Annotated in this window: 36 protein-coding genes and 1 other RNA gene (1 of these 37 running past the window's edge); 20 read left to right on the forward strand and 17 right to left on the reverse strand. The window is 64.3% G+C overall.

Annotation, left to right across the window (positions count from 1 at the left end):
* On the reverse strand, positions 1–1,261 hold the 5' portion of the coding sequence (locus tag KVP70_RS28380; RefSeq protein WP_217945780.1) for a POT-type proton-dependent oligopeptide transporter. The gene continues 299 nt to the left of window position 1, outside the view; the window shows 1,261 of its 1,560 coding nt (coding positions 1–1,261); it begins with the start codon at positions 1,259–1,261; its stop codon lies beyond the left edge, outside the window.
* Positions 1,262–1,477: 216 nt separating this feature from the next.
* Here KVP70_RS28380 and KVP70_RS28385 point away from each other — a divergent pair, with 216 nt between their 5' ends.
* The gene (locus KVP70_RS28385; RefSeq protein WP_217945748.1) at positions 1,478–3,115 is read left to right on the forward strand and encodes an alpha-glucosidase; all 1,638 of its coding nucleotides are present in this window, start codon (positions 1,478–1,480) and stop codon (positions 3,113–3,115) included.
* Positions 3,116–3,197: 82 nt separating this feature from the next.
* Positions 3,198–5,072: a glucokinase gene (locus tag KVP70_RS28390; RefSeq protein WP_217945749.1), complete on the forward strand. Its 1,875-nt coding sequence runs from the start codon at positions 3,198–3,200 to the stop codon at positions 5,070–5,072.
* Between the two features lie 75 nt (positions 5,073–5,147).
* Here the strand turns inward: KVP70_RS28390 and KVP70_RS28395 are convergent, their stop codons facing one another.
* Positions 5,148–5,891 carry a MerR family transcriptional regulator gene (locus tag KVP70_RS28395; RefSeq protein ID WP_217945750.1) on the reverse strand — a complete coding sequence of 248 codons (744 nt, stop codon included), beginning with the start codon at positions 5,889–5,891 and terminating at the stop codon, positions 5,148–5,150.
* A gap of 140 nt (positions 5,892–6,031) precedes the next feature.
* Between KVP70_RS28395 and KVP70_RS28400 the strand changes: the two genes are divergently transcribed.
* Both KVP70_RS28400 and KVP70_RS28405 read left to right on the forward strand, forming a co-directional pair.
* Positions 6,032–6,568: a PadR family transcriptional regulator gene (locus KVP70_RS28400; RefSeq protein ID WP_217945751.1), complete on the forward strand. Its 537-nt coding sequence runs from the start codon at positions 6,032–6,034 to the stop codon at positions 6,566–6,568.
* A 16-nt stretch (positions 6,569–6,584) separates the two neighbouring features.
* Positions 6,585–7,832: an MFS transporter gene (locus tag KVP70_RS28405; RefSeq protein ID WP_217945752.1), complete on the forward strand. Its 1,248-nt coding sequence runs from the start codon at positions 6,585–6,587 to the stop codon at positions 7,830–7,832.
* Here the strand turns inward: KVP70_RS28405 and KVP70_RS34475 are convergent.
* On the reverse strand, positions 7,829–8,404 hold the full coding sequence (locus KVP70_RS34475; protein WP_229225151.1) for a hypothetical protein: 576 nt from the start codon (positions 8,402–8,404) through the stop codon (positions 7,829–7,831). The genes KVP70_RS28405 and KVP70_RS34475 overlap by 4 nt on opposite strands.
* Positions 8,405–8,587: 183 nt before the next feature.
* Between KVP70_RS34475 and KVP70_RS28415 the strand changes: the two genes are divergently transcribed.
* The 5 genes from KVP70_RS28415 to KVP70_RS28435 all read left to right on the forward strand — a co-directional run bounded on the left by KVP70_RS28415 (position 8,588) and on the right by KVP70_RS28435 (position 12,623).
* Complete coding sequence (locus tag KVP70_RS28415) at positions 8,588–9,502, forward strand: 2-dehydro-3-deoxygalactonokinase (protein ID WP_217945753.1); 915 nt, start codon at positions 8,588–8,590, stop codon at positions 9,500–9,502.
* Positions 9,499–10,119: a 2-dehydro-3-deoxy-6-phosphogalactonate aldolase gene (locus KVP70_RS28420; protein ID WP_217945754.1), complete on the forward strand. Its 621-nt coding sequence runs from the start codon at positions 9,499–9,501 to the stop codon at positions 10,117–10,119. The genes KVP70_RS28415 and KVP70_RS28420 overlap by 4 nt, the downstream gene beginning before the upstream one ends.
* Positions 10,120–10,148: 29 nt before the next feature.
* A complete protein-coding gene (locus tag KVP70_RS28425) occupies positions 10,149–11,030 on the forward strand; it encodes an SMP-30/gluconolactonase/LRE family protein (protein ID WP_217945755.1) in 882 nt (293 codons plus the stop codon).
* A gap of 118 nt (positions 11,031–11,148) precedes the next feature.
* Positions 11,149–12,129: a glycoside hydrolase family 53 protein gene (locus tag KVP70_RS28430; RefSeq protein ID WP_217945756.1), complete on the forward strand. Its 981-nt coding sequence runs from the start codon at positions 11,149–11,151 to the stop codon at positions 12,127–12,129.
* Between the two features lie 68 nt (positions 12,130–12,197).
* Complete coding sequence (locus tag KVP70_RS28435) at positions 12,198–12,623, forward strand: DUF7684 family protein (protein ID WP_217945757.1); 426 nt, start codon at positions 12,198–12,200, stop codon at positions 12,621–12,623.
* Between the two features lie 5 nt (positions 12,624–12,628).
* Here the strand turns inward: KVP70_RS28435 and KVP70_RS28440 are convergent, their stop codons facing one another.
* The 7 genes from KVP70_RS28440 to KVP70_RS28470 form a co-directional block, all read right to left on the reverse strand.
* Positions 12,629–13,627, reverse strand: a complete 999-nt coding sequence (locus KVP70_RS28440; RefSeq protein WP_217945758.1) for an OmpA family protein — start codon at positions 13,625–13,627, stop codon at positions 12,629–12,631.
* Positions 13,628–13,773: 146 nt separating this feature from the next.
* On the reverse strand, positions 13,774–13,977 hold the full coding sequence (locus tag KVP70_RS28445; protein WP_217945782.1) for a type II toxin-antitoxin system RelE/ParE family toxin: 204 nt from the start codon (positions 13,975–13,977) through the stop codon (positions 13,774–13,776).
* Positions 13,944–14,180 carry a hypothetical protein gene (locus KVP70_RS28450; protein WP_217945759.1) on the reverse strand — a complete coding sequence of 79 codons (237 nt, stop codon included), beginning with the start codon at positions 14,178–14,180 and terminating at the stop codon, positions 13,944–13,946. The genes KVP70_RS28445 and KVP70_RS28450 overlap by 34 nt, the downstream gene beginning before the upstream one ends.
* Before the next feature lie 136 nt (positions 14,181–14,316).
* Positions 14,317–15,963, reverse strand: coding sequence for a chaperonin GroEL (groL, locus tag KVP70_RS28455; protein WP_217945760.1), 1,647 nt, complete (start codon positions 15,961–15,963; stop codon positions 14,317–14,319).
* 48 nt (positions 15,964–16,011) lie between these two features.
* Positions 16,012–16,302, reverse strand: coding sequence for a co-chaperone GroES (gene groES / locus KVP70_RS28460; protein WP_008451606.1), 291 nt, complete (start codon positions 16,300–16,302; stop codon positions 16,012–16,014).
* 429 nt (positions 16,303–16,731) lie between these two features.
* Positions 16,732–18,123 carry a sensor histidine kinase gene (locus KVP70_RS28465; RefSeq protein ID WP_217945761.1) on the reverse strand — a complete coding sequence of 464 codons (1,392 nt, stop codon included), beginning with the start codon at positions 18,121–18,123 and terminating at the stop codon, positions 16,732–16,734.
* Positions 18,120–18,800: a response regulator transcription factor gene (locus KVP70_RS28470; RefSeq protein WP_217945762.1), complete on the reverse strand. Its 681-nt coding sequence runs from the start codon at positions 18,798–18,800 to the stop codon at positions 18,120–18,122. The genes KVP70_RS28465 and KVP70_RS28470 overlap by 4 nt, the downstream gene beginning before the upstream one ends.
* A gap of 167 nt (positions 18,801–18,967) precedes the next feature.
* Between KVP70_RS28470 and KVP70_RS28475 the strand changes: the two genes are divergently transcribed.
* Entirely contained in the window at positions 18,968–23,290 is a 4,323-nt protein-coding gene (locus KVP70_RS28475) for a serralysin-like metalloprotease (protein ID WP_262311794.1), read from the forward strand.
* A 63-nt stretch (positions 23,291–23,353) separates the two neighbouring features.
* Here the strand turns inward: KVP70_RS28475 and araH are convergent, their stop codons facing one another.
* Genes araH through dgoD form a run of 5 tightly spaced genes read right to left on the reverse strand, consistent with a single transcriptional unit; the run spans position 23,354 to position 30,584 of the window.
* Positions 23,354–24,337 (reverse strand): L-arabinose ABC transporter permease AraH, encoded by a 984-nt coding sequence (araH, locus tag KVP70_RS28480; RefSeq protein ID WP_217945763.1) that lies wholly within the window; start codon positions 24,335–24,337, stop codon positions 23,354–23,356.
* On the reverse strand, positions 24,334–25,890 hold the full coding sequence (gene araG, locus KVP70_RS28485; protein ID WP_217945764.1) for an L-arabinose ABC transporter ATP-binding protein AraG: 1,557 nt from the start codon (positions 25,888–25,890) through the stop codon (positions 24,334–24,336). The genes araH and araG overlap by 4 nt, the downstream gene beginning before the upstream one ends.
* A 1-nt stretch (position 25,891) precedes the next feature.
* Positions 25,892–26,863, reverse strand: coding sequence for an arabinose ABC transporter substrate-binding protein (locus KVP70_RS28490; RefSeq protein ID WP_217945765.1), 972 nt, complete (start codon positions 26,861–26,863; stop codon positions 25,892–25,894).
* Positions 26,864–26,894: 31 nt separating this feature from the next.
* Positions 26,895–29,411, reverse strand: coding sequence for a beta-galactosidase (locus KVP70_RS28495; protein ID WP_217945766.1), 2,517 nt, complete (start codon positions 29,409–29,411; stop codon positions 26,895–26,897).
* Between the two features lie 24 nt (positions 29,412–29,435).
* A complete protein-coding gene (gene dgoD / locus KVP70_RS28500) occupies positions 29,436–30,584 on the reverse strand; it encodes a galactonate dehydratase (protein WP_217945767.1) in 1,149 nt (382 codons plus the stop codon).
* A gap of 221 nt (positions 30,585–30,805) precedes the next feature.
* Here dgoD and KVP70_RS28505 point away from each other — a divergent pair, with 221 nt between their 5' ends.
* The 9 genes from KVP70_RS28505 (at position 30,806) to KVP70_RS28545 (ending at position 40,652) form a co-directional block, all read left to right on the forward strand.
* Positions 30,806–31,741, forward strand: a complete 936-nt coding sequence (locus tag KVP70_RS28505; protein ID WP_229225152.1) for an SMP-30/gluconolactonase/LRE family protein — start codon at positions 30,806–30,808, stop codon at positions 31,739–31,741.
* Positions 31,742–31,789: 48 nt separating this feature from the next.
* Positions 31,790–32,752, forward strand: a complete 963-nt coding sequence (locus KVP70_RS28510) for a LysR substrate-binding domain-containing protein (protein ID WP_217945768.1) — start codon at positions 31,790–31,792, stop codon at positions 32,750–32,752.
* Between the two features lie 140 nt (positions 32,753–32,892).
* Positions 32,893–35,481, forward strand: coding sequence for a TonB-dependent receptor (locus KVP70_RS28515; protein WP_217945769.1), 2,589 nt, complete (start codon positions 32,893–32,895; stop codon positions 35,479–35,481).
* A 72-nt stretch (positions 35,482–35,553) separates the two neighbouring features.
* A complete protein-coding gene (gene galA, locus KVP70_RS28520) occupies positions 35,554–38,403 on the forward strand; it encodes a beta-galactosidase GalA (RefSeq protein ID WP_217945770.1) in 2,850 nt (949 codons plus the stop codon).
* A 44-nt stretch (positions 38,404–38,447) separates the two neighbouring features.
* The gene (locus KVP70_RS28525; protein ID WP_229225153.1) at positions 38,448–38,762 is read left to right on the forward strand and encodes a cell division protein ZapB; all 315 of its coding nucleotides are present in this window, start codon (positions 38,448–38,450) and stop codon (positions 38,760–38,762) included.
* A complete protein-coding gene (locus KVP70_RS28530; protein ID WP_020701461.1) occupies positions 38,759–39,070 on the forward strand; it encodes a cell division protein ZapA in 312 nt (103 codons plus the stop codon). Before KVP70_RS28525 ends, KVP70_RS28530 begins: the two co-directional genes overlap by 4 nt.
* Positions 39,071–39,116: 46 nt before the next feature.
* A non-coding RNA gene (gene ssrS / locus KVP70_RS28535) (6S RNA) lies at positions 39,117–39,297 on the forward strand.
* A gap of 63 nt (positions 39,298–39,360) precedes the next feature.
* On the forward strand, positions 39,361–39,828 hold the full coding sequence (locus KVP70_RS28540) for an EVE domain-containing protein (protein WP_217945771.1): 468 nt from the start codon (positions 39,361–39,363) through the stop codon (positions 39,826–39,828).
* Complete coding sequence (locus KVP70_RS28545; RefSeq protein WP_217945772.1) at positions 39,828–40,652, forward strand: sulfite exporter TauE/SafE family protein; 825 nt, start codon at positions 39,828–39,830, stop codon at positions 40,650–40,652. The genes KVP70_RS28540 and KVP70_RS28545 overlap by 1 nt, the downstream gene beginning before the upstream one ends.
* Before the next feature lie 75 nt (positions 40,653–40,727).
* On the opposite strand, the gene lgt is transcribed toward KVP70_RS28545, so the two are convergent.
* Together lgt and KVP70_RS28555 are read right to left on the reverse strand one after the other, a co-directional pair.
* Positions 40,728–41,573, reverse strand: a complete 846-nt coding sequence (gene lgt, locus KVP70_RS28550; protein WP_217945773.1) for a prolipoprotein diacylglyceryl transferase — start codon at positions 41,571–41,573, stop codon at positions 40,728–40,730.
* Positions 41,567–42,463, reverse strand: coding sequence for a LysR family transcriptional regulator (locus KVP70_RS28555; protein ID WP_217945774.1), 897 nt, complete (start codon positions 42,461–42,463; stop codon positions 41,567–41,569). Before KVP70_RS28555 ends, lgt begins: the two co-directional genes overlap by 7 nt.
* A gap of 146 nt (positions 42,464–42,609) precedes the next feature.
* Between KVP70_RS28555 and ilvD the strand changes: the two genes are divergently transcribed.
* Positions 42,610–44,472, forward strand: coding sequence for a dihydroxy-acid dehydratase (ilvD, locus tag KVP70_RS28560; RefSeq protein ID WP_217945775.1), 1,863 nt, complete (start codon positions 42,610–42,612; stop codon positions 44,470–44,472).
* The last annotated feature ends 226 nt before the right edge of the window (positions 44,473–44,698 follow it).

Raw genomic sequence — 44,698 nt, forward strand, 5'->3', positions numbered from 1 at the left:
CCAGCACCTCGCCCAAGGTCAGCAGCGCATACGGTAGCAGCTGCCACAGGATGGAGACCTTGTCGCCGCCGTCCATCTGCAACTGGATCATGCCGATCACAATCCACGATACGCCGGCCAGCGCGATGCCCATGCCCATGCGGCGCAGCGGCGTCGGCGTGATGCCGATGGCGCGCATGATCGGATACAAGGCCAGGTTGTTGAAAGGGATCAGCAGCATCACCAGGATCGGATTGACCGCCTGCATCTGCGCCGGCAGCAGCGTGAATTCCCAGCCGACGATGTTCAGCAGCGGGCTGTTCATCGCGTTGGCCTGCACGATCCAGGTCGAGGCCTTCTGGTCGAACAGCGAATGGAACGGCGTCACCATCGCGAACACGATCAGGATGCGCAGCACCGAGCGCACGCCTTCCACCGCTTCGTCGCTATGCAGGCCGCGCGCGCGGTCCAGCTGCATCGACACGCCGATGCCGCCAAACGCCAGCACCAGCACCAGCGCCAGGCAGGCGGCGATGACGAAGCCCCATTGCGGTGCCATGCACAGCGACGCCACCGCGCCCAGCGCGCCGACGCCGGCCATCATCAGGCCGGGGCGCGATTGGCCGGGCTGCTTGCTCATCAGCGCGGTGCGGGCCACGCTGCTGAAGGAATTCGGATTCGGCGCGGCCGGCGGCACATGGATGTACTTGCGCTTGCCGAGCCAGAACACCAGCGTGGCGATCGCCATCAGGATGCCGGGGATGCCGAAGGCGACGGCCGGGCCGTAGTCGCGCAGGAACACCGGCATCAGCAGCGAGGCGAAGAAGGAGCCGAAGTTGATGATCCAGTAGAAGGCGTCGTACACCAGCTTGGCGCGGTTCTTGTTGGTCTGGTCGAACTGGTCGCCGACGAAGGCCGCCACCAGCGGCTTGATGCCGCCCGAGCCGAACGCGATCAGGAACAGGCCGAAGTAGAAGCCCTTGAGGTTGTCCTCGAAGAACGCCAGGCAGGCATGGCCGGCCACGTAGATCAGGCTGAACCAGAACACCGTGTTGTATTTGCCGAACCAGCGGTCGGCCAGCCAACCGCCCAGCAGCGGGAAGAAGTACACGCCGATGACGAAGGTGTGGAAGACATGCTTGGCCTCGCTGGCGCGGTCGGCCAGCGGCACGAACAGCAGCAGGGTGCTGAGCAGGAACGGCGTGAGGATGTTGCGCATGCCGTAGAAGCTGAAGCGTTCGCAGCCTTCGTTGGCGATGATGTACGGAATTTGTCGGGGCATCGGCCCGTTGCCGGTGTTGCTCACTATTTTCTCTCCTGATTTTGTGTAGTTTGACTACTATTTTTATCCAACGAATTTTTGTAAATATCCATAAGATACTGATTTTTATGGATTAATTGTATTAATCCGCAAGTGCCTCATGGATTGAAAAAACCATATTCGTGATGTATATTGTCTACAAACCTATATCCAGCTTTGCCAACCCCGGATTCTCTTATGACTAAGCAACTTACACAAGTTTCCCCGCACGCCCAGGACTGGTACCGCGAGGCCATCATTTACCAGGTCTACCCGCGCAGCTTCAATGACACCAACGGCGACGGCATCGGCGATTTACCCGGGATTACGGCAAAGCTGGACTATATCGCATCGCTGGGCGTGGACATCGTCTGGATTTCGCCTTATTTCAAATCGCCGATGAAGGACTTCGGCTACGACATCTCCGATTACTGCGACGTCGATCCGATGTTCGGCACCTTGGCCGACTTCGACGTGATGATCGCCAAGGCGCACAGCCTGGGCTTGAAGATCATGATCGACCAGGTGATGGCCCACACGGCCGAGGAGCATGCGTGGTTCAAGGAGAGCCGCTCCAGCCGCGACAATCCCAAGGCCGACTGGTACGTCTGGTCCGATCCGGCGCCGGACGGCAATCCGCCGAACAACTGGATGTCGGTGTTTGGCGGTTCGTCGTGGCAGTGGGACACACGCCGTCGTCAATACTATTTACACAATTTCCTGGTCAGCCAGCCGCAGGTCAATTTCCACAACCCGCAAGTGCAGCAGGCGCACCTGAACGCGCTGCGTTTCTGGCTGGAGCGCGGCGTCGACGGCATCCGCCTGGATGCCTGCAACTTCCACTTCCACGACCAGGAACTGCGCAGCAATCCGCCGGCTCTCAACCGCGACACCGCCACCGTCTCGGACGTCAATCCCTACGGCATGCAGGCGCACATCTACGACAAGAGCCGTCCGGAGAACCTGGCTTTCCTGCAGAAGCTGCGTTCGCTGCTCAATGAATACAAGGCGGTCGCCATCGGCGAAGTGGGCGCCGACGATTCGCTGGCCGTGATGGCCGAGTACACCGCCGACGGCGACAAGCTGCAAATGGCCTACAGCTTCAACCTGCTGGTGCCGACCTGCTCGTCGCACTACATCCGCCAGCAGGTGGAGAATTTCGAAGCGCGCGTCAAGGGCGGCTGGGCTTCCTGGTCGGTCGGCAACCACGACGTGCAGCGCGTGGCGACCCGCTGGGGCGGCCCGGAAGCGCCGGCGGCGTTCGCCAAGATGATCCTGGCGATGCAGCTGTCGCTGAAAGGCACGCCGTGCCTGTACCAGGGCGACGAACTGGCCTTCGCCGAGGCGGACGTGCCGTTCGAGCTGCTGCAAGACCCGTATGGCATCACCTTCTGGCCGGAGTTCAAGGGCCGCGACGGCTGCCGCACGCCGATGGCGTGGACCGACGGCGCCAACGGCGGCTTCACCGAAGGCAAACCGTGGCTGCCGGTATCGCCGGACCACCTGGCCAAGGCGGCCTCGGTGCAGGAGGGCGATGCCGCGTCGTCGCTGGAATTCACCCGCAAGTTCATCGCCTGGCGCCGCAAGCTGCCGCAGCTGACGCGCGGCGCGATCCGGTTCTTCGACACGCCCGAGCCGGTGCTGGCGCTGCGCCGCGACGCGGAGGGGGAGCGCGGCATCATCGCCGTGTTCAACCTGGGCGCGGAGCCGGTCAGCTGCGCGCTGCCGCAGGCGGTGGGCGCCGAGCAGATGGACGGCTACGGCCTGCCGGGCGCGGTGGTGGACGGCCAGGTGCAACTGCCGGCCTTCGGCGCCTGGTTCGGCTACGCGGCATAAGACGGCGGTATTTGCACCGGTTTCCTTCTTAACATCACGTATTTCGGGTATGCTTCCGCCAACTGTTTTGACTGAATTGACGATGAAACAAGCTGAAGTAGATCAAAAACTGAACCGCACCGCCTTCGCCGACGGCCCGCGCCTGCTGGCCGACATCGGCGCGACCCACGCCCGCTTCGCCTTGCAGACCGCGCCCGGCGAGTTCCGCGCGGTGCGCGTGCTCAAGTGCGACGACTACACCGACATCGTGGCGATGCTGCGCTCCTACCTGTCGGACCATGCCGATATCACCTTGAACCACGCGGCGCTGGCGGTGGCCAATCCGGTCAGCGGCGACCATGTGCGCATGACCAACCGCGACTGGGAATTCTCCACCGACGAAGTGCGCCGCGCGCTGGGCCTGCACACGCTGCTGGTGGTGAACGACTTCACCGCGCTGGCGATGTCGCTGCCGGGCCTGAAGCCGGCCGATTTGATGCAGGTGGGCGGCGGCAAGCCGGCTTCCAATTCCGTCATCGGCGTGCTGGGACCGGGCACCGGCCTGGGCGTGTCGGGCGTGATACCGACCGTCGACGGTTTCGTCACGCTGGGTTCGGAAGGCGGCCACACCAACTTCGCGCCGGCCGACGAACGCGAATATTCGATTTTGCAGTACGCCTGGCAGACCTGGTCGCACGTGTCGACCGAGCGCCTGATTTCCGGCCCCGGCATGGAGATCATCTACCGCGCCATCGCCAAGCGCAATGGACGCCAGGTGCGCGACCTGACTTCGCAGGAGATCATGGCCGGCGCGCTGACCGACAAGGACCCGCTGTGCCTGGAAGTGCTGGAATGCTTCTGCGCCATGCTGGGCGGCGCCACCGCCAACCTGGCCGTGACCCTGGGCGCTTTCGGCGGCATGTTCATCGGCGGCGGCATCGTGCCGCGCATGGGCGAGTGGTTCGCCTCGTCGCCGTTCCGTTCGCGCTTCGAGGCCAAGGGCCGTTTCACCAGCTACCTGTCGGAGATTCCGACCTATGTGATCACGACGCCGAATCCGGCGTTCTATGGTGTGGCGACGATCTTGTCCGAGCACCTGCGCGGACGCAGCGGCGCCAACACGCTGATGGAGCGCGTGCAGCACCTGCAGCACGAGTTGACGCCGGCCGAGCAGCGCGTGGCGCAGCTGGTGCTGGAGCAGCCGCGTCTGGTGCTGAACGAGCCGATCGCCGACATCGCGCGCCTGGCCGAAGTGAGCCAGCCGACCGTGATCCGTTTCTGCCGTTCGCTGGGTTTCCTCGGCCTGGCCGATTTCAAATTGAAGTTCGCCAGCAGCCTGACCGGAGCGATTCCGGTGCGCCACAGCCAGGTGCGCGTCAGCGACAGCACGCACGACCTGAGCGCCAAGGTCATCGATAATACCGTTTCCGCGATCCTGAAATTCCGCGACCAGCTGGACGTGCGTTCGCTGGACAAGGCGATCGCGCTGGTGGCCAAGGCCAAGCGGGTCGAGTTCTACGCGATGGGCAATTCGCGCGTGGTGGCGTTGGATGGGCAGCACAAGTTCTTCCGCTTCCGCATTCCGACGTCGGCGTATGGCGACTCGCATCTGCTGACCTTGGCGGCCGAGTTGTTGAATCCGGGCGACGTGGTGATCGCCATCTCCAATTCCGGCAAGCTGCCGGATCTGCTGGCGGCGGTTGATGCGGCGCGGGCGGCGGGGGCGGACGTCATCGCCATCACGTCGAGCAACTCGCCGCTGGCCAAGAAAGCCAGCGTGTGCCTGGCGGTCGACCACAGCGAGGACAGCACGACCTTCCTGTCGATGATCTCACGCATCCTGCAACTGCTGCTGATCGACATCCTGTCGGTAGGCATCTCGCTGGACACGCAGAACTCGCGCCTGGTAGTCGAGCACAAGACCGCCAACGGCGGCGACGACAACCGCCGCCTACTGATCTCCCACCTCGACAGCTAAACAACGGGGTCAAGTCTGACATTCGGACACGGGCTCTACCGTAGCGGCCGCTACGGTAGAGCCCGTGTCCGAATGTCAGACTTGACCCCCGACGTAGTGTTGCACCGCTTGCAGCATGAACGTCGCCAGCTCGGGGTGGAGCTTGTCGAAGTTGGCTTTGAAGCGCGGGTCTTCGGAGTAGGTGGCGGCCAGGCTGGTCAACTGCTCCGCCTGCGGCACCCAGAAATACTCCAGATGATCGCGCCAGCGCTGCACGATCGCCTGCACCGCCGCGCTGTCCGCTCCCTGCGGCATGGCCGCGACCATATCGGTATAAACCGTATTCCCTTCCGCCATGATGGCGTCCTGCTTGGCCTTGCTGTACGCGCCCCATTGTTTGGTGGACGCCCGTACCGTGGCGGCGTCGTAGCGCTGTTCCGCCTCCTTGGCGTACGCCTGTTGCTGCGGCTTGTTCAAGCCGGAAAATATACCTTCGCTGCTCATGATCTGCTTCCCTTGTAGGTGGAGGATGGTGTTGTCCACAGTCGCGATCAGACCCTGCAGCCGTTCGGTCTGATTACGCAACGCTTCCTTGTGACTGAGCAGGGCCGCCATGACGTCGAAATCGTCGCGGTCCATCAGCTTGCGGATCTCCGCCAGCGGCACGTCCAGCTCCCGGTAGAACAGGATCTGCTGCAAGCGCAACTGCGCCGCCTCGCCGTAATAGCGATAACCGTTGTCGCCAACGCGCGATGGCTTCAACAAGCCGATCTCGTCGTAGTAGTGCAGGGTCCGGGTGGTGATGCCGGTGAGCTTGGAAAGTTGTTTTACTGTGAGCATGGCAGCATCGTGAACTCTGACGTGGCGTGTAGGTCAAGCGTAAATTATATGAAAAAAAGTCCTTGAACTCTTCCGTAAACAAGTTAAGATATATCTCAATAAGTTATATCTTAACTCGTTATATCGTAAGGAGTTCAAAAATGTTTAGATTTTTACATCATCAACACCGCCATCACGCCATCCATGGCGACCACCACCACCATCGCGGCGGTGGCGGCGGGCGCGGCCGTGGTCCGAAGATGTTCGACGCCGGCGCCATGCGCTATGTCGTGTTGCACCTGATCGCTGAAAAGCCGCGCCACGGCTATGAGCTCATCAAGGAGCTCGAGCAGCTGTCCGGCGGCGGCTATACGCCCAGCCCCGGCGCCATCTACCCGCTGCTGTCCCTGCTGCTCGACATGGGCCATGTCTCGGCCATGGCCGACGGCAACAAGAAGCTGCACACCATCACGCCCGAAGGCGAGGCTTTCCTGGCCGAGAACCGCCAGTTCGTCGACGTCATCCTGGCCCGCCTGGGCGAGCCGTCCGAGGGACGCGTCGATCTGCGCATGATGATGCATGAGCTGAAGGCCGCCGTGATCGACAAAGCCCACGGCCCCGGCGCCAGCGACGAGCGCGCCGCCCAGATCCGCGCCATCCTGCAGCGCGCGGTCAGCGAAGTGAAGCAACTGGACTAATTCAACCGGACCAAACATGACAACAATAACCATCCCACTGCCGCCGGCGCGCGAGCGTATCGTGCTCTGGCTGTTGGCGCTGACCCAGTTCACCGTCATCATGGACTTCATGGTGATGATGCCGCTGGCGCCGCAACTGATGCGCGCCTTTTCCATCGAACCGGCCGCCGTGTCGGGCGCGGTGTCGGCCTACGCCTGGTGCGCCGGCCTGTCCGGCCTGCTGGCCTCCATGTATATCGACCGTTTCGACCGCAAGCGCCTGCTGCTGTCGATGTTCGCGCTGTTCACCCTGTCGAACCTGGCCTGCGCGCTGGCGCCCAACTTCCACCTGCTGGTGCTGTCGCGCGCCTTTGCCGGCCTGACCGGCGGCGTGCTGGCCTCCATCATCATGGCCATCATCGGCGACCTGATCCCGCCCGACCGTCGCGGCGCCGCCACCGGCATCGTGATGACGTCGTTCAGCCTGGCCGCCGTGGCCGGCGTGCCGACCGGCGTGATGCTGGCCGCGCACTTCGGCTGGGCCTCGCCGTTCTATCTGCTGGTGGTGTTTTCGTTGCTGATCTGGTTCGCCGCCTGGCGCGTGCTGCCGTCGCTGAACGGCCATTTGACGCGCCGCGTGCCGCTGTCGGAGGTGCTGCCCAATCTGATCGGTCTGTACCGCGTGCGCGGCCATCTGAAAGCCTTCCTGCTGTCCGGCGTGAACATGTTGACGGGCATGCTGGTGATCCCCTTCATCTCGCCGGTGCTGGTGGAGAATATCGGCGTGCAGCCGGCCGAGATCACCTTTGTCTACCTGGCCGGCGGCGTGGCCACGCTGTTCAGCGCGCGCAGGATAGGCAAATGGTCGGACCGCGTCGGCGCCCAGCGGGTGTACCGCTATATCGCGCTGTTCTCCATCCTGCCCATCATGTTCATGACCCACATGCCGGCGATCCCGCTGGTGGCGGTGATCCTGTTCTTCCCGTTCTTCATGATGGCTCTGTCGGGCCGCAATATTCCGATGCAGGCCCTGATGACGACGGTGCCGGAGCAGGCCAAGCGCGGCGCCTTCCTCAGCTCCAACTCGGCGATCCAGCAGGTGGGCAGCGGCGTCGGCGCGCTGTTGGGGGGATTGATGCTGCATACCGATGCGGCCGGCCATATCGTCGGCTACGGCCTGAACGGCTGGATCGCGGCCGGCCTGACTGTGTTCTCGGTCTGGTGGATAGGGCAGGTGGGCGCAGCCGCCAAGGCCGCGCCGGTGACGCAGGCTAAAGTCGCTTAGCCGTCGATGCTGGTGCGCTTGGCGGGGTGTTTTTCACGGCGCCAGCGCGCCAGGCTGATGACTTCGTCGGTGCTGGCGTCTTCCACCAGGATTTCCTCGTCGCTCGACGAGACCAGGAAGCTTTCCCAGCGCTGCGCCGCATCGCTGCTGTTTTCCACAAAGCTGAACTGCCAGTAGTTCTTGCCGTTCAGCTTGCGCGGGGCCGGGTCGTACTCGATCAAGGCTCCGTGCGATTTTCCACCCGAATTCTTCTCCACGATGGCCGACCAGGCTTGCAGTTCCGGCAGCGCCATCAGCGCCGCCGCGGCCTGTTCCTTGCTGCGCAGATGCTGGACTTCGGCCGAGGCCGACGGCGCCACATTGACGGCCGCGCGCGGCGCCGCCGTCGCGCTGGCGGACGCCGACGCCGACGCCGAACCGCTGGCGCTGGCCGGCAGCTTGGCCATCGCCGGCATGACCTGGGATTCGGCCGGCTTCATGGCGGCGAAATAGACACCCCCGCCCAACAGCAGCGCACCGGCGACGGCGCCTGCAATGAACAGATTTCGGGTGGACGGGGTGCGAGATGCCATATACGGGTATGCCTGGATTGTTGGTTGCGGTCATACTAAACCAAAGGCATCCAAGGGGCAACTTTTACCGGCCTGAACAGCGCCTGGCTATACCATTTTGATATTACTCCCGCGAGATAATTCATTGGAGGCGGGGCGGTCTTTTTCGTACCATGGCGGCAGCGTCGTCAAAAGGATCGCATAGTGGACAAAAATATACTGGGCATCGACTGGGGCACGAGCAACCGTCGCGCCTATCTGATCGATCAACACGGCGCCTGCCTGGCCGAACACGAGGATGACCAGGGCATGCTGGCGGTCGGCGGACGCGAGCGCTTCGGCGACTCGCTGGCCGGCCTGCTCGACGCCATGGGCATAGGCGCCGACGTGCCGGTGATCATGTCCGGCATGGTCGGCAGCGCCTCCGGCTGGCAGGAGGTTGCCTACCTCGACAGCGCGGTGCCTTTGCAGCGCCTGCCGCAGCACCTGGCGCCGGTGAGCGACGCCGCCTGGGCCGGCCGCTGCCGCATCGTGCCCGGCTATTGCTACCGCAACGGCGCCGCCGTCGACGTCATGCGCGGCGAAGAGACCCAGCTGCTGGGCGCGGTGGCGCTCGGCCATCGCGATGGCTGGCTGGTGCTGCCCGGCACCCACAGTAAATGGGTGCTGCTGCGCGACGGCGTGATCCAGTCGCTGTCGACCTACATGACCGGCGAGCTGTTCGCCATGCTGTCGGCGCGCGGCACCTTGTCGTCTATGATGGGCGGCGACGCCTCCGATGCCGAGGGCTACGCCATCGGCCTGCGGCAGGCCGCCCTCAACGAACCATTATCGAATACCTTGTTCCGCGTGCGTGCCGGCGTGGTCTCGCGCAGCGCGCCGCAGGCGCAGGCGCCGGCCGTGGTCAGCGGCCTGCTGATCGGCGCCGAATTCGCCGCCGCCACCCGCGCGCTGGCCGCGGGCGGTGGCGCGACCGGCATCACGGTCATCGGCTCGACCGCGCTGGCGGCCCGTTACGCCGTGGCCGCCGAGCACTTCGGCTTGCAGTGCGACGTGCTCGATCCGCATCGCGTGTATTGCGCCGCGATTTCCCAATTCCATCACCAGGCTAGCACATGACTCCATCCCACCCCACCGTTCCACTGGTCGCCATCCTGCGCGGCCTGCAACCTGCGGAGGCGGTCGCGGTCGGCAAGGTGCTGCACCAGGCCGGCTTCCGCGCGCTGGAAGTGCCGCTCAACCGTCCCGGCGCCATCGACTGCATCGCCGCGCTGGTCAAGGAACAGCTGCCGGAGACGTTGGTCGGCGGCGGCACCATGCTCAACGTCGGCCATGTCGAGGCCGTGTATGAGGCGGGCGGACGCCTGCTGGTTTCGCCGAACTGCAATCCGGCCGTGATCCGCCGCGCGGCCGAGCTGGGCATGTACTGCGCGCCCGGCGTCGCCACGCCGACCGAGGCGTTTGCCGCGCTGGACGCCGGCGCCCATGCGCTCAAACTGTTCCCGGCCGATATGGTCGGCCACAATGGCCTGAAGGCGTTCAACAGCGTGGTGCCCGCCGGCACGCCGATGTGGCCGGTCGGCGGCATCACGCCCGACAATATGGAAGGCTGGGTGCGCGCCGGCGCCACCGGCTTCGGCATCGGCGGCCAGTTGTACACGCCGGGCGTGAGTCTGGAGGAGCTGGGGCAGCGGGCAGCGGCCTACGTGAGCAAATGGCGCGCTTTGACCGTATGATGGTGGATTCGACACTCGGAGTGAAACTGATGAGCAAGCATGACGTGCAATGTATCTGGGAAGCCGGCGCGCAGCTGGGCGAAGGCCCGCTGTGGGTGGCGGAGCAAAACCGCCTGTATTTCGTCGACCTGAAAAACCAGATCCTGCACGCGCTGGATGTGGACGGCGGCCAGCGCCACAGCTGGACCATGCCCGACTACATCTGCTGGCTGGTCGCGCGCCGCGACGGCGACGGCTTCATGGCCGGCCTGCGCGACGGCATCGCCCGCGTGTGGCTGGAGCCCGAGTTGCGCATCGAATACCTGGCGCGTCCGTTCCCGGCCGGCAGCGGCCTGCGCATGAACGACGCCAAGGCCGACGGCGCCGGCCGCATCTGGGCCGGTTCCATGCACGATACCGACTACGCGCAGGCCATCGGCCTGCTGTTCCGCCTGGATGCCGACCTGTCGCTGACGGTGGCCGACGAGGGCTACCACATCTGCAACGGTCCGGCCTTCAGCCGCGACGGCGCCACCATGTACCACACCGACAGCTTTGAAGGCCGCACCTATGCCTATCCGCTGGCGGCCGACGGCACGCTGGGCGCGCCGCGCCTGTGGCGCCAGTTCGGCGACGGCGAAGGTTCGCCGGACGGCATGACGGTCGACAGCGAAGGCTGCGTCTGGATCGCGCAGTGGGGCGGCGGCCGCGTCTGCCGCTACTCGGCCGACGGCGAACTGTTGGACACCATTCCTGTGCCGGTGCGCAATCCCGCCTCGTGCACCTTCGGCGGCACCGATCTGAAGACGCTGTTCATCACCACCGCGCGCGAGGACAACACGCCCGAGCAGTTGCAGCAGTTCCCGCTGACCGGCGCCTTGTTCGCCGTGCGGCTGGACGTGGCCGGCGTGCCGGCCGCGCGCTTCGGCTAGCGGCAGCGCTCATCGTTTTCCGTTTTTTTTGAAACGCCGCGCGACGCGGCAGGGGGAGGTGCGCACACGTGGTCGGCAGTGGGTGTCATTCAAACTATAAAAAACTGGAGACAAGATCATGAAACTCAAGCATTTGCTGTTCGCGTTCTGCGGCCTGGCGTTCAGCCTGGGCGCGCAGTGCGCCACCTTCGCCAACGGCGCCGATGTCGGCTGGGTCAGCCAGCAGGAGTCCAGCGGCTATTCCTTCTACAACAGCAGCGGCGTCAAGACCGATCCGTTTGTGTTGTTGAAGAACTTGCAGGTGAACGCGATCCGGCTGCGCGTGTGGGTCAACCCCAGCGGCGGCTGGAACAACGGCGCCGACGTGCTGTACAAGGCCAAGCGCGCCGCCGCGCAAGGCCAGCGCATCCTGATCGACTTCCACTACAGCGACGGCTGGGCCGATCCCGGCCAGCAGACCAAGCCCGCCGCCTGGGCCAGCCATACGCTGGCGCAGCTCAACAACGACGTCTACAGCCACACGCAGGGCATCCTCAGCTACCTCAAGACCAATGGCATCACGGTCGAGTGGGTACAGGTCGGCAACGAGATCAACAGCGGCATGCTGTGGCCGGAAGGGAAGACCACCAGCTTCGCCAACCTGGCCGGGCTGATCAACAGCGGCTACAACGCGACCAAGGCCGTCTATCCCGACGCCAAGGTGATCCTGCACCTGGCCAACGGCTATGACAACGCCGTGTTCCGCTGGTTCTTCGACGGCGTGAAGGACGCCGGCGCCAAATGGGACGTGATCGGTATGTCGCACTATCCGCCGGCGTCGGACTGGGCCAACTACAACAACAAGATCTCGACCAATATGTGGGACATGGTGTCGCGCTACGCCAAGCCGGTGATGGTGACGGAAGTGGGCCTGGACTGGACCCAGGCCGCCACCAGCAAAGCCATGCTGGCCGATTTGCTGAGCAAGACCAAGGCGCTGGGATCGAACGGGCTGGGCGTGTTCTACTGGGAGCCGCAGGCTTATCCGGGCTGGCAGGGTTATACGATGGGCGCGCTCGATGCGAGCGGCAAGTTCACTATCGCGCTTGATCCGTTTTAAACCGTGAGGGCAGGGAGGGGCGGGCTCCTCCCTGTTAGAATCCGGGATTCGTTTTTTATGGTCCCATCATGCAGAAGCCAGTCATCCGTTATCTACACCTCACTCCGGACAGCGATCTTCCCGCGCTGGAAGGCCTGTCGCACTTCAAAGCCGTGGTTGTCGTCGAGGCCGACGTGGCGGAGATGACGATGTGGGAAACCAGCCGCTGGCTGGTGGAGTCCGGCTGCGCGCTGGCGCTGGTGTGGGGCAAGGAGTGCGAAGCCTGGCGCGAAGCGATCGAAGACGCCAGCCTGGAAGCGGTCAACTACGAAGACGTGCCGGACGAGCAGTTGCTGATCACCACCGCGCACGAGGACGAGGAACTGAGCGAAGCTTTCTGGTACGCCAGGCACCGCGCCGCGCACCCCGCGCACGAACTGCGCGAGACGCTGATCCTGCACCTCGCCGACACCCCGCGCCGCGAGGAGCTGGAAGCGGAGTATCGCGACGCCTAGACGGCTTATTGCTTGACCAGCTCGACCCGGCGATTCTTCTCGCGGCCGGCGTCGGCATCGTTCGAGGCCGCCGGCGCATAGGAGGCCACGCCCTTGGCGCTCAGCCGCTTGGCATCGACCTTGTAATCCGCCGCCAGCACCTTGATCACCGACTCCGCCCGTTTCTGCGACAGCTCCAGGTTGTGCGCCAGCGCGCCCTGGTTGTCGGTATGACCGACCACGTACAACTTCAGCTTGCCATCCTGCTGCAACAGCTTGGCCATCTCGGCCAGCGCGGCCTTGGATTCCGGCGTGACGTCGGTCTTGTCGGTGTCGAAGAAGACGCCGTACACCGCCACCTTGCCATCGGCCGCGATGCCCTTGGCCATGTCGGCCGCGTTCAAGTTGACCGACACCTTGCCGCCCTCCATCGCATTGGCTTCGACGATCTCGACGTAGATGCCGCCCAGCTTGTCCTGCACCGGCGCCACCGAATATACGCCGACGTGGACCAGCGAGCCGTCCGGGCGCGTGCCCTTGGCCAGCAGGTAGCGTTCGTCGTTGCGGCCGTAATTGAACGGATCCCAGCTGGCCTCCGCTCCCTGGATGAAATGATCGCCGACGCGTTTGTCGAGGAAGAATTCGCCGAAGCCCTTGCCGCAGGTTTCCCTGGCGCAGGCGAACACGGTTTTCAGGCCGGCCTTTTCCAGCGCCGCCTGGTAGTTGCGCATCACCTCCAGCGCCGAGCGTTCAGGCGGGAAGTTGTAGGCCATGCGGGTGTATTTTCCTTCCAACAGCAGTGTGCTGTCGAACGCCATCTGTCCGTCCTTGTTCTCGACGCGCTTACCGGCCGGCAGCATCACCTCGTCGAATTCCCTGAGGCCATAGCCGACCATCTTAGCCCCTTCAAAGCGCGACAGCAGCGGATGATCCTTGCCGTTTTTGACGGTGTCCTGCGCCGGCATCTTCTGGGCGTGGGCAAGGCCGGCACACAGCAGCAATGGAAGAAGGCGATAAGCGCGCATGGCGGTCCCGTCAGAGTAAAGTTGAGGAACGTCGATTGTAGGCAGGGATTGCCTTTAGATCAATCTTAACTTTTCAATCGAATCGGCCCCGGCGGCCAATTTGATTGTTCGGTCTGCGGGGATTGGGACCGGTAATCGCCCAGGTATCATCGATATTCTTTTGTATGCCAGATCCGCAAAATGTAGATCGAGGAATCGCTGATCGCATAGCGGATTTCGTAGTGCTTGACCAATATACGACGCACCTCGCGCTGGCCGAATTCGTGGAGGCGCTCCCCAATTCGAGGGGTGGCGAGTAAGTTGTCAGGGGCGGAGGCTAGCGCACCGCTGTGGTGAGACTTTTCGCCCAGGCCTTGACGTCGTCGTGATCTACATAGCGATCAGAGTCGACATCGTCGAGGGCTTCCAGCGTCAAGAGTGTGCGCACATTGGCTTGGGCGCCTGGTACTTGATGACCTTCTATTTCTTCGAGCAGGGCGCGCAGCAGAACCTTTTTATCTGCCAAGCTCAACGACTTGATGCTTTCTTCAATTTCACTGACTGTTACGGACATCATCGTCTCCCGAGGATTTAATCGGCCCCTTTATTGTAGACCTTGCCAATCGCCATAAGTTCAATCAACTATCCAAATAAAAAAGCCAGCTTCCGAAGAAGCTGGCTTTTCTGTACAGCGAGGCTTATGCCGGCAATTACATCATGCCGTCCATGCCGCCCATACCGCCCATACCACCCATGCCGCCCATGCCGCCACCAGCTTTGTCTTCGCTGATTTCAGCGATCATGCAGTCGGTGGTCAGCATCAGGCCAGCGATCGACGCTGCGTTTTGCAGTGCCGAACGGGTGACTTTAGCTGGGTCCAGAACGCCCATTTCGACCATGTCGCCATAGGTGCCGTTGGCGGCGTTGTAACCGTAGTTACCTTTGCCAGCCAGAACCGCAGCAACCACCACCGAAGCTTCTTCGCCGGCGTTTTGCACGATCATGCGCAGTGGCTCTTCCATGGCGCGCAGAACGATCTTGATACCTGCGTCCTGGTCCGGGTTGTCGCCTTTGACGGTGATCGAAGCACGAGCGCGCAGCAGGGCTACGCCGCCGCCAGGCACGATGCCTTCTTCCACGGCAGCGCGGGTAGCGTGCAGTGCATCTTCAACGCGGGCTTTCTTTTCTTTCATTTCAACTTCGGTGGCTGCGCCGACCTTGATCACTGCAACGCCACCGGCCAGCTTGGCCACGCGCTCTTGCAGTTTTTCACGGTCGTAGTCCGAGGTCGCTTCTTCGATTTGCACGCGGATTTGCTTGACGCGGCCTTCGATCGACTCAGCCTGGCCAGCACCGTCGATGACGATGGTGTTTTCCTTGCCGATTTCGATGCGCTTGGCCTGGCCCAGCTCTTCCAGCGTGATTTTTTCCAGGGTCATGCCGACTTCTTCAGCAACCACTTGACCGCCGGTCAGGATCGCGATGTCTTCCAGCATGGCCTTGCGACGGTCGCCGAAGCCTGGGGCTTTGACTGCGCAGGTTTTCAGGATGCCGCGGATGTTGTTCACCACCAGGGTCGCCAGTGCTTCGCCTTCGATGTCTTCGGCGATGATCAGCAGTGGACGGCCGGCTTTAGCGACTTGTTCCAGTACCGGCAGCAGATCGCGGATGTTCGAGATCTTCTTGTCGCACAGCAGCACGAATGGATTGTCCAGGATGGCGACTTGCTTTTCCTGGTTGTTGATGAAGTATGGCGACAGGTAGCCGCGGTCGAACTGCATACCTTCAACGATGTCCAGCTCGTCGTTCAGCGACTTGCCGTCTTCCACGGTGATGACGCCTTCCTTGCCGACTTTTTCCATCGCTTCAGCGATACGCTCGCCGATCGAGTAGTCCGAGTTGGCCGAGATCGCGCCGACCTGGGCGATTTCCTTGGTGGTGGTGCAAGGACGGGCCAGGATGGCGATCTGCTCGACGGTGGCAGCAACTGCCTTGTCGATGCCGCGCTTCAGGTCCATCGGGTTCATGCCGGCGGCGACGAACTTCATGCCTTCGCGCACGATGGCTTGTGCCAGCACGGTCGCGGTGGTGGTGCCGTCGCCGGCGTTGTCGCTGGTGCGGGAAGCAACTTCCTTGACCATCTGCGCGCCCATGTTCTGCAGCTTGTCTTTCAGTTCGACTTCTTTAGCGACCGATACGCCGTCCTTGGTGACGGTAGGGGCGCCGAACGAACGTTCCAGCACCACGTTGCGGCCTTTAGGGCCCAGGGTGACTTTGACTGCGTTGGCCAGGATGTTGACGCCTTCAACCATTTTGGCGCGCGCTGCGTCGCCGAAAATTACTTCTTTAGCTGCCATGTTGTTTCTCCAGAATTAGGTGAGTACGAGTGCGAACGTGCGTGTCAATTACTTGACGACGATCGCCATGATGTCTTCTTCGCGCATGACCATCAGTTCCTGACCGTCGACTTTGACGGTTTGGCCGGCGTATTTGCCGAACAGGACGCGGTCGCCTACCTTGACATCCAGCGGACGGACTTTGCCATCTTCCAGAATCTTGCCATTGCCGACGGCGAGTACTTCGCCTTGATCCGGTTTTTCAGCAGCCGCATCAGGGATGATCAGGCCGGACGCAGTTTTGGTTTCCTGGTCGAGGCGTTTGACGATTACGCGATCGTTCAAAGGGCGAAGGTTCATACAAAACTCCTTAAATTAACAATGGAACAGTTTGTTGCCACACCAACAGGGTTGCTGAGGCGGAAAGTTTGGCCGAGAGCGCTGTTAGCACTCCCTTGGAACGAGTGCCAATTATAGGGACGACCCTGCCGTATTTCAAGACGCAAGGCTTCCGTGTGCATAAATAAAGAAAAAAATGACGCAGATATATGCCTTAAATCAAATGTTTTCTTATTTAATATTAAAGTTGATAACGTTTCCGGGCGCTCCTACCATTGGTATGCAGGAAATAGCCGGCTGATCTCCGGCCGTCCCTCGTATAACCGAACTGTGGAGCGCTAGCCGCGATGGACGTCGACCAATTCCTGGGCGAGATCCTGCGCTACTTCGTCGCGCCGAGCCGCTGCCCCGAGGCGCCGCTGCCGGCTTGACGATGTTCGTTGCGGGCGCTCAGGCGGCGGGCAAGGTCAGCCGGAAACGCACCTGACCCGGCTCGGCCTCGGCCAGCGCCAGGCTGCCGCCGTGGGCCATGGCGATGTCGCGCGCCAGCGACAAGCCTAACCCGACGCCCGGCACCCGGCGCTGGTGGGCCTGGTCGGCGCGGTAGAAGCGGTCGAACAGCCGGTGCCGGTGCTCGGGCGCGATGCCCTGCGATGCGTTGCCGACGTCGATGCGCCATTGCTCGCCCTTGCGCCGGGCCGACAGCGCGATCCAGCCACCCGGCAAGCCGTATTTGATGGCGTTGCTGACCAGGTTTTGCAACACCTGGCACAGCAGCTCGGCGTCGCCGCGCACGGCGATGTGTTCGGGCAGGGTCAGGCGCAGCTGGCGCGCGTCGTCGAGCAGGCCGATGTCCTCGGCCAGTTCCTCTAGCGTCGGCCGCAGGTCGACCGGACACATGGGAATGGCCAGCTGGCCGGCGTCGGCCCGCGCCAGCAGCAGCAGCTTGCGCACGATGCTGTCGAGCCGCCGCACTTCATCGAGCATATTGGCCAGGCCCTGTTCCAGCACAGGATCGGCCGCGGCCCCGGCCTGGGCGAAGCTGCGCTCCAGCTCGCCCTGCAGGATGGTCAGCGGCGTCCTCAGCTCATGGGCGGCGTCGCCGGAAAAGCGCGCCGCCTGCAGGAAGCTGCGCTGCAGGCGGTCGAGCATGGCGTTGAACACGCTGACCATCTGGGCGAATTCCAGGTCTTCCTCGGCGGCCGAGACCCGCTGGTCCAGCTCGCTCGCGGTGAGCCGCACCATGACGCCGGTCAGGTGCTCCACCGGCCGCATCGCGCGCCCGGCCAGATACCAGGCCAGCGCGCCCATGGCCACGGCCAGCACGCCGATGGCGGCCGCGAAACGCACCAGGCTGGCGCGCACCTGGGCGTCCGACAGGCTGCGGTTGACCGCCACCCAGATCGTGACCGAGCCGTGCACGGCGCTGCCGATGCGCCAGCTCTGGCCGCCGCCTTCGACGGTGTGCAGGCCGGGGCCGCGCGGCAGGGGGGCGTCGCCGAGCACGCGTTGCCAGGCCGGGCTGCGGTACAGCGGGCCGTGGACGGCGTCTTCCACCAGCAGCAGGGCGTGCGCCAGCGGCGCGCTGTCGGGCGGGGCGAAGCCGCCGAAGCTGGCGTTGAGCTGGGCGTCGGTGGCCGGCCACAGCGCCTGCGGCGTGGCCTGGAAGCCGGGTCCGGCCAGGTGGGCCGACAGCATGTGGTCGATGATGGCGGCGCGCCGCTGGATGATGGTGTAGCTGGCCATCGCATACAGCAGCAGGATGGCGGCCAGCGCGGTGAGGGTGGAGCCGAGGGCGATGCGCAGCCGGAACGAGCGCAGCCGCGGCCAGCGCGCCCTCACGCCGGGGCGTCCGGCTTGCGCAGCCGGTAGCCGACGCCGCGCACGGCCTCGATGGCCACGCTGTCGGGCAGCTCCAGCTTCTTGCGTAGGCGCTGGATGCAGACGTCCACCATATTGGTCTGCGGCTCGAAATCGTAGCCCCACACGTGCTCCAGGATCTGGGTGCGGGTATAGACCCGGCCCGGCGAGCGCATCAGGTATTCCAGCAGGTTGATTTCGCGCGCGGTCAGCTCGACGGCGCGGCCGTTCACCTCGGCCACCCGGCTCAGGCGGTCCAGCCGCAGCGGTCCCAGGGTGAGCACGTTCTGCCGTTCGCCGCTCACGCGCCGCAGCAGGGCGTGGATGCGCGCCACCAGCTCCTCCACGTAGAAGGGCTTGGCCAGGTAATCGTCGGCGCCCAGGTTGAGGCCGGTCAGGCGGTCATCCAGTTCGTTGCGGGCGGTCAGCAGGATGACGGGCATGTTGCGCCCCTCCCGCCGCATGGCCTTGAGGATGGACAGGCCGTCGCGGCCCGGCACCATCACGTCCAGCAACACCACGTCGTAGTCGCGGGCCAGCGCGTAGTCATAGCCAAGGTTGCCATCTTCGCAATGGTCGACCAGGAAGCCGTGCTCACGCAGGCCAGTGCACACAAAACTGGCAATTCGTTGTTCATCTTCTACTAAAAGCGCTTTCATGGCGGCATTGTCCGGGTTGGCTTGGCCGCCGTCAATCCCGGCCCTTGATTACAGCTTTGTAATCGTTCTGTTTGCCAAGCTGTCATTTTCCCTTGATTTAATGCAAGTGTACCAAACCATAAAAAGGGGTAAAGATGAGTATCGGCAGCTGGTTGAAGAAAAATGTAGTGAAACCGATCGTCAAGGCGGTCGACAAGGTCGGCGACACCGTCAAGGACCTGGGTAGCGACCTGAACGGCATCGGCGACGCCTTCGATGCGGTAGGCAACGACATCACCGCGGCCGCCAAGAAGATCAGCGAACTGGGCTACACGAAGAAAAGCCTGGGCAATGGCGACAACAATTACACGGCCAGCTCGCTGGGCGCCAACATCATCCACGGCGACGGCGGCAACGACACCATCACCGTCACGGCCGGCGCCTACAACAACCTGTACGGCGACGACGGCAACGACACCATCGTGGTGCGCGTGGGCGGCTACAACCGCATCGACGGCGGCAACGGCGATGACAACATCCGCGTCGAAGTCGGCATCTACAACAAGATCACCGGCGGCGCCGGCAACGACACGGTGACCGTGACGGCCGGCGCGGCGGCCGACGTCGACCTGGGCGACGGCAACAACTCGCTGTCGATCAACAGCGCCTACAACGAGATCAGCGCCGGCAACGGCAGCGACCGCGTGACGGCCAACGGCGGCTGGAACAGCATCGACCTCGACGGCGGCGACAACACCGTCAGCGCCAACGGCGGCGCCAACACCGTCAACACCGACGGCGGCAACGACAACATCACCGTCAACGGCGGCGCCAACAAGGTCAACGCGGGCGACGGCTGGAACGTCATCAACGCCGGCGGCGCCTCCAACGTCATCAACACCGGCAAGGACGCCGACACCGTCACGGCCGACGGCGCCAGCAACGTCATCAACACCGGCGGCGGCGACGACCGCATCACCGTCAAGGCGGCCAGCAACGTGATCGACGCCGGCGAGGGCACCAACACGGTGACGGCCGACGGCGGCAACAACCACATCACCGCCGGCGCCGGCAACGACAAGATCCAGGCGGTCGGCGGCGCCAACGTCATCAACGCCGGCAGCGGCAACGACGCGGTGCTCGCGCTGGGCGGCGCCAACGGCGTCAGCGCCAGCGACGGCAAGGACAACATCGTCGCCGGCGGCGGCGCCAACGTGGTGATCGACGACGGCGGCGGCAGCAACATCGTCATGGGCGGCCTGCTCAACATCGCCTACACCGGCGGCGCCGGCAACAAGGTGGCCGCGCTGGGCGACAGCAACGCGCTGGTCAGCAACCAGGGCGGCAACACCGAAGTGGCGGTGGGCGTCAACAACGTGCTGCTGGCCAACGGCAGCGGCAACACGCTGGTCGGCGTGGGCGGCGCCAACCTGGTGGCCACCACCGTCGGCGGCGACACCGTGGTCGCGCTGGGCGGCGCCAACGTCGTGCTGACCGAACTGGGCGGCATGGTCAAGGCCGCCACCGGCGGTCTGGCTAAGGTGCTGGCGGACGCCGTGCCGAGCAAGGCGGCCGCCACCGCTATCAACAACGCCAGCGCCAAGCTGGCGTCGGCCATCAACAGCGGCGCCGGCAACGACGTCGTGGTGGCCGTGGGCGGCAACAACGTCATCTACACCGGCGCCGGCAAGGACGTGGTCACGGCGGCCGGCGGCAACAACATCGTACTGGCCAACGGCGGCGACAACGTCACCACCGCGCTGGGCGGCAACAACATCGTCGTCAACATGGCCGGCAACAACGTGGTGACGGCGGCCGGCTCGGTCAACGTCATCGTGACCGGCCTGGGCGACGGCCTGGCCGACGTCACCGCCAAGCTGGGCAGCGTGGCCGGCGGCGCCACCAAGGCCGTGGCCTCCTTCATCGGCAGCAACGTGGCGCATGGCGACGGCAACGACGTGGTCAGTGCCATCGGTTCCACCAACGTGGTCTACACCGGCGGCGGCAACGATGTCGTCACCGGCATCGGCGCCAACAACGTGGTGTGGAGCGGCAGCGGCAACGACACGGTCACCGTGTTCGGCGCGCGCAACGTGGTGTGGGGCGACGCCGGCGCGGACACCATCACCGCCGTGGGCGCCAACAACCTGCTGGCCAGCGGAAACTACGCGGAGATCGGCGCGACCGCGGTCGGCCTGGTCGATTCGCTGACCTCCGGCGTGGCCGCCACCGACCTGGTGGCCAAGGCCGGCCTGTCGGGCCTGGCCTCCGGCCAGAGCGGCCACGACGTGATGACGGCCTTCGGCAAGAACAATGTGCTGGTCGGCGGCAGCGCCGACACCGTCGCCACCGCGCTGGGCGCGAACAACCTGGTGCTGACCGGCGCTGGCAACGACGTGGTCAGCGCCATCGGCAGCAAGTCCGGCATCGTCACCGGCGCCGGCAACGACGTCGTCACCGTGGTCGGCACCTACAACGTGGTGTCGGCCGGCGGCGGCAACAACGTCGTGACCGCGTTGGGCAAGGGCAACCTGATCGAAGGCGGCAGCGGCGACGACGTGCTCACCGCGCTGGCCTTCGGCACGGTGTCCAAGTCGGTCAACGTCAATGGCAACCTGATCGTGGCCGGCGACGGCAACAACGTTGAAACCGTGGTCGGCAAGGACAATGCCGTGATCGGCGGCAGCGGCAAGGACGTGCTGGTGATGATCGGCTACGGCGGCGGCAACACCGGCACCACCACCAACGAAGCCGAAGGCACCAACCAGACCACCACCAGCACCACCACCGGCAGCACCCAGCTCAACGTCGGCTGGACCGGCGCCGGCAACGACACGGCCGTGGTCTACGGCGACCACAACGTGGTGCTGGCCGATGCGGGCGACGACTTCCTGGTCGTGCTCAACAGCGGCAGCAAGCTGAGCTACGCCAGCACGACCACCGAGGCGGTGGAAGGCTCGGACTCGGCGCAGACCACCAGCTCGACCAAGCTCAGCATCGACACCGGCATGAACTTCGTGCACGCCGGCGACGGCAACGACACCATGATCCTGGCCGGCACCACCACCATCGGCATGGGCGGCAACGGCAACGACCTGATCGTTTCGTCCGGCCAGAACAACGTCGCCATCGGCGGCGCCGGCAACGACACCATCATCGGCCTGGCCGAGATCACCGTGTTCAACGCGGCCGAAGCCATCGTCGAAAACGACTACGAGTCGGCCGGCGACTGGGTGGGCGCGGCCATGAACGCCAACTTCATCCGCTCGCAGTACGGCGCACTGGCCAAGGGCGACCTGGGCAAGCTCAACCTGGTGGGCAATGTGATCGTCGGCGGCGCCGGCGACGACACCATCTTCGCCACCAATGCCGGCACCTATGTCGGCGGCGGCGACGGCAACGACACCATGATGGGCCTGGGCTGGGGCGTGATCGACCACCTGCTGGTGGGCAAGGCCAACGCCCTGAACGCGGCGTGGACCGACGCCGGCAAGGGCTTCGACGCCATCACCAAGTACCTGAACACCACCTTCACCGACGAGATCAGCAAGGGTTGGGGCGGCGTGGCCGACAGCATCAAGGCCGAGCTGGCCAAGGCGACCGCCAGCGGCGGCAAGCTGGCCGACGGCCTCAACACGGTCGGCAACGACGCGCTGGCCGGCATCGCCAGCACCACCGGCCTGTCCACCTCCGGCATCGACGTGGCCACGCCGCTCAAGTCCGCGCTCGACACCGGCAAGAGCGGCCTGACCACGGCGGTGAACGGCATCAGCAGCGGCGTCAACTACGTGGCCGACGCCGACCTCGGTACCGCCCTGGCCGACGCCAAGGACTGGACCGGCAGCGCCTTGAAGACGGCCTCCAACGCCAGCGGCGACGGCGTGAACTGGCTGGGCAAATACCTGGGCGTGAACCTGCACCTGAGCGACTTCCAGGGCGCCGACTTCTTCATCGCCAGCATGCTGGCCTATACCCTGGGCTACAAGTACGCCGGCAACAACCGCCTGTTCGGCGGCGCCGGCGACGACACCCTGTACAGCGGCATGGGCAACGACGCCCTGTACGGCGGCGCGGGCAAGGACACCTATGTGATGTCGATGGGCGACGGCAAGGATACGGTGCATGAAGTGGCTGGCGGCAACGACATCCTCAAGTTCACCGGCAACAAGCTGTTCAGCAGCGTCACCATCGCCGCCGATCACGTCAAGGCGAACATCGACGGCTCCGACCTGGTCATCAACTATGTCGATGGCGGCAAATCCTACGCGCAGTTCACGGTGTCCGACTATGCCAAGGTCAGCATCAGCGAGGTGGACCTGGTCGATGCCAGCGGCAAGCAGGTGGCGGCGATCAACTTCAACGACCTGGTGGCCCACGCCGACCACGGCAGCAGCCCTTACGATATGGCTGCCACGTGGACGGTGGACCGCATGCACACCTTTGCCGATTTGCTGACCGCGTCCATCACGGGCGGCAGCACCGGCGTGCAGTTGGTGGGCGTCAGCGGCTAACCCCGAGGCTGGCGATAGGGGTCTGACCCCGGACGGGGTCAGACCCCAGGCGTGTGGGGTGTTCTAGCGGCGTTCGCCGCGGGTCTTCAGCTGGTCCAGCAGCACCGCGGCGAGCAGGATCACGCCGCGCATCAAATACTGGTAGAAGGCGTCGACGTCCAGCAGGTTCATGACGTTTTCCACCGTCCCCATGATCAGCACACCGATCAACACGCCGAACATGCGCGCCTTGCCGCCCTGGAGCGACACGCCGCCCAGCACGCAGGCCGAAATCACATCCAATTCAAAGCCCTGCGCCGCATTCGGCTGGCCGCTGGTGATGCGCGAGGCCAGGATCAGGCCCGCCATCGCGGTGACCAGGCCTTGCAGCAGGAAGATCCACACGCGCAGCCGCTCGACGCGCACGCCGGCCAGGCGCGCCGCTTCCGGATTGCCGCCGATGGCCAAGGTGTTGCGGCCGAAGACGGTCTGGTTCAGCAGCACGCCGAACACCAGGAAGCAGCCGGCGCACACCAGCACCGGCAGCGGCAGGCCGAAGATGCGGGTGTCGCCGAAGTTGATGAAGGCGTCGTTGCTGATGCCGACCGCCTGGCCCTTGGAGACGATGAAGGCCAGGCCACGCACCATCAGCATGGTCGCCAGCGTGGCGATCAGCGCGTTCACGCGAAGGTAGGCGATCAGCACGCCGTTCAGGGCGCCGATCAGCGCGCCGGCAACCAGGCCCGCGCCCACCGCCAGCAGCACGCTGCCGCTTTGTTCCAGCACGATGGCGCCCAGCACGCCGGAGAAGGCGATGGTGGAGCCGACCGATAGATCGAAATCGCGCGAGGCGAGGCACAGCATCATGGTGCAGGCGACCATGCCGATCTGCGCCACCGACAGCATCAGGCCGACCACATTGGTCAGCGAGTAGAAGTTTTCGACGGTGACGGCCAGCACCGCGAACAGCACCACGTAGGCCAGCGGCATGCTGTATTCAACCAGCCATTGGCGCTGGGCCTGGGACACCGCAGGCTTGGCGGCGGGATTCAATTGCGAGACGTTCATGCGATGCTCCGGGTGGGAAGTGCGGGCGTTTCAATGTGGGGGGCGGCGGGGGCGGGGGCGATCGAATCGGGCAGCGCCAGGCGCAGCACCTCGGTCTCGCTGGCGTCCGCGCGCGACAGTTCGCCGCAGATTTCGCCTTCGCGCATAACGATCACGCGGTCCGAGATACCCAGCACTTCCGGCAGTTCGCTCGACACCACGATCACGCAACAGCCGCGCTCCGCGACTTCGTGGATGATGCGGTAGATATCGTTCTTGGCGCCGACGTCGATGCCGCGCGTCGGCTCGTCGAGGATCAGCACCTTGAGGCCGGGTTCGGCCAGCCAGCGCGCCAGGATCACCTTCTGCTGGTTGCCGCCGGAGAGCAGGCGGATTTCCTGCTGGCGGTTGGGCGTCTTGATGCGCAGGCGGGCGATGAACTCCTCGGCCAGCGCCGCTTCGCGCTTGTGGCGCAGGAACAGGCCGCCCAGCAGGTCGTGGCGGCGCACGCTGATGTTGATGTTCTCCGCCACCGAGGCGGTGGACAGGATGCCTTGCTCCTTGCGGTCCTCCGGGCACAGCACGATGCCGGCCGCGATCGCGGCGGACGGGCCGGAGGTCGACACGGTCGCGCCGTCGAGCACCACGCTGCCGGCGCTGCGCGCGTCGGCGTTGTACAGGAGGCGCATCAATTCGCTGCGGCCGGCGCCGACCAGGCCGAAGAAGCCCAGCACCTCGCCGCCGCGCACGGAGAAGCTTTGCGGCCCCTTCACATGTTTTCCGGCCAGGCCTTGTATCTTCAGGCGTTCTTCGCCGAGGGGGCGGGTGCGGTAGTCGTAGATGTCGCTCAGTTCCCGGCCCACCATGTCGCTGATCAGGCGCTCGCGCGGCACGTCGGCCATGACGTTGTGGGTGACGATCTTGCGGCCGTCGCGGAAGATGGTGCAGGCGTCGCACAGCGCGTACAGTTCTTCCAGTCGGTGCGAGATGTAGATCAGCGTGCGGCCGTCGGCGCGCAATTCCTTCACGAGGCGGAACAGGATCTCGGTTTCGCGGTGCGACAGGCTGGAGGTCGGCTCGTCGAAGGCGATGACCTGGGCGTCCTGCATGATGGCCTTGCAGATCTCGACCATCTGACGCTGCGCGATCGACAGGTCGGCCAGCCTGGCGTCCGGCGCCAGGTCGACGCCGATGGCGGCCAGCTTCTCGGCCACCATCCTGTGGGCCTTGGGCTTGTCCAGCAGGCCGAAACGGGTGGGCATGCGGCCCAACAGAATATTCTCCGCCACGGTCAGTTCGGGAACGTATTGCAGTTCCTGGTGGATCACGGCGATGCCGGCGCCGATCGCGTCCTTGGCGCTGGTGAAGCGGCACTCCTTGCCGTCGACCAGCAGGCGGCCGCCGTCAGGCTTGTATTGGCCACCGAGGATCTTCAGCAGCGTGGACTTGCCGGCGCCGTTCTCGCCCAGCAGGCCGTGGACCTGGCCGGCGTGCGCGGCGAAGCTGACGCCGTTGAGCGCCTTCACGCCGGGGAAGACCTTGCTGACCTGGTCAAACTGCAGGTACGCGGTCATGTCACTGGCCCATTTGCTTGCGCACGTCGGCCTGGTTGGCGCGGGTCATCAGCATGCCCTTGGTCAGCACTTCCGCCGGCGGCACGCCTTTGCCGGTGATCCAGTTGTACATATTGACCGAGGTCTGGTAGCCGTGCTCCCTGGCGCTGATCATCACCGAGCCATAGAAGCCCGTTGGCGCCGGCTTGTTCAATTCGTTTTCAGCGGCCTTGGCGCCGCCGATGCCGACGCCCACCATGTTGTCCGCCTTGATGCCGCGGCCTTCCGCGGCGCGCACCGCACCCAGCACCGCTTCGTCATTCAGGCCGACCGCCACCCAATGCTTGAAGCGGGCGTTCTTGGTCAGCGCGATGTTGGCGGCGTTGAAGGCGCTTTCGGTATCGGTCTTCGATTGCGGCGCGTCGACGATGTTCGCCACCGGGAAGCCGGCGGCCTTCAGCGCATCGACCGCGCCCATGGTGCGTTCCTTGGCGGTTGGCAGCTGGTCGTAGGCGACGCGGATCGCGCCCACGTCGGCCATGTTCCATTTGCGCGCCTTGATCTCGGCGGCGATGCCTTCGCCCACCTGCTTGCCGATGGCGTAGCCGGAGATGCCCATGTGTGGAATCGAGGCGATAGGCTTGCCGCTGCCGTCGACCAGGCGGTCGTCGACCGAGATCACTTTCATGTTGTTGCGCTTGGCGGCGCGCTCGACGGCGGTGCCCAGCTTGACATCCGGCGCGCAGATGACGAAGCCCTGCGCTTTTTGCGCGGCCAGGTTGTCGATCGCGGCGATCATCTTCTCGCCGTTAGGCACGCCGATCTTCACCAAGGCGAAGCCCTTCTCTTTTGCCGCCTGTTCGGCGTAGCGCCATTCGTCCTGGAACCAAGGCTCCTCGGCCTGTTTGACCAGGAAGCCGATCTTGACCGGTTCGGCGGCGTGGGCTGCGGCCATCAGGCACAAGGTTGCTGCGGCGAGTAGGGTACGTTTCATGGTGGGTCTCCAGTGTTTGTATTTTTTTTGATTATGGCGTAATGCGCAGCTGATACACGGGTATCACGCTGACGCCGCGGACGGCGGCTAATTGGGCCTTGCCGGCAAAGTCGGGTCTCGCCTCTTTGGGCAAGTAGATCGGGGCGTCGGCGCGCAGCGGCAGCACGGAGACGGTCAGCGGCTGGTCGAGCAGGGCGCTGGCCTGGCGCAGGCCGAACTGCCATTGGTAGCCGCTGTAGTACCAGTCGTCGAGCATGCGGGTGCCCGAGTACAGACGGCCGATGTCGCCGACGAAGTCGATCTGCAGCAAGGCGTCGTCCAGACCGCGCAGCTGTTCGCGCGGGACGTTGATCTGCCAGGCGCCTGCGGCCTTGAAGTTTTCCGGCAGCGGTTGCATGGCGGCTTTCGCGCCGCCGCCGATGACGATGGGCGCCGCTTCCTGCGCCGCGCGCGTCGGCGTGACGCTGGCTTTCAGATCGCGTGCAGGCAGCTCGGCTTCGAAGGATTGGAAGATGCCGTCGTTGCCGGCGGCGCGCAGTACGACACTCGCGCTGGTGGCGGCTCCGGCGCTGGTCCAGGCCTTGGCTGCGGTGCTTGCTGTCGGCTTGCCGCCCAGCGCAGGGTAGACGGCGAAGCGGAACTTGTTGTTGCCTGCCGAGCGCATTTGCAGCGCACCCTCGGCGACGTAGGCCTGCTGGCCGCTCAGGATCAGGCGGCGCTGGCCACCCAGTTCCGCGATGCTCAGTTGCTGCGATTGTTCGGTCGTCAGTACGACGATGGTCAACGGTCGCTTGCCGGCGCGTTGCACGGTCAACGCTGCGCCGGCGCCTGGCTGCACGCCGCTGAGCAGCGCATGTCCACCAGTGACGGCAAGTTGTCCGCTGCCCGCGTGAATTTGCGGCGCGAGCGCGGCGTCGAACGCCAGCTCCACCGGCACCCCGGCGCTGGCGCCGAACACCGCCACCACACCTGCCTTGCCCTGGTCGAGCAAGGCCAATGGCTGTGCCGTTGCGTAGGCGAGGTTGACACCGTCCAGATCAAGGTTCAATGGCCAGATGAAGTAGGCGCCGTCGGCGATGTCGACCGGCGTGGCTGGCAATGTGATCGTCTGGCCCGGCAGCTTGACCGAGAACCGGGTGGCCTGCTGCGCCGCCATCGGGTACTGGCGCACGTGGTTGTTCACGAACAGGAAGCCGCGATCGCCCTCGCTGCGCACGGCGAAGCGCGCCGTCTTCAGGTCGTCCGGCGTGGCGGGCGAAGCATCCGGCTTACGCACCGTCATCGGCGCCAGCCGCGAGCCGAAATCATGCAGGAACAAATGGAAGGGACGCAGTTTCTCCAGCACCTTGCGCTGCTGGCCGTCCGGCCCTAGCGGGGCCTGGAAGTCGTAGCTGATCATGGTGGTGTCGTTGTAGCCGCCGCTGAGGGTACTCTCTTCCATCGAGGTGCCGCCCAGGCCAGTCGGATTGCGGCCGCCGTGGAACATGTAGTAGCCCATCAGGTTCACGCCGGAACCCAGCTGCACCGGCAGCATAGCCGCGATATCGTCCGCCGACACCACCGTGCGGCGGCGGTACATGAACGGCAAACCGGCGCCATATTCGGCGCCGAGGAAAGGCGTTACGTCCTTGTCCGTCTCCGCAGTTCCGGGCGCATGGGCGGCGGTCTGCGCACCCAGGTCGCCGCTGACACGCGTGTCGAAGCGGAATGCGTAAGTCTCTTTCGGCGGCAGCTCCCTGGTGCTGGTGCCCCAGGGCTCGTCGGGATAGCCGCCAAACACCGGCGTCACTTCGCCGGTTGGATAGATGGTGCCGTCCCAGCCGGTGACGGTGTAGTAGGGCACATCCATGCCCGCCTTCAGCGCCAGCTTCTTCAGCGCGGCGATGTGCGCGGCGCCCTGGCCGGGACCATCGATGTTGTATTCGTTTTCCAGCTGGATGCCGATCACGCGGCCGCCATCCTTCCACAACTGGCCTTTGAGCTGTGCGCCGATCTGCGCGTACAGCTTCTCCACCAGCGCCATGTACTGCGGATCGTTGGAGCGGGTCGGCATGGTGTTGACCACCCAATCCGGCACGCCGCCGTAGCGCACTTCCGCATGCGCCCACGGGCCCACGCGCACCACCACATCCAGCCCGGCCTTGGCGGCCAGCTGCACGTAGCGGCGCAGATCGCGGTTGCCCTGCCAGTTGAATTTACCGGCCACCTCTTCATGGTGGTTCCACATCACGTAGCTGGTGACGATGTCGATGCCGGCGGCCTTCATCTTGCGCAGCTCCGCTTCCCATTGCGAGGCGGGGGTGCGGCTGTAGTGGAACTCGCCCATCACCGGCAGCCATGGTGCGCCGTTGCAGGTCAGGTAGCGCGCATTGGCGCCCAAGCTGTCGCCGTTGGGCGCGACGGAACTGCCCATGCGCAGCGCTGCCGCTTTCGGTGCAGGCGTGGCCGCGCTGGCGTCGATGGACAACATGGTATCGGCGCTGGCGGCGCCCGCCAGGACGCCGGCGATCAGCGCGGCGCCCGAATGGCGGCGTAACAAAAATGGCATGTGGTCTCTCGTTTCTTTATTCGCTTACCACTCGGCGACGCTGCCGTCGGCGTGACGCCATACCGGGTTGCGCCAGTCCGGCGCATTTTTGCTGGCGGCGATCACGCGTTCTTCGTCGACTTCCACGCCCAGGCCAGGTTTGGTCAGCGGTTTCATGTAGCCGTCGGTGATGCGGAAGTCTTCCTTGTTGAGGACATAGTCGAGCAGCTCGCCGCCCTTGTTGTAGTGAATGCCCATGCTTTGCTCCTGCAGCACCGCGTTGTAGGACACGAAGTCCACGCTCAGGCAGGCCGCCAGCGCGACAGGGCCGAGCGGGCAATGCGGCGCCAGCGCGATGTCGTAGGCTTCCGCCATCGAGGCGATCTTCATGCATTCGGTGATGCCGCCCGCGTGCGACAGGTCCGGCTGCACGATTGACAGGCCACCGGCATGGAACACGTTCTTGAATTCGAAGCGCGAGTACATGCGCTCACCGGCCGCCAGCGGAATCGACGTGGTTTCGGCCAGGCGCGGATAATACTCGGCCTGTTCGGCCAGCACCGGCTCTTCGACGAACAGCGGGCGATACGGCTCCAGCTCGCGCAGCAGCACCTTGGCCATCGGCGCGGCCACGCGGCCGTGGAAGTCCAGGCCGAATTCGATGCTGTTGCCGAAGGCGGCGCGGATCTCGGCCACGCGCTCGACCGCCTTGTCGACGGCGGCTGCGGTGTCCAGCATGCCCAGTTCCTCGGTGGCGTTCATCTTGAACGTATCGAAGCCGCCTTCGCGCAGCTTGCTGATGTGCTCAATGATGTCGGAAGGACGGTCGCCGCCCACCCAGCTGTACATCTTCATGCGGTCGCGTACCAGGCCGCCCAGCAGCTCGTAGACCGGCTTGCCCATGACCTTGCCCTTGATGTCCCACAGCGCCTGGTCGATGCCGGCGATGGCGCTCATCGTGATCGCGCCGCCGCGATAGAAGCCGGCGCGGTACATGGTTTGCCACAGGTCGTTGATGCGGGCAGGGTCCTGGCCAATCAGATACGGTTCCATTTCCTGCACCGCCGTCTCCACGGTGCGCGCGCGGCCTTCGATGACCGGTTCGCCCCAGCCGACGACCCCTTCATCGGTTTCGATCTTGAGCAGCATCCAGCGCGGTGGTACACGGTAGGTCGTCAGTTTGATGATTTTCATAGGTGTGGAGAGTGAGTTCAGGAACAGCGTCCAGTCTAAGCCTGCCAGCTAGACTGGAAATATGATTAATTCGTAAGTAGGCATATCAATATCGCATAGCTAGGGCGGGGCCTCGCAGGTATTCGAAATCGGCATGGCAGTGGGCGATTTATTCATGTCTGCCAAGGGAAGGGGGCGCTTAGACTGGTGCGGTCAAGTCATCTATCTGGAGTCCCCGCAGTATGAGCCAATTCAGTACGCCACTCGCCACTACGCCCGGCATCATGCTGGTACGCGTCGGCCAGGCCGGATGCGCGCTGCGCTGGGACGCCCAGGCGGCCTGCTGGCGCTGGCCGGACCCGCAGGGCGGCCAGCTGTATGCCTGGCCCGCGCAGGACAGCATGCCGAGCGGCGTGCGCCTGCTGGAAAGCGCGGGGCTGATCGCCTGTTGCCGTTCCGGGCGCGTGCTGCTTGGCCTGGGCAAGCGCCTCGGCTCGGTGGAGCTGCCGGCCGCCGGCCAGTCCGGCCGCCCGCTCCAGGCGCAGGTGCTGGCGACCATCGACGCTGCCGAAGCGCGCACCGTCATCAGCGACGGCCGCACCGACCGGCAGGGGAATTTCGTCTTTGGTACCGCTAACACCGGCGCCGACCAGCGGCCTATCGGCAGCTTTTATCAGTATTCGACGCGCCACGGGCTGCGCCGCCTGGCCTTGCCGGTGGTGGTCGCGGCGCGCAGCATCGCCTTCAGCGTGGACGGCGCGCGCATGTACTTCGCCGACGCCACCAGGGGCGACATCATGCAATGCGCCTACGACGCGGAGCGCGCCAAGGTCAGCGATGTGCGCACGTTTGCTTCGGTGCCTGCGCCGGCGCCGGAGCGCGGCGCCGCCGTCGTCGACGGCGCCGGCATGCTGTGGAGCGTGCAGGGAGGGGCGCTGGCGCGGTACGACGCCGACGGCCATCCACGCCAGCGCATCGAACTGGTGCGCGAGCCGGTGGCCAGCATGGCTTTCGGCGGCCCTGACTTGAGGCAGTTGCTGTTGCTGGGCGCGCGCGGCGGCCTGTATGGACTGCCGGCTGGCGTGGCGGAAGAACTGGCGCCCGGCGTGGCCGATACCCCGTTCGACGACGGCCCAGCGGCCGTCGTCGATTCCCAACGTCCGCACCACGGTGATTGACGCTGCACCGGCGCGCCCTTATGATGGGCGATCCAGAAAATCACCCCTATGACCGATTCAAGCTCCGATCGCTTCGTCCGCTCCCACCTGAAAACCCGCCATTTGGTCTTGTTGGTCGAATTGGGCCGGCACGGATCGATTGCGCACGCAGCGCAAGCCGCCAACCTGACCCAACCCGGTGCGTCCAAATTATTGGGCGAGCTTGAACACGCGCTCGGCGTTCAGCTGTTCGAGCGCCTGTCGCGCGGCGTCGCCCCGACCTGGTACGGGAAAGTACTGATACGGCGCGCCGGCGCGGCGCTGGCGGAGATGGACGCGGCACACCAGGAAGTGATGGAGCTGTTGTCCGGCCTGCGCGGGCGCGTGGGCATAGGCACCGTGCTGGCGCCGGCCACCGGCCTGGTGCCGAAGGCGATCAACCTGCTGAAGTCGCGCCACTCGCGGGTGCATGTCGCGGTCAGCATGTCGACCAGTAAAGCGCTGGTCGAACGCCTGCGCGGCGGCGAGCTCGATCTGGTGGTGGGCCGCATCCTCGACACGGAGGCCGCCGATGAACTCAATTTCGAACCGCTGACCGACGAGCCGCACCTGCTGATCGCGGGCGCCGGCCATCCGCTGGCCGGACGCACCGACCTGAAACTGGAAGACCTGATGGAGCAGTGCTGGATACTGCCGCCCGCCGGCAGCATACTGCGCGACCGCCTGACGGCGCTGTTCCTTTCGCACGGCCTGGAGCAGCCGGCGGAGACCGTCGAGACCCTCGACTTGCCCGTCGTCGCCAGTCTCCTCATGAGCAACGACATGATCGTCGCGCTGCCTGCGGACGCCGTGAGACCGTATCTGGAGGCTGGCCTGATGACGGTGCTGCCGTTCGACCTGGGCGTGAGCATGGATTCGTTCGGCATTGTGACGCGCAAACGACACCAGCTCTCGCCTGGCGCCGATGCGATGCTGCTCGCGCTGCGCGATGCCGCAGCCGCCATCTACCCTCACTATCGCCGGCCCGTTTAAGCGTACTCAAGCGTGATATACGAACTTGGTATGGCGCGCACTCAATAAGCTATTGGAAGTGCTTCTTTCGTTTCGCTAGCATCCAGTTATTCGTCCTAGTCCTTAATCAGAGACGGAACTACACAACACTGGAGATGCACATGAAGCACAAAAAAATGAGCTGGCTCATCGCCACGCTCTTCACGTCCCCTCTGCTGGTCCAACAAGCGTTTGCCCAGGAAGCCGCAGCCGATATCCAACAAGTGAACGTCACCGGCATCCGTGCCTCGGTGCGCAACGCCTTGGCCGCGAAGGAAGCTTCGAACAGCATCGTGGAGGTGATCTCGTCGGAAGACATCGGCAAGCTGCCCGATACCACCATCGCCGAATCGCTGGCGCGCCTGCCGGGCATGTCGTCCGGCCTGGATCGCGGCAACGCCAGCCAGATCGTCGCACGCGGCCTGGGCCCGCGCTTCATCGGCGCCACGCTGAACGGCCGCGAGCTGGCCTCGTCGGAGCCCAACCGCGCCGTGCGTTTCGAGCAGTTCCCATCGGAGTCGCTGAGCGGCGCCACCATCTACAAGACGCAGAACGCCGAGCTGGCCGAAGGCGGCATCGCCACCTCCATCGACCTGCAAACCGTATCGCCGCTGAAATATTCGGGCCGCCAGGTGTCGCTGAAGGCGGACGCGCTGTACTACGCGCTGGCCAAGGACATCGGCGGCGCCGACAAGACCGCGCCGCGTCTCGGTGGTGTCTACATCGATCAGTTCAACAACAAGACGCTGGGCGTGGCGCTGGCCGCCAGCTACCAGGACCAGCCTTCGCTGCAAAAGAACGTGCGCCACTGGGGCTTCAACGAAGACCACTCGGCGGACCTGAACGGCGACGGCAAGGTAGACAAGACGCCTTGGGGCTTCCAGGATGAAGTCAAGCGCGGTAAGGACAAGCGCACCAGTGTCCTCGGCAAGGTCGAATGGAAACCGTCCAACGATGTACTGATCACCGCCGACAGCTACTACGCCAAGGCCGCGATCCGCGAACCGGGCCTGCAGCACTGGACCGGCGACCTGGGTAACTGGGACGGCTACGAGTCGGGCAACTTCAGCAACCTCGATATCCGCAACGGCTACGTCGCCGGCGGCACGCTGAAGAATGTCGGCGTGGTCACCAACGACTACCTGTGGATACAGGACACCAGCGTTGCCGCCAGCGGTATCAACGGCAAGTTCAACGTCGGCGACTGGAAGGTGGAGAGCGACCTGTCCTCGTCCCACGCGATGCGCAGCAGCCAATGGCGCGACGTGCGCCAGTTTTCGAACACCCCGACCACGATCACCTGGGACTTCACCGGCAACGAGAACCAGAGCTACAACTTCGGCATGGACACCGGTAATCCCGGCAACTTCGGCGCGGCGAGTCTGTACGTCGATACCGACGGCCATATCAAGGATCTGCTGAATGCGGTGAGCCTGAGCGCATCGCGTCCCATCGAAGGCAGCATCATCAGCCGCCTGAAGGTTGGCGTGCGCGCCACCGACCGTGAGAAGAGCTATCGCCAGACCACCTGGCAGCTCGATTCAAAGACGATTCCCGCCTCGGCCTACGAGACCGTCAACGTCAGCGGCTTCCCTTCGTACATCGCGCTGAAGGACTTCGGCGCTGCGACCTCCGCAGCCTTCGGCCCGGACGCCTTCAACCCAAACGGCCGCCCGCAGACGCAGAACGACCTGCTGTCCGGCTGGAAGGTCAAGGAGCGCAGCACGTCGGCCTTCGTGCAGGGTGACCTGGACGGCGAAGCCTTCGGCAAGACCTATCGCGGTAACGTCGGCGTGCGCCTGGTGCACACCACGCAGACCGGCTATGGCATGCAGTCGCTCAACGGCGCAGCGCCGACGGCGGTGGATGGGGGCACTTCCTACAACGAGATCCTGCCTAGCCTGAACCTGATCTTCAACATGGACGAAGCACAGGAACGCCAGGTGCGCTTCAGCGTGGCGCGCGCCATGTCGCGGGCGCCGCTGGACGAGATGCGTGCCTCGCGTAACCTGAACGTGGTGTCGGATAGCACCCAGCCGGTCACCGGCAGCGCGGGCAACCCTGAACTGAAGCCGATGATGGCTAACCAGGTCGACCTGGCCTACCAGTGGTACTTCGGCAAAGGCTCGCTGCTGTCGGCCGGCGCGTTCTACAAGAAGGTATCGCGCTACATCGCCATCACCAGCGACACCACCACCGTCAATGGCCGTCCGGCTACGATTACCCGTTCGGTCAACGGCGACGGCGGCGACATCCGCGGCGTGGAGCTGGTGTACCAGCAGGCCTTTACTTCGCTGCCTGCGCCGTTCGACGGCCTGGGCATCGCCAGCAACTACGCCTACACCACCAGCAACATCCACGAGAAAACGCCGAGCGTGAATCCTTATCCGATCGAAGGTCTGATGAAGAGCAACGGCGGCGTGACGCTGTGGTACGAGAAGGCAGGCTACGAGGCGCGCATCTCGGCCAACTACCACAGTGCTTTTGTGCGTAATCCGACCTGGGGCGCCGGCCAGTTGATCATGAACGAAGCCGAAACCTACCTGACGCTGAACCTGGCCAAACAGCTGACGCCGAACGTGCAACTGCGCTTTGGCATCGATAACCTGACCAACCAGAAGGCCGTCTACACCAGCGCGAATATTCCTGTGCAGCAGGAGGTGACCGAGTTTGGCCGCCGCTTCAACCTTGGTTTGTCGTTCAAGCTGTAATCTGTTTTTATCGTGGTTTTAGCGGAGCGGTGCGTGATGGCGCTGCTCCGTTTTTTTATTCGGAGGCGCGGATTGAAATCGTACACATTCAACTGGCGGCGGCTGTGGTCCGCCATCCTTCTGCTGTCGGCCTGCGTGGCCGCGCAGGCCGCAACGCCGGGGCGTGAGCGGCTGTCGCTCGATCGCGGCTGGCTGTTCCATCTGGGCGATATCGTCCAGCCGCCGATCAAGGGGCATGGCGAATCCTACGGCAACGCCAAGGCCGGCAACGCCGCCGGCGCGGCCGGTACTGAATATGACGATTCCGACTGGCGCCACCTGGACCTGCCGCACGACTGGGCGGTTGAGGGCCCGTTCGATCCCAACGCCAACGTCTCGCAGGGCTATCGTCCGCGCGGCATCGGCTGGTACCGGCGCTATCTGCGCGTGGAAGCGGCCGACCGCGGCCGCCATTTTGAATTGCAGTTCGACGCCATCGCCACCCACGCCACCGTTTGGGTGAACGGCAATGTGGTGAACCGCAACTGGTCCGGCTACAACTCCAGCTATATCGACATCACGCCCTACCTTCGCTACGGCGATGCGATGAACACCATCGCCATCCGCGCCGATGCCGAGGCCATGGAAGGCTGGTGGTACGAGGGCGCGGGCATGTATCGCCACGCGTGGCTGGTCAAGCGCGATCCGGTGCATATCGTGACCGACGGCGTGCATGCGACGCCGCGCGCGGGCAAGGGAACGCAGTGGACGATACCGGTTGAGGTTACGCTGAACAATAGCGGCAAGCAGGCCAGCGGCGTGACGGTGGAAGTGTCGCTGTTCGACCCTGCCGGAAAACAGGTGGCCCGTCAGAGCGCGACCGCGCGCGTGACGGTGCTGGGCACGAATACCGTGCAGGTGCCGCTGGCTGTCGCCAACCCGGCATTGTGGTCGCTGGAGAAAACCAATCTGTATCGCGTGACGACGCGCGTTCTTCAGGATGGCAAGGCGCTCGATGAGGTGTCGCTCAATACCGGCTTCCGCACCATACGCTTCGATGCGGCGGAGGGCTTCTTCCTCAACGGCGTGCATGTGAAATTGCAGGGCGTGTGTATCCACCAGGACCATGCCGGCGTCGGCGTGGCGGTGCCGGATTCGGTGTGGGAGTATCGCCTGCGCCGGCTGAAGGAGCTCGGTGTGAACGCGATCCGCTTCTCGCACAACGCGCCGGCGGCCGAGGTGCTGGACCTGGTCGACCGCATGGGCTTCGTCGTGATGGACGAGAACCGCAACTTCAATCCATCGCCGGACTATATGCAGCAGCTGGAGTGGATGGTCAAGCGCGACCGCCATCATCCGGGCGTGATCCTGTGGTCGGTGTTCAATGAAGAGCCGGAGCAGGCCACCGAAGTTGGCTATGAAATGGTGCGCCGCATGTCGGCCACCGTGAAGGCGCTGGACGATACCCGTCCCGTTACGGCGGCGATGAACGGCGGTTTCCTGACGGCGTTGAATGTCTCGCATGCGGTCGACGTGGTGGGCTCCAATTACCAGGTGCCTGATTACGACCGCTATCACAAAGCCAATCCAAACAAGCCGTTCACCAGCTCCGAAGACACGTCGGCCTACATGACGCGCGGCGAGTTCAAGACCGTCCGCGAGAAGAACCTGATCGCCAGCTACGACGACGATGCGGCGGAGTGGGGCAACACCCATCGCGACGCATGGGAGGCGATCGCCACGCGGCCATACGTGGCGGGTGGCTTTGTCTGGACCGGCTTCGATTATCGCGGCGAGCCGACGCCGAACGAATGGCCGTCGGTCAGCTCGGTGTTCGGCATCATGGACCTGAACGGCTTCCCCAAGAACGCCTACTACATCCACCAGGTACAGTGGATCAAGGACCGTCCGCTGATCCACATCGCGCCGCACTGGAATTGGAGCGGCAGCGAGGGCAAGGACGTCCGTGTGATGGTGATGGCCAACGTCGAGCGCGTGCAGCTGCTGCTGAACGGCCGCCTGCTGGGCGAACAGCAGGTGGACCCGTACCGCATGAACAGCTTCAACGTCGCCTACGCGCCCGGCAAGCTGGAGGCGATCGGCTACAACGGCGGCAAGGAAGTCGCGCGCACGTCGGTGGAAACGACCGGCGCCGCCGTCGCGCTGGAACTGGTGCCGGACCGCGCGCAACTGGCCGGCGATGGCCGCGATGCGATGCCGATCACCGTGCGCGCGCTGGATGCGCAGGGCCGCGCGGTGCCGCTGGCCGATGCGCAGGTGACGTTCGCGGTGACTGGCGGCGGCCGCTCCATCGGCCATGGCAACGGCGATCCGAATTCGCACGAGGACGAGAAGGGCGCGACGCGCCGCCTGTTCAACGGCCTGGCGCAGCTGATCGTGCAGACCAACTACGACGGCGCCGAGGCGATCAGCGTGACCGCCACCGCGCCCGGCCTGGCGCCGGCGCGCATCAGCATTCCGGTCAAGGCGACACCGGCGCAGCCATTCGTGGCTGCGGCCGAAGCGCCGCTGACCTTCGTGCGCAGCTGGCGCATCGCGCCGGACAGCGCCGAGCGTCCCGACCCGAACCAGCAGCTGGCCAGCTTCGACATGAACACCTGGGGCTGGGGCTCGCCGCCGATGATCGCGCCGGCGGCAGCGAAGTATCGCCTGTACCGCGCCAGCTTCACGCCGCGCAAGAACCTGGCCGACGGCAGCGGCATGATCCGCTTCGCCGGCGTGCGCGGCAAGGCGGAGGTCTGGCTGAACGGCCAGTTGATCGGCAAGAAGGACAGCTACGCGCTGGCGGCGTTCGAGCTGCCGCTGCCGGCCGAGGCAGGCGTGGGCAAGCGCGAGATCAATGTGATCGTCGAGGCGGAGCCGGGTCAGGCCAGCGGCATCGAAGGCTATGTGAGTATTACGCCACGCCTGCTGGCAAAGTAGCAATTTTTGGCGGGACGTTGACAGTGAAGAAATAAATCGCGCGCTTGCCCTTCAAATATGCGGGGCGGGGGCGCGATTCGGTTGACGGCGTTCCGCGCGCTGCCTATAGTGGCGGGATGATTCCAGATTTCCAAGAACTATCCGACAAAATCGACCAGCTGGCCGAGATGACCCACGCGCTGCGCCGGGAAAATGCACAATTGCGTCAGGCTAATGCCGCCTTGGTGGTGGAGAACATGGGCTATCAGCGCAAGTTGAGCGAGGCGACCGGCCGCGTCGAGGCCTTGCTGGAAAAAATCCCCGCGCTCGACGGCGACGCCGAAGAGGAAGAACAGCCTGAAAACGAGGACGCACGATGATACAGCTCGATGTCACCATCATGGGTTCGCCGTATCGGCTGGTCGTCAAGGAGGGCGAGGAGCGCGCGTTGCGCGAGGCCGCGTCCTTCCTGGACAAGAAGATGACGGCGATCCGCGACGGCGGTAAGGTCAAGGGCAATGATCGCATCGCCGTGATGGCGGCGCTGGGCATGGCGGCGGAGTTCCTGTCGGTGAAATCGCCGGTGGGGCCGTTGTCGGAGATGTCTATACTGGATGTGCAGACGAAGATCAGCGCCATGCACAAAGTGCTCGATAGCGCGCTGACGCCGCAAGAAACCCTGTTTTAATTCGCTAAACTCCTTCCTTTGCGGCGGACAAGAGAGTAAACTTCGTTTCACCCTGCGGTGTTCGCGATTGCCATATATTCCTTGAACCATTTATGTGCACCGGTTGCGGAATTTTGTTCGATGGGCGTGAGCGTCGCTAGTCCGATGAACCCGAAATTGAACTAACTGTGACCACCTTGAACCGTTTGGTTCGGGATGCCGGCAAAGACGGCACAGGCGGGGCCTTATACTAAGAAGCGGTTGCAAGCATGTGAGTGCGCAACCGCTTTTTTTCGTCTGGAGAAAAACCCATGCAATACTGGTTGATGAAATCCGAGCCTGATGAAGTCAGCATCGACGACGTGATGGCGTCGCCCGCGCAGACCACGCCGTGGTTCGGCGTGCGCAACTACCAGGCGCGCAACTTCATGCGCGATGGCATGCAGGATGGAGATGGTGTGCTGTTCTACCACTCCAGTTGTCCGGAGCCCGGCATTGCCGGCCTGGCGAAAGTGGTGGGCGGCGCCTATCCCGACGCCACGCAGTTCGACAAGGACAGCAAGTACTACGATCCCAAGGCCACGCCGGAGCAACCGCGCTGGATCTCGGTCGACGTGCAGGGCACGCAGAAAACGCGGCTGCTGTCGCTGGCCGAGATGCGCACCATACCAGCGCTGGAGGACATGGTGGTGCTGCAAAAAGGCAGCCGTTTGTCGATCACGCCGGTGACGGCGGCACAGTGGAACGCCATCGTCAAGCTGCTCAAGAAAGGCGCTTGATGGATATCGGCCTGGTGCTGGTCCTGTTGTTGATGGGCGCCGTGGGCGGCTTCCTGGCGGGTTTGCTGGGCATAGGCGGCGGCATGATACTGGTGCCGTTCATCACGATGATCTTCAGCGCCAAGGGTTTTCCCGAGAGCGTGAACATCCATATGGCGGTGGCGACATCGCTGGGCGTGATCCTGTTCACGTCGATGTCGTCGGTGCGCGCGCACCACCTGCATGGTGCGGTGCTGTGGCGGGTGGCGCTGCTGCTGTCGCCGGGCATACTGCTCGGGGCATGGTGTGGGCCCTGGATCGCCAAGCAAATGAGTCCTGCGGGGCAGGCGATTCTATTCTGCGTGTTCCTGAGCTTTTCCGCCACGCAGATACTATTCGGTAAAAAGGCGGTAGTCGTGGAAGGCGTTGCGCAGCGTGGTTTGCCGGGTAGCGTCGGTATGTTTGGCGCCGGCGGCGTGATTGGTTTGGTGGCGGGTTTGCTGGGCGCGGGCGGCGGCTTCCTGTCGATTCCGTTCATGACTTGGTGTAACGTCAGGATGCAGAACGCGGTGGCGACCAGCGCGGCGCTGGGCTTTCCGATCGCGCTGGCGGGCACGCTGTCGAATATCTACTATGGCTGGGGCACGCCGGAGCTGCCCGAATATTCGCTGGGCTTTATCTACCTGCCGGCGTTGCTGGTGATCGCGGCGGCCAGCGTGACACTGGCGCCGCTGGGCGCGCGCACCGCGCACAAGCTGCCGGTGCAGACCCTCAAGAAAATCTTCGCGGTCGTGCTCTACGGCCTGGCCGCCTACATGCTGCGCAAGGCCTGGGGTCAAGTCTGACATTCGGACACGGCCTCTGCCGTAAGGGGCTTTACGGCAGAGGCCGTGTCCGAATGTCAGACTTGACCCCAGTTGTTAGATTGGCGCCCGGCCTTTCTGTTTGACTTTATAAGCCCATACCAGCATCACCAGTGCGCCGATGATCATCGGCAGCGATAGCACCTGGCCCGAGGTGATCGGCATGCCGAGGAAGGTGGTTTCCCAGTCCGGCGTGCGGAAGTATTCGGTGAAGAATCGCGCGCAGCCATACAGCAGCGTGTACGTGGCGCCGACCGCCAGCCGCGGACGCTCCTTGCGCGAGAATAGCCACAGAATGACGAACACCAGCAGGCCATCAATCAGCAGTTGATAGATGGGCGATGGATGGCGCAGCCCTTGCAGGAAGACGGGATTCGGATGCAGTGGGTAGGCGTTGTCTGGCCACAGCATCGCCCACGGCAGCGATTGATCGCTGGCCACTCTGCCCGGCAGCTCGGCGTTGATGAAGTTGCCCAGGCGGCCGGCGGCATAACCCAGCGGCACCAGCGGCGCGATGAAATCGTACACGTCCAGCAGGTTGCGGCCGCTCTTGCGCGCCCACACGGCCATCGCGATCAGCACGCCCAGGAAGCCGCCGTGGAAGGACATGCCGCCGTGCCAGACCTTTAGAATTTCTATCGGATTTGAAAAGTACTTGACCGGCTCATAGAACAGCACCTCGCCCATGCGGCCGCCGATCACCACGCCCAGCATGCCGTAGAACAGCATGTCGTCCAGGTCTTCCTTCCTCCAGCCCTGCGCGGCGATGTGCGGCTGCTTGATGCGCACGCGGCCCAGCGTGATGAACATGGCGAAGGCGAGGACGTACATCAATCCGTACCAGTGGATCGCCACCGGCCCCAGTTGCAGGGCGATCGGATCGGGCATCGGGTGTATCAGCATAGGGTGTTCTTTCTTAATAATTCCAAAAAGCCGCGCAGCACCGGCGAGGCATTGTCGCGCCGCCAGGCCAGGCCGGTTTCGACCAGCGGCGTGGCGTCGCGAAGCGCCCGGTATTCTACCCCGGTCCGCATCAGGTTGGACACGGACTGCGGCACCAGCGCTATCCCCATGCCCGCCGACACCAGGCTGACGATGGTCTGCATCTGGATCGCCTGCTGGCCTATCTCCGGCGTGATGCCGGCGTCGCGGAACACTGACAGGATGGCGTCGTACAAGGCCGGCGAGATCGCGCGCGGGAAGATGATCAACGGCAGTGGGGGCAGGGAGGCCAATGCCAGCTTGCCTTGCTTCTTCAGCAGGCCGGCCGGCAGGGCCAGCACCAGCGGCTCGCTCAGCACCGGCAGGTAGTCCAGTTCCAGTTTGGCCTTGTCCGGCAGCGGTGGGATCAGCAGGCCGGCGTCGATACGGTTGTTCAGCAGGTCGTCCAGTTGCAGGTCGGACGTGGCTTCCTGCAGCGTGATCTGCACTTGCGGATAGGCTGCGCGGTAGGCGCGCAGGAAGGGCGGCAGCACGCTGTAGTCGGCCGAGGAGATGAAGGCCAGCGTCAACCTGCCGACTTCGCCGGCGGCGGCGCGCTGCACCAGTTGCGGCAGTTCCTGCGATTGCGCCAGCATGCGGCGCGCTTCCGGCAGCAGCGCCAGGCCGGCCGGCGTCAACGCCACGCCACGGCGGTTGCGCTCGAACAGCGCGGCGCCCAGCAACGCTTCCAGCGTCTGTATCGTCTGCGACAGCGGCGGCTGCGTCATGTGCAGGCGCAGCGCCGCCTTGCCGAAGTGGAGTTCCTCGGCGACGGTGACGAAATAGCGCAGTTGCCGCAGCTCGATATTCATATTGTTTACTGTTGAAATTATATCCAGTGATATTTTATACGACTCATAGAGTCGAAAATACTATATTTGACAGCGGGGCAGGGCAAAGGCAATCTGTCATGCTACGACAGCGGTCTTAAGCCCGCCTTTATCACTGGAGAAACATCATGCCGCAATACCGTTCCCGCACCACCACCCACGGCCGCAACATGGCCGGCGCCCGCGCCCTGTGGCGCGCGACCGGCATGAAGGACGGCGACTTCGACAAGCCTATCGTCGCGGTGGTGAACTCGTTCACGCAGTTCGTGCCCGGCCACGTGCACCTGAAGGACCTGGGCCAGCTGGTGGCGCGCGAGATCGAAAGGGCTGGCGGCGTGGCCAAGGAATTCAACACCATCGCCGTCGATGACGGTATCGCCATGGGCCACGGCGGCATGCTGTACTCGCTGCCGTCGCGCGACCTGATCGCCGACTCGGTCGAGTACATGGTCAACGCCCACTGCGCCGATGCGATGGTCTGCATCTCCAACTGCGACAAGATCACGCCGGGCATGCTGATGGCCGCGATGCGCGTCAACATTCCGGTGGTGTTCATCTCCGGCGGCCCGATGGAAGCGGGCAAGGTGCTGAAGGTGGTCGATGGCAAGCAGAAGATCATCAAGCTTGATCTGGTCGACGCCATGATCAAGGCCGGCGACCAGTCGGTCAGCGATGCGGACGTCGCCGAGATCGAGCGTTCGGCCTGTCCTACCTGCGGTTCGTGCTCCGGCATGTTCACCGCGAACTCGATGAACTGCCTGACCGAGGCGCTGGGCCTGGCCCTGCCGGGCAACGGCACCATCGTCGCCACCCACTCCGACCGCGAGCAGCTGTTCCTGCGCGCCGGCCGCCTGATCGTCGAACTGGCCAAGCGCCACTACGAGCAGGACGACTACTCGGTGCTGCCGCGCTCCATCGCCACCAAGGCCGCGTTTGAAAACGCGATGGCGCTGGATGTGTCGATGGGCGGTTCGACCAACACCGTGCTGCACTTGCTGGCGGCCGCGCACGAAGCGGAAGTGGACTTCGATATGAAGGACATCGACCGCATCTCGCGCAAAGTGCCATGCCTGTGCAAGGTCGCGCCGATGACCGACAAGTACCACATCGAAGACGTGCACCGCGCCGGCGGCATCGTGGCGATCCTGGGCGAACTGGCGCGCGCCGGCTTGCTGGACACCTCGCTGCCGACCATCCACGCGCCGACCTTGGGCGATGCGATCGAACGCAACGACATCAAGCGCAGCGACGATCCCGCCGTGCAGCAGCTGTTCCGCGCCGCGCCTGGCGGCGTGCCGACGCAGACGGCGTTCTCGCAATCGGAGCGCTACGACGCGCTCGATACCGACCGCAGCACCGGCTGCATCCGCGACAAGGCGCACGCCTATTCGCAGGACGGCGGCCTGGCTGTCTTGTACGGCAACCTGGCGCAGAACGGCTGCATCGTGAAGACGGCCGGCGTTGATGAGAGCATCCTGAAATTCAGCGGCAAGGCGCGCGTGTTCGAGAGCCAGGACGCTGCGGTTGAAGGCATCCTTGGCGATACCGTGCATGAAGGCGATGTGGTCATCATCCGCTACGAAGGTCCGAAGGGCGGCCCTGGCATGCAGGAGATGCTGTACCCGACTTCGTACATCAAGTCCAAGGGCCTGGGCAAGGCTTGCGCGTTGCTGACCGATGGCCGCTTCTCGGGCGGTTCGTCGGGGCTGGTGATCGGCCATGCTTCGCCGGAAGCGGCGGAGGGCGGCGCGATCGGCCTGGTGGAAGAGGGCGATATGATCGATATCGATATCCCGAACCGCACCATCAACTTGCGCATCAGCGATGCTGATTTGGCGGCGCGTCGCGTGGCCATGGACGCCAAGGGCGATGCGGCGTGGAAGCCGGTCAACCGTCAGCGTTATGTGTCGCAGGCGCTGCAAGCCTACGCTGCGCTGACCACGTCGGCCGATCGCGGCGCCGTGCGCGATCTGTCGCAGATCAAGCGCTAAGACGTGGTGTCATTCCCGCGCAGGCGGGAATCCATGCTGAGTATCCATGCTTGGCGTTCTATGGGTTCCCGCCTGCGCGGGAACGACGTGCTATTTCTTGGCTCAATGCCGTTCCGTGTGGAATTTGACATCGGGTAACATGTCGGTTACATCCACTTTCTGAGTTCACGAGTCCCCGATGAGTATTGGCGTCGAAACCCTGTTCACCACCGCGCTGGGCCTGCAA

The organism is Duganella violaceipulchra (genome assembly GCF_019166075.1).
GTDB classification, from domain to species: Bacteria; Pseudomonadota; Gammaproteobacteria; order Burkholderiales; family Burkholderiaceae_D; genus Rugamonas; species Rugamonas violaceipulchra.

Bases quoted from the DNA above. Each gene is read 5' to 3' on its own strand.
- KVP70_RS28385 (WP_217945748.1), top strand. From the start codon at position 1,478: ATGACTAAGCAACTTACACAAGTTTCCCCGCACGCCCAGGACTGGTAC.
- KVP70_RS28390 (WP_217945749.1), top strand. From the start codon at position 3,198: ATGAAACAAGCTGAAGTAGATCAAAAACTGAACCGCACCGCCTTCGCC.
- KVP70_RS28395 (WP_217945750.1), bottom strand. From the start codon at position 5,891: ATGCTCACAGTAAAACAACTTTCCAAGCTCACCGGCATCACCACCCGG.
- KVP70_RS28400 (WP_217945751.1), top strand. From the start codon at position 6,032: ATGTTTAGATTTTTACATCATCAACACCGCCATCACGCCATCCATGGC.
- KVP70_RS28405 (WP_217945752.1), top strand. From the start codon at position 6,585: ATGACAACAATAACCATCCCACTGCCGCCGGCGCGCGAGCGTATCGTG.
- KVP70_RS34475 (WP_229225151.1), bottom strand. From the start codon at position 8,404: ATGGCATCTCGCACCCCGTCCACCCGAAATCTGTTCATTGCAGGCGCC.
- KVP70_RS28420 (WP_217945754.1), top strand. From the start codon at position 9,499: ATGACTCCATCCCACCCCACCGTTCCACTGGTCGCCATCCTGCGCGGC.
- KVP70_RS28425 (WP_217945755.1), top strand. From the start codon at position 10,149: ATGAGCAAGCATGACGTGCAATGTATCTGGGAAGCCGGCGCGCAGCTG.
- KVP70_RS28430 (WP_217945756.1), top strand. From the start codon at position 11,149: ATGAAACTCAAGCATTTGCTGTTCGCGTTCTGCGGCCTGGCGTTCAGC.
- KVP70_RS28435 (WP_217945757.1), top strand. From the start codon at position 12,198: ATGCAGAAGCCAGTCATCCGTTATCTACACCTCACTCCGGACAGCGAT.
- KVP70_RS28440 (WP_217945758.1), bottom strand. From the start codon at position 13,627: ATGCGCGCTTATCGCCTTCTTCCATTGCTGCTGTGTGCCGGCCTTGCC.
- KVP70_RS28450 (WP_217945759.1), bottom strand. From the start codon at position 14,180: ATGTCCGTAACAGTCAGTGAAATTGAAGAAAGCATCAAGTCGTTGAGC.
- groL (WP_217945760.1), bottom strand. From the start codon at position 15,963: ATGGCAGCTAAAGAAGTAATTTTCGGCGACGCAGCGCGCGCCAAAATG.
- groES (WP_008451606.1), bottom strand. From the start codon at position 16,302: ATGAACCTTCGCCCTTTGAACGATCGCGTAATCGTCAAACGCCTCGAC.
- KVP70_RS28470 (WP_217945762.1), bottom strand. From the start codon at position 18,800: ATGAAAGCGCTTTTAGTAGAAGATGAACAACGAATTGCCAGTTTTGTG.
- araH (WP_217945763.1), bottom strand. From the start codon at position 24,337: ATGAACGTCTCGCAATTGAATCCCGCCGCCAAGCCTGCGGTGTCCCAG.
- araG (WP_217945764.1), bottom strand. From the start codon at position 25,890: ATGACCGCGTACCTGCAGTTTGACCAGGTCAGCAAGGTCTTCCCCGGC.
- KVP70_RS28490 (WP_217945765.1), bottom strand. From the start codon at position 26,863: ATGAAACGTACCCTACTCGCCGCAGCAACCTTGTGCCTGATGGCCGCA.
- KVP70_RS28495 (WP_217945766.1), bottom strand. From the start codon at position 29,411: ATGCCATTTTTGTTACGCCGCCATTCGGGCGCCGCGCTGATCGCCGGC.
- dgoD (WP_217945767.1), bottom strand. From the start codon at position 30,584: ATGAAAATCATCAAACTGACGACCTACCGTGTACCACCGCGCTGGATG.
- KVP70_RS28505 (WP_229225152.1), top strand. From the start codon at position 30,806: ATGAGCCAATTCAGTACGCCACTCGCCACTACGCCCGGCATCATGCTG.
- KVP70_RS28510 (WP_217945768.1), top strand. From the start codon at position 31,790: ATGACCGATTCAAGCTCCGATCGCTTCGTCCGCTCCCACCTGAAAACC.
- KVP70_RS28515 (WP_217945769.1), top strand. From the start codon at position 32,893: ATGAAGCACAAAAAAATGAGCTGGCTCATCGCCACGCTCTTCACGTCC.
- KVP70_RS28530 (WP_020701461.1), top strand. From the start codon at position 38,759: ATGATACAGCTCGATGTCACCATCATGGGTTCGCCGTATCGGCTGGTC.
- KVP70_RS28540 (WP_217945771.1), top strand. From the start codon at position 39,361: ATGCAATACTGGTTGATGAAATCCGAGCCTGATGAAGTCAGCATCGAC.
- KVP70_RS28545 (WP_217945772.1), top strand. From the start codon at position 39,828: ATGGATATCGGCCTGGTGCTGGTCCTGTTGTTGATGGGCGCCGTGGGC.
- lgt (WP_217945773.1), bottom strand. From the start codon at position 41,573: ATGCTGATACACCCGATGCCCGATCCGATCGCCCTGCAACTGGGGCCG.
- KVP70_RS28555 (WP_217945774.1), bottom strand. From the start codon at position 42,463: ATGAATATCGAGCTGCGGCAACTGCGCTATTTCGTCACCGTCGCCGAG.
- ilvD (WP_217945775.1), top strand. From the start codon at position 42,610: ATGCCGCAATACCGTTCCCGCACCACCACCCACGGCCGCAACATGGCC.